The following is a 55,839-nucleotide window of genomic DNA, read 5'->3' as shown; positions in this document are numbered from 1 at the left end:
GCGGCACGATTCTGTTCTGCTGTTTTGTATAAGAGCTTCAAGTTTGGATTCGCCTTCTTGGGCGCGAGTGAATGATTCAATTGAAATCGTAAGATAGGTTTGGCGAATCACAAATATTATAGGTATTTCTAGCGGTGATTTGTCTGGGGTTTTGAAATCCGATCGTAGTGTTCCTCTCCACACTCCATGAACGATAGGTCGACGCATCAATTTTGATATGCGCGGAGAGCGCCAGGCAAGTTTAAAAAATGCGCCGAAAACAATTGTGGTAGCAGTCAGTGCATATGTTACAGATTTCCAGCCGACTGCAAGATGGTCCGAGTTAAAGGGCGTCTGGGCTAGATAGCAAAGTGCCGCAAGGAAAACTGCGATCCAAAAATACATCTTTAAGAGGCGCTGAAGCTCTGTTTGGGTTAGGCTCAGGTTATTCATGGGATGAGGCTGCCTTTATCGATATTTTCCCATCCTGATAGATAATGATTTCTCCTGACGTATTTAGCACGCCTATACAGTCGATTCCGATCACCATTGATGACAACATCGCGGTCATTAGTCTAGCACCAGATGGGCGAGAAGATTTATTATCTGGGAGATGATCAAGTGGAGGGGCTAGGAATTGAGAAATATGAGTTAGGGCCTGTGAGTCACTGTTGATCAAGTGAAATCCATCGTGCCATGGTGATTCTAAGTCGGAGAGAACAGTTAATGTGCGAGCTATCGTGTCAATTTGCGAAATAGGCAAGTGAGGCTTAGGTGTGGTAATGCTGCCTAGTGCTGCTATTGGCAGAAATTGCAGGTCGTTATAAAAAACAATACCTACGCCAGTGAATTGTTTTTTCTTGGTGGCGTTTATTAATTTTAGTAGAGTGAGCGGGAATTCTGATATTTTGCAAGTCATTTGCCGATCCAGTGTCTCCGGGTTAGGAGTTTTTGATTGGAACGAAATTAAGTCCTAAAGGCCGGTAAGATTTTGCTGTTGAGTTCAGAGCTTAGCCATACACGCACTTCACGGATACCTACGATGACAAATAAGTGAGGTGCGTGAATTGATCCTATCAACTTTTTCCATTCTAAGTAATCCTTAGATGAAGGTGTTGGATCGCTCTGTGGATGCGTGTGCCAGTCTCCGATATAGTCAATTCTTCCACCACTCGTGGCCCATGCTTCGCTTGCAGTTCTCTGATGCCCGGGGTCCAAGCGATCAAAGCTTACTCTGGATCTCCTGTCTCTTGGAAGTGGACCAGTTGCTGATATGATATGGATGTTTGTACCGGCTCGATATCCTAGTAAAATTCCACCCGCTTCATTGCTATTGGATCGAAATTGGGCGTTTGATTTTATAAAATCCCACGGTGCTCTATCGATTAAGGCGTAACGCGTCTGTCCATCGAACCATGAAAATACTATTTCTTGGCACATACTGGGCAGCCGTTCACTGGAGAGATATTTTGATTTTTGACTTTGAATACATTGGCAGTCTCGACTGATCTAGTTCGGAATCTTGGACTAGGATCATTGGTTTTCAACCAATCATTTATGATATCAACTGCTAAAGCAGTTGCAGATATTGCTGCCGATACTGCATATGGGGTGTAATGCTGGCATGCCCTATATGATCGTTCGACTTCTCCTTTAAGCACCGGGAACCGCTCTTGCATTCGGCTGTCTTTCGCTGCTGATCTTAGGCATCTGAAGCATCCAAATTCTCTGTCAGTCCATAACGCCTGAACTGTTTCACCATTACCCTTGATCCAGATATGGATTAAGGGTGGGTAGTCTTCATCATTTATTTGGTATTCGTTTAGCATTTCAGAAATTGCTTCTTCACCCGTTGCATTTATTATTAGGTCAAATCCTTTTCCCTGATCGGGCGAGCGCATTTCAGTACTATGTGCTTCGACGATGATACCTGGTAATTGCTGTGTGAGATCTTCCTGTAGGCTGAGTGCCTTGCTTCTGAAAAGATATTTGAACCCCAGCGCATGCCTTCCTAGATTTTCAGGCATCAAATTTTGAGGGTCATATAGTTCAAGCTTTCCTTCGGAATGTCCAGCGCCTAATCGGACGAGGGCTTGGGCTAAGTATCCTCCAATGGCGCCGCAGCCTATTAGCAGTACCTTACGCCCAGCTAACGCGAGGCCTAAAGATGATGTAAGGTTTCTAGAATTTATGAAATTATGACTTAGTTCAACTGCATGTAGTCTATATATGGTCTCCTGTCCGCCTAGGCTGTGAAGGAATTGGAAGAGCGCCTTTCCGCGATATTTCCCTCCCTTCGATAAGGCCAGTTTTTGTTTGATTTTTGAGCTTACAGTGAATCCGAAGCCTACGAGACCAGCAGGGCAGTTTATAAGGATATATATTTGGCTGGATTCGAGGAATTTTGAGTCTGTTTCGACGGAGAGTTGAATTTTCTTGTAAAGTGAAATATCCCAGATCTTCAGCCAGGACAATGTGTCTTTTAATTTCCAAGGAAGTGATGTGTGGGAGGGCGGTTGAATGGTGCTAGAATAGATCCAACAGTTTGCGTTGTCATCTTCATTTGCTAGCTCCTCCCAAGTCTGAGCCATTTTGGCCGTTGTGACATGATCGGTGGATATGACTTTTTTGATTCTTTCCCCTGGGGAGAGGGTAAATATTTTAGCCGTTCTTGCGCCTGCTGAAATATTTCCTACGCCAATGCGAAGAACCTTTCCTTGGCTAGGGGTTGTCCAATACGCTAAAAACTCAGATTCAAAGTCCTCTTGATTTCTCTTAGGACTTGCGATTAGCTTATCTAACAATCCCGTAGCTTGACTGAGGCAAAATAAAATAGAACCTGCTGGGTCGTAGCGATCCAGAACTACTTCGCCACTGCTGAGGTAGCAGAATGAACCGTCAGTAACCTGGTGAGCCATTGTTTTTGGAAAGAAACTTGGTTTCTCTAGGATTTTAATTGTGGGGTAGCTTAGAAAATCCCAGTCAGAGATGCTCAGTTCTACTTTTACTTCCCCGGCTTTGCATGAGAGTCGCCCCCTAAACTTCCTTGTTATGCCCTTGGATGGAAGTGCAATGAAGTTTAGGGAGTGCATTAGTCGGAGTACGCTTCCGAGCCGAAGAGTATTCATATCAGCCTGCGGATGTATTGGGGACGTAAGGGGCGGCAACTATCGCAGGCGCCGTTCTACGTACAATACTTGCAGGTGTTTCTTCTTTGATTAATTCTGCATCTAATGGGACACGACTTCCCAAAACTCTGCGGAGCGAATAGGGGATCTCAGTGCATTTATCTATAGTAGAGCCTCTTGCACTACTTAGTGTATCTGCCAAGCGGTCAGCAACGAGGCCGGCCTCAATTCTACTTTCAGGCGAAAGCCGATTGAAGTCTTCACCCCCATTATCAATACCAGGTTCATAAATCCCCTTACGGATTGCCTGGGAGACGATGTTTGCGGCCTCTTCGAGTGCAATGTCATCGCGTCCCTTCTTGCCTTCAAATTTTTGTGCTATGGCAATCATCAGGGATACGGACGTGGGGCCACCATCTTTCCAGTTGTAGTCTCGCCATGCTTTTATATATCGGCAAACCCTCAGGAACTGATCCCCTAGCTCGCCAAAACGTATGATCTGATCGCGGAACCACTTCGCAACCATTTCAGGGTCAGACGCCTTCCATTCACCTTTCCTGGTTGCCATCATGATTTGATCGAGATCGTCCCACGTTTGGCCTTTGTATAGAAGTTGCTCCATAGAGTCCATCGCCATGCTGCCATTTATGGAGTTCAATGCTCTAGCATTGGTTTTCAGCAGGACGGTTTCTACTACTTTCGCAAAATCCTCGGCCGGCGCTGCATAAAGAGGGATGTCGATGTGTGCCCAAGTAGCGACCTTTATTCGAATGCAAGTATCCTTTTCATTGTCGTCCTTCACAAGCTCCCATTGTTCTAGCGCGCAAAGTATTTGCAGTTGGGTTTCGACCAGGTCAAAGTAAACCTTGGCCATCTCTGCAGGAGGACCATTTTCCCTCCATACGTCAACAGGCAAATACACGCCGTAATCAAGATCCATTTCTTGAATAGAGGGGTGTGCGGGTTGAATGCAGGTCTCGTAGGCCCATGACCCCTGAGTTCGGAATCGTGGTTCTACTCGTTTCTGCATTCCTAACACCTTAACCGTCGCCTCGGCGATCGTGCTTTTAAGATGGTTTTTTATCTTCGTTCTGCAAGAGCGAAGAAACGTTCTTTGCTCATTTTCAGGTATGAGCTCGGCATGCAACGCGTCTGTATTCTCGGTTGAGGAGTAGAAAATCCTGGTGAGGTTAAGCATGCCGCGTCTCCTGAGATTGAGCATGACTGCCGTAATAGAACACTGGTTTAGCTGCAATGTGGGAAAAGAGGCTCATAAACCTCGAATCGCCAAGACAGTTTTTGGCCTTCTCTAGCCCGGCGCCACGCAGGACCTCTTGGGCATTCTTATCGGCCTTATCTAGTGATACCGCTTTGGAACGATCATCCGTCAAGTCTTCATCCACATGAATGTAGCGATCCCCTAATCGATGCTGCAGCATGAAATCGCATAAAGATTCTTGTACCGATATTGAAAGTCCGAAGAGTCGCTGGGCTGCCTTTGCAGGATTTCCCCCCCCCCAATCCAAAGCACCACCATCCCGGTTGTTTTCTGGGTTGACTGTGAATTTTGATGACATGGTGCCAATTGAAAGAAGCTTCAATTCGGATACGTTGGCACCCAAAAACATTTCTGCCTCATGAACCGCTAGCAAGCCTGGTGCATTTGCGAAAAGACCGCCATCAACGTACTGGTTATGCTGGAAGAAGTGCCTTGGAAAGTAAGTGGGTGCAGCGCTAGTCGCAAGCGCTATATCGACCATTTTATTTGCGTGATCAAATCTAAAATTTTGATTGTGCGGGGTCTTGAAGAGTACTGGCTTCCCAGTGGAGTAGTTGATTGCCGGAACTATTATTGGGTGTAGGCTTTCACCTAAAACGCGATCTCCGAGTAATTCAGCCTCTGAAATCACTGCTTTCAGGGCGTCGCTGCTGAATGACGACTTGAAAAGCGGAAAGCGCGTGCGAGGTTTGAATATGTCTGCGCCCTTGCTCACGAACATTTCTACCAATTTCTGGGCAGGAATTTCATTTGCTAGGGCAAGAGCTAATATTCCTCCGATGGAGGTGCCAGCAATGAGGTCGAAATGACGTGCTATCGGGCCGCCTAGCTCTCGCTCTAGCTCAGCCAGAATGGTCGCTGTATAAAGACCTCGATAGCCTCCGCCGGACAGTGCGAGAATTTGAAAGCTTGTATTGGCCATTCCCAACTCCTTCTGAAGATTTGAATCGAAAGCGGCTACCCCGCTTCAGAGCGAGCTTCTGCTAAACAATACACAGAAGGAGCGCCCGATTGTGACGCACCTAAACTACAAGCTTTCTCTCATAACCTGTTAAGGCATGGTATTCAAACAGCCTTCCCCAATTTTCTTTGGGGTACACATCAGATAATGTTTTGACGTTGAAAAGGGTAACTGGAAGTATTTTAAAACTATTCTATTGCGTGCAATTACTCTACTGCGCTACAGCAAGGGTTCTGGGTCGTTATCTAGACAGGAACAACGACCCACATGGGCGCGACGTGTTTGATTTCAGTTTAAGGTGAAAGAAATTCAGTCGGTGGTGAAAACCTACGGCCCGGAAAATCAGTCCCAGCTCAACGCCCCACCCGTCTGATACTCGATCACTCGCGTCTCAAAGAAGTTCTTCTCTTTCTTCAAGTCCATGATTTCGCTCATCCAAGGGAACGGGTTGGTAGTCCCTGGATACTCTTCTTTCAGACCAATCTGGGTCAGGCGACGGTTGGCGATGAACTTGAGGTAGTCCTCCATCATCGCGGCATTCATGCCCAGCACGCCGCGTGGCATGGTGTCGCGGGCGTATTCGATCTCCAGCTGGGTCCCTTGCAGGATCATCTGGGTCGCCTCTTCCTTCATCGCCGCGTCCCACAGGTGCGGGTTCTCGATCTTGATCTGGTTGATCACGTCGATACCGAAGTTCAGGTGCATCGACTCGTCACGCAGGATGTACTGGAACTGCTCGGCAACGCCGGTCATCTTGTTGCGGCGACCCATGGACAGGATCTGGGTGAAGCCGCAGTAGAAGAAGATGCCTTCCAGCACGCAGTAGTAGGCGATCAGGTTGCGCAGCAGCTCTTTGTCGGTTTCGACGGTACCGGTGTTGAATTCCGGGTCGGAGATGGCGCGGGTGTACTTCAGGCCCCAAGCGGCTTTCTTCGCGACCGACGGGATCTCGTGGTACATGTTGAAGATTTCGCCTTCATCCATGCCCAGCGATTCGATGCAGTACTGGTAGGCGTGGGTGTGGATCGCCTCTTCGAAGGCCTGGCGCAGGATGTACTGGCGGCACTCCGGGTTGGTGATCAGGCGGTACACGGCAAGGGCCAGGTTGTTGGCAACCAGCGAGTCGGCAGTGGAGAAGAAGCCGAGGTTGCGCATGACGATGCGGCGCTCGTCTTCGGTCAGGCCGTCCTGGCTCTTCCACAGGGCGATGTCGGCGGTCATGTTGACCTCTTGCGGCATCCAGTGGTTGGCGCAGCCGTCCAGGTACTTTTGCCAGGCCCAGTCGTACTTGAAAGGTACCAGCTGGTTGAGGTCGGCGCGGCAGTTGATCATGCGCTTTTCGTCAACGGCGACGCGGGCAGCGGAGCCTTCCAGCTCGGCCAGGCCTTCGGCAACGTCGAGCGCGTCGAGGGCGGCTTTGGCACGCTTGACGGCTTCGGAGTCGGAGGCAGTGGCAGCACGGGCTTCCAGGGCGGCGGCACCACCGGCGCTGTCGAGCTTGTCGAGGGTAGCGGCGGCAGCGGCCTGCGCAGGGGTGTTGCCTTTGGCGGCTACTTCGCCGTCTTCTTTGTCGAATTCGTCCCAGCTCAGCATGGTTTGGCTCCTGCTTGAGGGTCGCCCTGGGGCAACCGGTTGGATTTTAAGAATGTGATGCCTGACGCAAGGCCGTTACGGCGAATGGACAGCTCGAGAGGCTGACTCTCGTACATCTGAATGTGTTCTGGCTTGTACCTGGCCAGGCCTCGCAGAGGGGCCAGGACAATTGAAAGATGCTCTTTTCAGAGGGCGCGCATTATAGCCGGCGAGGGTATTTTTTTCGACCGGTTTTGCGCGGGCCCGTTCAAGAATCCGGGGTCGTTTACATGGGGAGGAAGTTTAGCCGCAAAATGCGACAAGCACTACATGTTGTGCGTTTTAATTTTCACGGCACAGGATATGGTGTTTCCAAGATCTTTATAGGAGCGGCCTTGTGTCGCGAAAGGGCCGCAGGGTGGCCCCGGCGATTTCAGCCGCGAAGCTGAAACTTGGGGGGGGCACCGCACCCCATCCGCAGGGTTTCAACCGAGCTGCGGGAGCAGCGGCCAAGGCACGAGGTCTTTCCGTGACGCGGACACAAAAATGCCGCAAGGGGCACCCGTGGGCACCCCTTGCGGCACTAGGCCTTACTGGCAGGCTTCGCAGTCAGGCTCGTCGATCGCGCAGGCCTTCGGCACTGGCGCAGGGCCGGCTGCCTGGACCGGGGCGCTGTCGCCACCGCTGGAAACGGCGTTGAGCTTGCCGGTGTTGATGGTCGACTTCTCGGTGCTGGTCGCAGCCAGGGCACGGAGGTAGTAAGTGGTTTTCAGACCACGATACCAGGCCATGCGGTAGGTCACGTCGAGCTTCTTGCCCGAGGCACCGGCGATGTACAGGTTCAGCGACTGAGCCTGGTCGATCCACTTCTGGCGACGCGAGGCAGCATCGACGATCCACTTGGTCTCGACCTCGAACGCGGTGGCGTACAGGTCTTTCAGCTCTTGCGGGATACGCTCGATCTGCTGCACCGAACCGTCGTAGTACTTCAGGTCGTTGATCATCACCGAGTCCCACAGGCCGCGGGCCTTCAGGTCGCGGACCAGGTACGGGTTGATCACGGTGAATTCGCCCGACAGGTTCGATTTCACGTACAGGTTCTGGTAAGTCGGCTCGATCGACTGCGACACGCCGGTGATGTTGGCGATGGTCGCGGTTGGCGCGATGGCCATGATGTTCGAGTTACGAATACCTTTTTGCACGCGAGCACGCACGGGTGCCCAGTCCAGCGACTCGTTCAGATCGACGTCGATGTACTTCTGGCCACGGGCTTCGATCAGGATCTGTTGCGAGTCCAGTGGCAGGATGCCTTTGGACCATAGCGAACCCTGGAAGGTCTCGTAGGCGCCGCGCTCGTCGGCCAGGTCGCAAGAAGCCTGGATGGCGAAGTAGCTGACCGCCTCCATCGACTTGTCGGCGAACTCGACGGCAGCGTCGGAACCGTAGGCGATGTGCTGCAGGTACAGCGCGTCCTGGAAGCCCATGATGCCCAGGCCGACAGGGCGGTGCTTCATGTTCGAGTTGCGCGCTTGCGGCACCGAGTAGTAGTTGATGTCGATCACGTTGTCGAGCATGCGCACGGCGGTGTTCACGGTGCGTTGCAGCTTGGCGGTGTCCAGCTTGCCCTCAACGATGTGGTTCGGCAGGTTGATCGAGCCCAGGTTGCAGACCGCAATCTCGTCCTTGTTGGTGTTCAAGGTGATCTCGGTGCACAGGTTGGAGCTGTGAACCACGCCCACGTGCTGCTGCGGCGAACGCAGGTTGCACGGGTCCTTGAAGGTCAGCCACGGGTGGCCGGTCTCGAACAGCATCGACAGCATCTTGCGCCACAGGTCTTTGGCCTGGATGGTCTTGAACACCTTGATCTTGTTGTACTCGGTCAGGGCTTCGTAGTACTCGTAACGCTCTTCGAAGGCCTTGCCGGTCAGGTCGTGCAGGTCTGGCACTTCCGATGGCGAGAACAGGGTCCACTTGCCGTCATCGAAGACACGCTTCATGAACAGGTCAGGGATCCAGTTGGCGGTGTTCATGTCGTGAGTACGACGACGGTCATCACCGGTGTTCTTGCGCAGCTCGATGAATTCTTCGATGTCCAGGTGCCAGGTTTCCAGGTAGGCACAGACAGCGCCCTTGCGCTTGCCACCCTGGTTTACGGCAACGGCGGTGTCGTTGACTACTTTCAGGAACGGCACGACACCCTGGGATTTACCGTTGGTGCCCTTGATGTAGGAGCCCAGTGCGCGCACCGGGGTCCAGTCGTTGCCCAGGCCACCGGCGAATTTCGACAGCATGGCGTTGTCGTGGATCGCGTGGTAGATGCCTGACAGGTCGTCCGGCACGGTGGTCAGGTAGCAGCTGGACAGCTGCGGGCGCAGGGTGCCGGCGTTGAACAGGGTCGGGGTCGAGGCCATGTAGTCGAACGACGACAACAGGTTGTAGAACTCGATCGCACGGTCTTCCTTGTCTTTCTCTTCCAGCGCCAGGCCCATGGCCACACGCATGAAGAACACCTGCGGCAGTTCGAAGCGCACGCCGTCCTTGTGGATGAAGTAGCGGTCGTACAGGGTCTGCAGGCCCAGGTAGGTGAACTGCTGGTCACGCTCGTGGTTGATCGCCTTGCCCATTTTTTCCAGGTCGAAGTCGGCCAGGGCAGGGTTGAGCAGTTCGAACTCGATACCTTTGGCCACGTAGGCCGGCAGGGCCTTGGCGTACAGGTCGGCCATCTCGTGGTGGGTGGCGCTTTCGGCCACCTCGAGGAAGCCCAGGCCTTCGGCGCGCAGGGTGTCCATCAGCAGGCGGGCGGTGACGAACGAGTAGTTCGGCTCGCGCTCGACCAGGGTACGGGCGGTCATCACCAGGGCGGTGTTGACGTCCTTGATGGCCACGCCGTCGTACAGGTTCTTCAGGGTTTCGCGCTGGATCAGCTCGCCGTCCACTTCGGCCAGGCCTTCGCAGGCTTCGCTGATGATGGTGTTCAGGCGGGCCATGTCGAGCGGCGCCAGGCTGCCATTGGCCAGGGTGATGCGGATGCTTGGGTGCGGCTCGACCACAGCGTCGGTGTGGGCGCGGGTGGCACGCTCTTTGGCGCGCTGGTCGCGGTAGATCACGTAGTCGCGGGCGACTTTCTGTTCGCCGGCGCGCATCAGGGCCAGTTCGACCTGGTCCTGGATTTCTTCGATGTGGATGGTGCCACCCGATGGCATGCGACGCTTGAACGTGGCGGTGACCTGCTCGGTCAGGCGCGCGACGGTGTCGTGGATGCGCGACGAAGCGGCGGCGGTGCCGCCTTCAACTGCGAGGAACGCCTTGGTGATGGCCACGGTGATCTTGTCGTCGGTGTAGGCGACGACAGTGCCGTTACGCTTGATCACGCGCAGTTGGCCGGGGGCGGTGGCGGCCAGATCCTGGTTGGAATCGGCGGCCTGCGGCACCTTGGCCTGCGGGTTCTCGCGAGTTGTGTCGGTTTGCATGGGTGGGTGTCTCCACAGTTTCTATATTGATCAGGCGCCTTTTGGGCGCCCACCGTTCCGTCCACTTGCTCGATGGCCCGGCGGGGATGCGCAATGCATGCGCATCCGCCCGCGCGGGCGTACCGACTTCGGGACAGACTCAGGAATAAGGGGCAATGGCTTGCCGCTCCCTGGCCGAAGTCAAAGGTTTTGGGCTGGGCCCAAAAACTGCTGTTCAGTTTGCCGCTGGAGCGGTTTGGCTGTTGGAATCGCGCCAAGTTCAGCCAGAAAAAGCGCTTGAATTTCCGCGCTGACTTGTGTTTGCGACTCAGGGCTAAACCCAACATATAGTGGTTTGCCGCGTTCGGCATACAAGATAATGCGGTCTTGGCGTCTTTGCAAGGCGAGCGCCTGTGGATAACGTGTGGGTAGATTGTGGGTGAAAGGTGGGTATTCGCTGTAGGCCTTGTGCCAAGTGGTTTGCAGTATTTTTCTGCGCCACACTGCCCCAGTGCAGTTTTTTTCGGGGGCGCACCCTACCACAAAAAACGGTTCAGTCGGGGGAGAGCCGGGAGGTTGGCAGTACCCGGGGGTGGACGTAGTATCCGCGGGCAATATTGCCTTTTGGTTAAAGGGTTATGCTCCCTGCACAGGCCTCTTCGCAGCACAAGGAGAGCGCGACACCTTGAGCAGCCTTGTGCTGCGAAGCGGCCGGCACAGGCAACAGAACAACAACAAGCAAAGGCACAAGCCATGGACCACCCCGTACCCCGCATCCTGATTGTGGAAGACGACCAGCGCCTGGCCGAGCTCACCGCCGAATACCTGCAGGCCAACGGCTTCGAGGTTGCGGTGGAAGGCGATGGCGCCCGCGCCGCGCGGCGCATCGTCGACAGCCAGCCCGACCTGGTCGTCCTCGACCTGATGCTGCCCGGTGAGGACGGCCTGAGCATCTGTCGCCGGGTACGCAGCCAGTACCCCGGTCCGATCCTGATGCTCACCGCGCGCAGCGACGAGCTCGATCAGGTCCAGGGTCTGGACCTGGGCGCCGACGACTACGTCTGCAAACCGGTGCGCCCGCGCCTGCTGCTGGCGCGCATTCAAGCCCTGCTGCGCCGCACCGAAGCCCCGGACGGCAAGCGCCAGGACCTTGCATTCGGCGCGCTGCGCATCGACAACCGGCTGCGCGAGGCCCGCCTGGGCGAGCAACTGATCGAGCTGACCGGCGCCGAATTCGACCTGCTCTGGTTACTGGCCAGCAACGCCGGCCGGGTGCTGACGCGCGAGCAGATCTTCACCGCGCTGCGCGGCGTTGGCTACGACGGCCAGGACCGCTCCATTGACATACGCATTTCCAAAATTCGCCCCAAGATCGGCGATGACCCACTGCAGCCCCGGTTGATCAAGACCTTGCGCAGCAAGGGCTACCTGTTCGTCGGCGAGGCGCCATGAACAACTCGATCTTCCTGCGCATTTACGGGGGCATGCTGGCCGTACTGGTGCTGGTGGCCCTGCTCGGCGTGCTCAGCCTGCACCTGGTCAACGAAGTGCGCGCCGCCCAGCACCGCGAAGGCCTGGCCCAGGGCACGTTCAGCCTGATGGCCGATAACCTGGCAGTGCAGAACGACACCGAGCGCAAACGCTCGTTGCTGATCTGGGAGCGCCTGCTCGGGGTGCCGCTGACCCTGCAGCCCATGGCTGCGCGCCGCTTCGACGGCGGCCAGCGGGCACGTCTGTACCGTGGCCTGGTAGTGGTCGAGAAGACGGGCCCGCACGCTGTGCAGATACTGCGCAGGGTCGGCCAGCAAGACCTGTTGCTGGTGGCCCAGGTCAAACAGGTCAGCGAACAGCTGGCGCGGGCCACCCTTTACCTGTTGGCGGACGAACTGGTGCGCTACCCGGTTACCGAGCAGCAACAGCGCCTGGAACAGCTCAAGCGTGACAAGGGCTTTGGCTTCGGCGTGGCGCTGCAGCGTATTGAACGGGTGAGCCTGGACGATGACCAGCGACGCCGGGTGGAGGAGGGCGACACGGTGATGGCGCTGGGCAAGGATGGCGATTCGATCCGGGTGTTTTCCGGGCTCGCCGGTTCGCCCTGGGTGCTGGAAATCGGCCCGCTTTACCAACTGAACCCTTATCCCCCCCAGTTGCTGATCCTGATCGCCTTTCTTGGCCTGTGCCTGATCGGCCTGGTGGTGTACCTGCTGGTCCGCCAGCTGGAGCGGCGCGTGTCGGGCCTGGAAATTGCCGCCAGCCGCATCGCCCAGGGCAGCCTGGACACCCGCGTGCCGGCCGGCGACGCCGACTCGGTGGGGCGCCTGGCTGCGGCCTTCAATGGCATGGCCGAGCACCTGCAGCGCTCGCTGAGCATGCAGCGTGAGCTGGTGCGGGCGGTGTCCCACGAGTTGCGCACACCCGTGGCGCGCCTGCGTTTTGGCCTGGAGATGATCGAAACCGCCAGTACCGAGCAAGCCCGCGCCAAGCATCTGGCGGGCATGGACGGGGATATCCAGGACCTCGACAAGCTGGTCGACGAAATGCTGACCTACGCCCGCCTGGAGCAGGGGGCGCCGGCGCTGAAGTTCCAGCGGGTCGACCTGGATGCCATGCTCGACCGGGTCATCGAGGAGTTGTCACCGCTGCGCGCCGAAGTGCGGGTGCTGCGTGGCGACTGCCAGGGCGCGGATACCGATGGCGCCTGGGTCGAGGCCGAGCCACGGTACCTGCACCGGGCCCTGCAGAACCTGGTCGGCAATGCGTTGCGCCATGCCGAGTCCGAAGTACGCCTGAGCTACCAGCTGGGTCAGCAGCGCTGCCGCATCGATGTGGAGGATGACGGCCCCGGGATCCCCGAGGGTGTCTGGGATCGCATTTTCACGCCGTTTACCCGACTCGACGACAGCCGCACCCGGGCCTCGGGCGGGCATGGGCTGGGCTTGTCGATCGTACGGCGAATCATTTACTGGCATGCCGGCCGGGCGACGGTGGGGCGCAGCGAAGGGCTGGGCGGCGCCTGCTTCAGCCTGAACTGGCCACGCCAGCAAGCGCCGCTCTGAAGGTCACACGCTGACCAGGCTGAGCAAGTGGCCGTCCTGCAGGCAGAACTGGCCCTGCACCTCTGCGCCGTGCTGCCATTGTGGTGACAGGTTGGTGAGCAGCCGCAGGCGCGCCATGCCTTCAGCGGACCAGTCCAGCACTTCGGCGTGCTCGAAATAGAAACGCTGGCGGGTCAGCGGGTAGAGGGCCTTGAACAGGCTTTCCTTCAGCGAGAAGGTCAAGGTCACCGTCAGGCCAAGCTGGCGGCGGTCCAGGCGCCCCTGCTCGGCCGGGGTGAGAATTTCGCCCATCAACCGTTCGGCGCGCTGGTCGTCCAGCAAGGTTTCCTGGTCCAGACCCAGGCCCTGGCAACTGCTCTCGGCGGCCACCACGGCGGCGGCCCAGCCTTTGCCGTGGGTGATCGAGCCGCGGATCCCGGCAGGCCAGATGGGTGAGCGGTCCTCATGGGTGCCGGGCACATAGTCGCGGCCGTCCAGGTGCTGGAGTGCGGCCCGGGCGCAGACACGGCCGGCCAGGTACTCGGCCTGGCGCTTGGCCACCGAGCGTTGCAGGCTGGCGCTTGGCACCACGCCGGCGCGCTGGAAGTCGTCGGTGGCCAGGTGGGCGGGGTCGAAGGCGCAGCTGACCAGTACCGCGCCAGGCAGTGGGCGGGGCAGGGGCCAGTGGTGCCGGAGCGGGGCGCAGCAGGCGGGGAGTGTGTTCATGGGGGGTATTGTGCCAGCCGAAGCGGCGATGTGGGAGGTGCGTATCCGGGGGCCGCAGAGCGGCCCCGGCAATACCTATTTGAAAACCTTCTTGAAGAACGCCTGCATATCCGCCCAGGAGCTCTCGTCCGCGGCCTTGTTGTAACCAATGTCCGGACCGCCGTGCTCGCCGTGGCTCAGCCGGTCGGCATCCGGGTTGGTAAAGCCATGCTTGGCCCCTTCGATACTGACGAACTGGTAATTGACCTTGGCCGCATCCATTTCGGCCTTGAACGCCTCCACCTGCTGAGGTGTGACCATGCTGTCCGCCGCCCCGTGCTCGACCAGGATATCTGCCCGCACAACGCCCGGCTTGGCCGGTGTCTGGGTGGCCAGCGCGCCATGGAAGCTCACCACGCCGTCCAGCTTCTCTCCCCGGCGTGCGGCATCCAGTACCACCTTGCCGCCGAAGCAATAACCCACGGCGCCCAGTTGATGCTTGTTGGTGTTCGGTTGCAGCCTTAACAGTTCAAGGCCGGCATCGAAACGCTGCGCCGCAGCTTTCGGGTCTTTCAGCGCTGCCGCCATGAACGCCTGGGCGTCCTGCGGGTGCTCGGTCTGCTTGCCGTCGCCATACATGTCGATGGCCAGCGCGTTGTAGCCCAGCCCCGCCAGGTCGCGAGCCCGGCGCTTGGCGTAGTCGTTCAGCCCCCACCATTCATGCACCACGACAATGCCGGGGCGCTTGCCCTCGACAGCGTCGTCGTAAGCGTAGTAGCCGACCAGGCGGTTGCCGTCGGCGTCCTGGTAGGGGATCTCGCGGGTTTGTACCGCCGCGTGGGCTAAGGCGGCGCTGCACATCAGGGTCACGGCCAGCAGGGCGCGCATGGTTACTACTCCTTGGTTTGCAATCGGATCGTTCAGCCGGGGTTCAGCCAGGGTTCAGTCGCGGTTCAGGGTGCCCTGCTTACTCTAGCTTCCAGACCGAAACAGCGCACTCAACTGGAGTAACCCGCCATGAAAACCTTCAACACCCTGCTTGCCGCCATGGCCGTCTGCGCCGCTGGCATCACCACTGCCCAGGCCGCCGACGACAATTTCGCCAGCCTTACCTACGGCCAGACCAGCGACAAGGTTCGCAAGTCCGGCCTGCTGCAGCGCAACACCGATCACCTCAATACCGACGGCATCATCGGCAAGGATGACACCTGGGGTGTACGCGTGGGCAAGATCAATGACCAGGGCCGCTACTACATGACCTACGACAACGTGTCGGGCGACCACAGCGGCCTCAAGCTGCGCCAGGAAAACCTGCTGGGCAGCTATGACCTGTTCCTGCCGGTGGGCGATACCACCAAACTGTTCGGCGGTGGCACCCTGGGCATGACCAAACTGTCCCAGGAGTCGTCAGGTGCCAGCCGCGATACCGACTACGGTTATGCCTACGGCCTGCAGGCTGGCGTGATCCAGGACATCACCGACAAGGCCTCGGTCGAACTGGGCTACCGTTACCTGCGCACCAACGCCGCGACCGAAGTGGGCGAGCATGGCGGGCCCAAAGCCGGCACCCTGCGCCTGACCAGCAGTGCGCAGACCTACCTGGCCGCCAGTTACAAGTTCTGACAGGCGAGCCGGGTTATCCTGTACCGGCCCTTGCGCATGTAGCGAAAGGGCCGGTACAGGCAACACACATCAAGGAGCTGCACATGAAACTGCTGGTGGTCGAGGACGAAGCCCTGCTTCGCCATCACCTCTACACCCGTCTGGGCGAAAGCGGCCATGTGGTCGAGGCCGTCGAAGATGCGGAAGAAGCGCTGTACCAGGCCGGGCAATTCCACTTCGACCTGGCCATCATCGACCTGGGCCTGCCCGGCATCAGCGGCCTGGAGCTGATCACACGCCTGCGCAGCCAGGACAAGACCTTCCCCATTCTTATCCTCACCGCCCGTGGCAACTGGCAGGACAAGGTCGAGGGTCTGGCCGCCGGTGCCGACGACTACCTGGTCAAACCCTTCCAGTTCGAGGAGCTCGAAGCGCGGTTGAACGCCCTGTTGCGCCGCTCCAGCGGCTTCACCCAGTCGACCATCGCCGCCGGCCCGCTGGTGCTCGACCTCAACCGCAAACAGGCCACCCTGGACGAACAGCCGCTGGCCCTGACCGCGTACGAATACCGCATCCTCGAATACCTCATGCGCCATCACCAGCAGGTGGTCGCCAAGGACCGCTTGATGGAGCAGTTGTACCCGGGTGACGAAGAACGCGACCCCAATGTCATCGAAGTGCTGGTCGGCCGCCTGCGGCGCAAGCTTGAAGGCGAGCACGGTTTCAAGCCCATCGACACGGTGCGCGGCCTGGGCTACCTGTTTACCGAGCGCTGCCGTTGATCCGCTCGCTGCGGGTACGCCTGATGCTGGCTGCGGCAGTGCTGGCGCTGTTGTTCATGCTGGCGCTGCTACCGGCTTTGCAGAAAGCCTTCAGCCTGGCCCTGCAGGAGTCGATCGAGCAGCGCCTGGCATCGGATGTGACCACGCTGATTTCCGCCGCGCGTATCGAGCATGGCCAGTTGCAAATGCCCGAGCTGCTGCCGGACGAGCGCTACAACCTGCCGTACACCGGCTTGCTCGGTTATATCTTCGACCGCGACGGCAAGCTGGTCTGGCAGTCACGCGCCACCGCTGACCGGCACATCAACTACCGCCCGCGGTATGACGGGCGCGGCAACGAATTTGCCCGCATTCACCAGGCCGATGGCGAAGAGTTCTTCGTCTACGACGTCGAGATCAAGCTGCTGGGTGGCCAGAGCGCTGCCTACAGCATCGTCGCCCTGCAGCCGCTGAGCGAGTACAAGGCCACCCTCAACGGCCTGCGCGAAAAGCTCTACCTGGGCTTCGGCGCTGCCTTGCTGGCGCTCATGGTATTGCTGTGGGCTGGCCTGACCTGGGGCCTGCGCTCGTTGCGCCGGCTCAGCCACGAGCTGGATGAAGTGGAGGCGGGCGCGCGCGATGGCCTGAGCGCCGAGCACCCCCGCGAGCTGCTGCGCCTGACCCGTTCGCTCAACCGCCTGTTGCACAGTGAACGAGAGCAGCGCACGCGCTACCGCGACTCGCTGGATGACCTGGCGCACAGCCTGAAGACGCCGCTGGCGGTGCTGCAAGGCGTGGGAGAAAGCCTGCAGCAGCGCAGCGGTGAGCGCGAGCAGGCGCGGGTGCTGCAAAGCCAGATCGAGCGCATGAGCCAGCAGATCGACTATCAGCTGCAGCGCGCCAGCCTGCGCAAGAGTGGCCTGGTGCGGCACAGCGTGCTGCTGCGCCCGTTGCTCGACAGCCTGTGCAGCACGTTGGCCAAGGTGTACCGGGACAAGCAGGTGAGCGTGGCCCTGGAGTTACCCGATGAAGCACAGGTGCCAATGGAACAGGGTGCCTTGCTGGAAATGCTCGGTAACCTGCTGGAAAACGCCTACCGCCTCAGCCTGGGCCAGGTGCGGGTGAGCCTGGTGCATGCGCCCGGGCAGTTGACACTGTGCATCGAAGACGATGGGCCAGGGGTGCCTGCCGATCAGCGTCAGCGCATTCTCGAACGCGGTGAGCGGCTGGACAGCCAGCACCCGGGGCAGGGGATCGGGCTGGCGGTGGTCAAGGATATTGTCGACAGCTACGACGCAGAGCTGAGCCTGGGCGATTCGCCTCTGGGCGGTGCGGCGTTCAGGATTACCTTCAATCTGGAATGATTCCTGGCCTGTGCCGGATCGCACTGCCCCTGAGCCTTCACACTACCTGTGGGAGCGGCGGTGCGGCGATCCGATTCACCCGCGAAGAGGCCGGCACAGGAACCGTCATGGGCGGATTCCCGCCACACTCCCTGTACAAAACCCGCCACCGGGCGGAAATCCGCCAGCCTTCTTCAGGCAATCGCCCCGTCATCGGGCAGCTTTTCCTCGTAAACATGGCCCTTGCACCCTTCATGGGCATTTTGGCACCACCCTTGCTATTGATCCTTGCAGAGGCCTGCCCAGGCAGCTCGAACACAACGACAAATCCCTCCAGGTGCAGGAGGGTTAGCGATTCAGGTGCCCCATCACCCTGGGAAGGGTGAACCGGCACACTTGAGGAAAATTAGCCATGACGACACGTCAGCCGCTGTACAAATCCCTGTATGTCCAGGTGTTGGTCGCCATCACCATCGGTATCCTGCTCGGCCACTACTACCCGGAAACGGGCGTTGCCCTCAAACCCTTGGGTGATGGCTTCGTCAAACTGATCAAGATGGTCATCGCCCCGATCATCTTCTGCACTGTGGTCAGCGGCATCGCCGGCATGCAGAGCATGAAATCGGTCGGCAAGACCGGCGGCTACGCGTTGTTGTACTTTGAAGTGGTTTCCACCATCGCCCTGATCATCGGCCTCGTCGTCGTCAACGTGGTCAAGCCGGGCGCTGGCATGCACATCGACGTCAGCACCCTGAACGCCAGCAGCGTGGCTGCCTACGCCGCTGCCGGCGCGCAGCAGACCACCATCGGCTTCCTGCTCAACGTCATCCCCAACACCGTGGTGGGTGCGTTCGCCAATGGCGACATCCTGCAAGTGCTGATGTTCTCGGTGCTGTTCGGCTTCGCCCTGCACCGCCTGGGCAGCTACGGCAAGCCGCTGCTGGACATGATCGACCGCTTCGCCCATGTCATGTTCAACATCATCAACATGATCATGAAGCTGGCCCCGATCGGCGCCATGGGTGCCATGGCCTTCACCATCGGCCAATACGGCGTTGGCTCGCTGGTGCAGCTGGGCTACCTGATGGCCTGCTTCTACATCACCTGCCTGCTGTTCGTGCTGGTGGTGCTGGGCGGTATCTGCCGCGCCCACGGTTTCAGCGTGCTCAAGCTGATCCGCTACATCCGCGAAGAACTGCTGATCGTGCTGGGGACGTCCTCGTCGGAATCGGCCCTGCCACGCATGCTGGCCAAGATGGAACGCCTGGGTGCCAAGAAGTCGGTGGTTGGCCTGGTGATCCCAACCGGTTACTCGTTCAATCTGGACGGCACCTCGATCTACCTGACCATGGCTGCGGTGTTCATTGCCCAGGCGACCGACACCACCATGGACATCACTCACCAGATCACCCTGTTGCTGGTGCTGCTGGTGGCGTCCAAAGGTGCTGCCGGCGTTACCGGTTCGGGCTTCATCGTCCTCGCCGCTACCCTCTCGGCGGTTGGGCACCTGCCGGTTGCCGGCCTGGCGCTGATCCTCGGCATCGACCGCTTCATGTCCGAAGCCCGTGCCTTGACCAACCTGGTGGGCAACGCGGTTGCCACCGTGGTGGTGGCCAAGTGGGTCAACGAAATGGACAACGACAAGCTGGCATCGGAGCTGGCCTCCGGTGGTGCGCCGCTGCTCGATACCCGTCCGACCGACGACCTGGGCGTGGCGGAAGGCCCGGCTCGCTGATCGCGGCTCCGTGAACTGAAAAAGGCGACCTCCGGGTCGCCTTTTTCGTGGTTGATGGTTGGGTTTTCAGGCCCGCACCACCTCCAGCACCCGGATCACCTCCGGCTGCGGGTAATGCCACCTTACCTGCACATCCCAGAACTTTACCCCATACACCCGCTCCGCCGGCGGTACCTGGTAGGCCGGCCGTGGGTCTTGAGCCAGGCATTGCTCGATCAGCTCCACCAAGGGCTCATCGAGGCGCAGCGCATGCTCGCGGGCCTGGGGCAGGGCGCCGTCGGCCCACTGCACGGCAATTGCGGCGGGCGCCTGGCTGGCCATCTGGTTGCTGGCGCCCGTGACGCTGTCGGCGTAGGGCACATAGGGCTTGATGTCGAGCACCGGCGTGCCGTCGAGCAGGTCGATCCCGGACAGCAGCAGCCGCCCGGGCTCCACGCCCTCCAGGCGCACCACCGACTGGCCGATACCGTTGGGCCGGTGGGTGGCGCGGGTGGCGAACACCCCCATGCTCTTGTTACCGCCCAGGCGCGGGGGGCGCACCTTCAGGCGTGGCTTGTCCTCCAAGGCCTGGTGGAACAGGAACAGCAGCCAGACATGGCTGACCTGCTCCAGGCCCTGCACCGCATCACCCTGGTCGAACGGCGGCAGCAGTTCCAGCACGCCGCGGGCGGCGGGCGCCAGTTGGGGCTGGCGCGGGATGGCGAACTTCTCCTTGAAGCAGGAGTGAACGATGCCGACCGGGGTAACCGTGTGCTGCATGGCCAATCAGCCGCGCACGCGCAAGGTCAGGCCCTTGAGGAAGTTGCGCAGCAACTGGTCGCCGCACGGGCGGTAGTTGTCATGACCAGACTTGCGGAACAGCGCGCTGAGCTCTGGTTTGCTTACCGGGAAGTTGACCGATTTGAGAATCACGTGCAGGTCGTCTTCCTTGAGCTCGAAGGCCACCCGCAGCTTCTTCAGGATGAGGTTGTTGGTCACCGGCAGCTCGATCGGCTGCGGCGGGCGACTGTCATCCTTGCCGCGGCGGTAGATCACCAGGCCATCGAGAAAGTGCGCCATCACCCGTTCCGGGCAGCGCTCGAAGCCTTCCTCTTCTTCTTTCTTCAGGTAGGTGGCCAGCACCGGAGGCTGCACTTCGAGGCCGGAAAGCTTGATGATTTCGGCCATCTTGGCGTCATTCACCTTGAGCATGTAGCGCAGGCTGCGCAGGACATCGTTGTGGTTCATTGCTGCAGAATCCTGTTCAGGTGCCGCACTGTCCAGTGCGGCGTATCACTTAAAAACGTTCGGTAGCGGCCACGTAGCGCCACTGGCCCAGGGGCAGCTTGCCCATGGACACGCCACCCAGGCGAATGCGGCGCATGCCCAGCAGCTCCAGGCGCAGGTAGGCGCACAGTTCGGAGATCTGCCCGGGTTGCGGGTTTTTCAGCACCATGCGCAGGTGGGTTTCGTTCTGCCAGCTGGCCTTGGCCTTTGGCAGTTCGCGGTCGTTGCGCATGGCCCCGCGCGCCAGGCGCTCCAGTGCCTGGGGTGTGGTTTCGCCGCGTACCTCGACAATGAATTCCTGCTCCAGGCGGCGCAGGTCGGTCTCGATCTTGCGGGTTACCCGCCAGTCCTGGCTGAACACCTGCAGGCCGCTGGCGCCACGTTCCAGGGGGGCGACACAAACCTGACGGGTAAAATGCCCATGCAAGGCACGCACACCTTCACGGTGGGCTTCGCTCAAGGTGGCCATGTTCATGCTGGCGCGGGCGCTTTCGATGTCCACGCCGACTGCCTGGTTCAGCAGCAGGGTCACCGGTTCCAGGGTTTCGGCGCGGGCGCCTGGCAGCAGTTCGACGCGCTGCTGCTCGACCTTGAACTGTGGCTGCTCGACCACCACGCCATCGACGGTGACCCAGCCGCCTTCGATATACATCTCGGCCTCGCGGCGGGAACAGCCAAGCTGCTCGATGAGGCGTTTGGACAGACGGGTGGGTTCGGACATGACGGCAATTCGCAAAGGCAGGGAAAGGCCTGCATTGTACCTGCCCAAGCGGCAGAGGGGCTGGGAATCTGTGTCATTTACGCCATTTTGCGCAGCCGCATGTGCAGCAAAGGGTAGGGCTGCCCCAGGCCATCGGTCTCCGAGCGGCCAATCACCTCGAAGCCCTGGTGCAGGTAGAAGCCCAGGGCTTGCGGGTTTTGCTCGTTGACGTCCAGCCGCTCGCCGTTCAGCTCGTCGATTGCATAGCGCAGCAGGCGCTTGCCTACCCCTTTGCCACGGTATTCAGGTGCGACGAACAGCATATCCACCCGGCCGTTGGCGACCCCGGCGAAGCCGCAGATACGTTGCTGGTCCTTGCAGCAGATCAGCATCACCGCGTCGAGGTAGCGGCGCAATACCTGCTCGCGCAGCAAAACGATGTACCCCTCCGGCAGGAAATCGTGGGTGGCACGTACCGAGTCCTCCCAGACCTGTACCAATTCGCCGTAGTCCCGCAAGCGCGGGGTTTGCAGCGTCAATAGCGGTTGCATGCCAAGGCTCCTGCATCGAGATAACCACAACATAGCAGGCCCGCCGCCGGTCGGCTTGCCAGGGTGGCACTTGAACCTGAAGCGGGAGCGGTCTATTACTTACTCGTGGGAAAAAATCCCACGTATTGACTAAACCACCTTAAACAAGATCCCCGGCTGATTTGGCGTGTCTCGTGGCGACGATCTGGAGACGGAAAATGCAAATCCACATGCTATTCAAAAAGGCACTGTTGGCTGTAGCCGTTGCTGGCCTGCTGTCGACTTCCATCATGTTGGTCCCTGACTCGATTTCTCATGGCTCCTCTGCCTACGCCAAAGATGGTGGCGGTGGCGGTGGCGGTGGCGGTGGCGGCCACGGCGGTGGCGGAGGTGGCCACGGTGGTGGAAGTGGCGGCGGCGGCGGTGGTCACGGTGGCGGAAGTGGCGGCGGTGGCGGTGGTCACGGTGGCGGCGGTGGCGGCGGCCATGGTGGCGGAAGCGGTGGTGGTGGCCATGGTGGCGGAAGTGGCGGGGGTGGTGGCCACGGGGGGGGAAGCGGCAGTGGCGGTGGCCACGACGGTGGAAATGGCCATGCGGGCAACAGTGGCACGGGCCACGGCGACGCCGGCAACTCGAATTCCGGGCGCAGCGGTACCCATGCTGAAGCGGGTGATGACCATGGCAATCACGTTGGTGGTGAGCCCGGGGATGATCATGGTAATCATGTCGGTGGCGAGCCTGGCGATGATCACGGCAATCACGTTGGTGGCGAACCTGGTGATGATCACGGCAACCATGTGGGTGGCGAACCGGGTGATGACAACAGCAGGAGCTGAGTGGCTCTGAACTGTAGCCGCCTCACTCAGCACGAGTGCACTGAGCGCTGACAGTCATCCGGCGCCCCGCCCGGGGGTGCGACCACAGTTGGTGTGGGATGTTTTCCCGCGCCGTATACTGGGTTCATCTGTCAAGGAATGCGCTCAATGCAATCGCCCACCTTACCGCCTTCGATGTTAAGCGCACTGCGGCGTGTCATGCGCCCGCTGGTGCGCCTGATGCTGCGCAAAGGGGTGACCTACACGATGTTCGCCGACCTGCTCAAGGAGGTGTTCGTCGACGTGGCCCATCGCGAGTTTCGCCTCGACGACACCGCGCCAACCGACAGCCGTATCAGTCTGCTCACAGGTGTTCATCGCAAGGATGTCCGCCGGCTGCGCAGTGAAAGCAACACCTACCACGCGACCCTGCCTGAAAACATCACGCTTGGCGCACAACTGGTGAATCTCTGGACCACGAGCCCGCCGTTCTGCTCGGCACCTGGCCAGGCATTGGCGCTGCCGCGGCTGGCAAGTGTCGGCGGCGACTGTTCGTTCGATGCCCTGGTAGCCAAGGTCAGCACCGATATCCGCGGCCGGGTGGTGCTGGATGAATGGTTGCGTCTGGGCGTCGTCCGGCTGGATGAGCAGGATTGCGTGCACCTGCAAGCCCAGGCGTTCGTGCCACAGCAGGGCTTCGATGAAAAAGCCGCGTACTTCGGCCACAACCTGCATGACCATGCCTGCGCAGCGGTGCATAACCTTACTGACCAAACCCCGCCGTTTTTTGAACGTAGCGTGCACTACGACGCGCTCAGCCCTGACGGCGTCGCCCATTTACGTGATGTGGTCGCCAAGGATGGCATGCGGACGCTACTCGCTTTCAGCCGGCTGGCAGCAGAGCTGGAAAGCACTGATGAACCTGGCCCGGATCAACGTCAACGCATCACTGTCGGGCTTTATTTCTACACTGAAGCGACCGACCCCGATCCGTCCAAGACCCCACGCCCATGACTCTTCTCTCGCGCTGCTTCAGTGCCGTCACCTTTGCCCTGGTTTTCGGCTTGAACCTGGTGGCGCCTGCCCAGGTGGCCGCTGCGCCGGTGTGCGTCAGCCGCGAGGAAGTGGGCATGGGCGGTGCGGCAGGCTTGCAGTCCCCGGGTGGGGTGGGCGGTACCGGTGCGCGCAGTGAAAGCGGCGGTGTCGGCGGCACCGGCGCGCCACTTCCACACCGCCCCGGTGGTACAGGCGGGACCGGGGCGGTGGCCGAGGGTGTCGACGGTAGCTACCTCGAGCATGGCAGCGGTGGCGTAGGCGGTACCGGTGCCCCGATCCTGCGCCCGGGCGGCACCGGCGGTACCGGTATCGTCGGCACCATCACCGGTTTTGCCTCCATCTGCGTGAATGGCATGGAAGTGCACTATGGCAAGGATGTACCGGTGAGTGAAAACGGTGCGCCAGCCAGCACGGGTCACCTGGCAATCGGGCAGGTGGTGGCGGTGGAGGCGTTTGCCACCCAGCGCGGCTTGCAGGCTGGGCGCATCTCGATTCTCAACGCCTTCGAAGGGCCGCTGACGGCACTCCCGAGTGCTTCGGCCCCCCTGCGCGTCATGGGCCAACCTGTACGGCTTGCCGCAGGCGCGCGGGTGGCTGAAGGGCTGCGCCCGGGCGAGCCGGTCAGGGTCAGCGGCCTGCGTGACGCCAGTGGCAACGTGGTGGCTAGCCGTATCGAACGGGCCCCAGGGTTGAAAGAGGCCAGCGCCATCGGTGCGGTTGACCGTGCTGGTAGCCTGCAGGGCCTGAAACTGGGAACCCGTGTGGCGCCCGCGCGGGAAGTGCTGGTGCGCGGCCAGTGGACCGGGCGCCAGCTGGAAGTGGCGCAAACCCGCCCTGACCCGAGCCTGCCTTTTGCGGGCCGCGTGCAGCAGGCAGTGATCGAAGGGTTGGTGCAGCGCACGCAGGCGCGGCAGCTGGTGGTGGGTGGCATCAATGTGACGTTGGGGCAGGACACCGTGATTGTCGGCAAGCAGCCAGCCGCGCTGGCGCTCGATCAACGGGTGCGGGTGAGTGGGGTGCTCAACGGTACCCACGAATTGCGGGCAACCCGGGTGGAGTTCGACGACGACCGTGCCGCACACCCGGAAAAAGGGCATTCGGGGCGCAGCAGCGAGCACGGCAGCAGTGAGTCCGGAGGTTCCGGTAACAGTGGTCATGGCACCGGGGATGCAACAGGCGGTCGCAGTGAAACCAGGGATGATCACGGTGGGCGCGATGCTGTTGACGATGCGAGTGGGCATGGCAGCACTGAACGCGTGGACAAGTCTGGAAAGTCCGAACAACTCGATAACCTGGAGAAGGTCGAGAGCCGCAATAGTGGAAGTTCTGATCGGGTAGAAAAGGTCCAGATCGAAAAGGCCGAAAGACCCGAAAAGGTTGAGAAGGTTGAGAAGGTTGAAAAAGTAGAGAAGGTCGAAAAGCCTGAGAAGGTAGAGAAGGTAGAGAAGGTAGAGAAGGTAGAGAAGGTAGAGAAGGTAGAGAAGGTAGAGAAGGTAGAGAAGGTAGAGAAGGTAGAGAAGGTAGAGAAGGTAGAGAAGGTAGAGAAGGTAGAGAAAGTAGAGAAAGTAGAGAAAGTAGAAAAGGTGGAAAAGGTGGAAAAAGTCGAGAAGCCCGAAAAAACAGAGCATCCAGAGCGATCCGGGCGTTAGGCAACTAGGCTGGGTAAGTCCGATCACATACCCGAAGGGTACTGAGGTGCAGATGAGACCCGCGCTTCCTGTTTTCGCCTGCTTGCTGTCTTGTATCAGTGCGCCGGCCTTGGCCGATACCTTTAGCGCCGCCATGGGCATGGACTATTCGAGCGGCGACTATGGCACCGGCACCACTTCGGAGATCTGGTACGTTCCCGTGGTCGGTAAATATGAAACCGGGCCCATGACCTACAAGGTCACCGTGCCCTGGCTGCGCATCACCAACCCCGAAGTAGGCCCCAATGGCGACCCCTTGCCCGGTGGCTGCCGCAATGTCGAAAGCGGGCTGGGCGATACCGTTGCCAGCGCCGGTTATGCCCTGCTCGATGGCAACGATGGCGGCGTGATGCTCGACCTGATCGGCAAGATCAAATTCCCCACTGCCGATGAAGATCAGTGCCTGGGCACCGGTGAGTACGACTACACCGCCCAGGTCGACATCGCCAAGGCCTTCGGCCCTGTCACCGGCTTCGCAACTTTGGGCTGGAAAAAGTTCGGCGACCCGCCCGACAGCGATTTTGACGACCCGGTATTTGTCAGCCTCGGCTTCGCCATACCTGTGGCTACAGGCACGTCGGCAGGCGCCTCCTACGACTGGCGGCAGAAAGTGGTCTCGAGGGGGTCGCAGATCCAGGAGCTCACCCTGTTCCTGACCCACAAGCTCAACCAGCAGTGGAAGGTCCAGCTCTACGCGGTGAAGGGGTTCTCGGACGCCAGCCCGGATGCCGAGGGCGGCCTGATGCTGTTTCACACGTTCTGACAAAAAAAGCCCCTGCCCCGGGCATTCCTGGTGGGGAGTGCCGGGGCGGGGGCTTTTTCAGCTTTCAGACCCGTCAGACAGGCTCAGCCCACATATCGTATTCGTCGGCATCCACCACACGGCAACGGACCTTGTCGCCTGGCTTGAAGCCATGGTCGCCGTCGATGAACACGCTGCCGTCGATTTCAGGGGCATCAAAGAAGCTGCGGCCAACCGAACCCTGCTCCTCGACTTCATCGATCAATACTTCGATTTCCTTGCCGATACGCAGTTGCAGGCGCGCCGTGCTGATGGCCTGCTGGTGGGCCATGAAGCGGTCCCAACGTTCCTGCTTGACGTCATCCGGCACCTCTTCCAGGCCCAGGTCGTTGGCCGGGGCGCCCTCGACTGGCGAATACTGGAAGCAGCCCACGCGGTCCAACTGCGCCTCGGTCAGCCAGTCCAGCAGGTACTGGAAGTCTTCCTCGGTCTCGCCAGGGAAGCCGACGATGAAGGTGGAGCGTATTACCAGCTCCGGGCACTGCTCGCGCCAGTTCTTGATACGCGCCAGGGTACGGTCTTCGAAGGCCGGGCGCTTCATCGACTTGAGCACTTTCGGGCTGGCGTGCTGGAACGGGATGTCCAGGTACGGCAGGATCTTGCCGGCGGCCATCAGCGGGATCACGTCGTCGACGTTCGGGTACGGATACACATAGTGCAGGCGAACCCAGGCACCCAGGCTGCTCAGGGCCTCGCACAGCTCCAGCATGCGGGTCTTGACCGGGCGGCCGTTCCAGAAGTCGGTCTTGTACTTGACGTCGACGCCGTAGGCGCTGGTGTCCTGGGAGATTACCAGGATCTCCTTGACCCCGGCCTTGACCAGGCGCTCGGCTTCGCTCAGCACTTCGCCCACCGGGCGGCTGACCAGCTTGCCGCGCATCGACGGAATGATGCAGAAGCTGCAACTGTGGTTGCAGCCTTCGGAAATTTTCAGGTACGCGTAGTGACGCGGGGTCAGCTTGATGCCCTGTGGCGGCACCAGGTCGATCAGCGGGTTGTGGTCCTGGCGCGGCGGTACCACTTCGTGCACGGCGTTGACCACCTGCTCGTACTGCTGTGGGCCGGTGACCGACAGCACGCTGGGGTGCACGTCACGGATGCTGCCTTCTTCGACACCCATGCAGCCGGTGACGATGACCTTGCCGTTTTCCTTGATCGCTTCGCCGATCACTTCCAGCGACTCGGCCTTGGCGCTGTCGATGAAGCCGCAGGTGTTGACCACCACCACGTCGGCGTCCTCGTAGGTGGGCACGACTTCATAGCCTTCCATGCGCAGCTGGGTAAGGATGCGCTCGGAATCGACCAGGGCTTTTGGGCAACCCAGGCTTACGAAACCTACCTTGGGGGTGGCGGGCGTGGTGGACATGACTAACCTCGGTATTGAATGCAGGTCGCCCGGCCGGAATCGGGGGCGAGCTTGACGGGCGCTTTTTTGCGCCTCTGATCAAAAAGTGCGCAATTCTAGCGAGCGCAGGGGCGCTTGACCAGCAGAAATACGACGAACGCTGCGCTATGCTTCGCGCCTTTACGTCAAGGTGCCTGCGAGCGCTTGGCGGCAGATTGAATATCAAGGGCCGTGATGGCCGCGTGCGGGAGTGGTCGATGTTTCAGGCAAGCAGTCACGCTGAGGGCGGGCACGAGGGCAAGCAGGGTGCGGCGCGGTCGGTGGGCCTGCTCGTGGCGGCGGTCGGGGTGGTGTATGGCGATATCGGCACCAGCCCGTTGTATACCCTCAAGGAAGTCTTTACCGGCGGTTACGGGGTGCCGGTCAACCACGATGGCGTGCTGGGCATCCTGTCGCTGATATTGTGGTCGCTGCTGTGGGTGGTTTCGTTCAAGTACGTGATGTTCATCCTGCGCGCCGACAACCAGGGCGAGGGCGGCACCATGGCGCTGACCGCCCTGGCGCGGCGGGCCACGGCGGCGTATCCGCGGCTGCGCACGTTGATGGTGATCTGTGGCCTGATCGGCGCGTCGCTGTTCTACGGCGACAGCATGATCACCCCGGCGGTGTCGGTGCTGTCGGCCGTGGAGGGCATGGGCCTGGCCTTCGACGGCATCGACCACTGGGTGGTGCCGATTTCGCTGGTGGTGCTGGTGGCGCTGTTCCTGGTACAGAAGCATGGCACCGAGAAGATCGGCAAGCTGTTCGGCCCGATCATGGTCACCTGGTTCGTGGTGCTGGGCGCGTTGGGCGTGCATGGCATTTCCCAGAGCCCGGAAGTGCTCAAGGCGTTCAACCCGGGCTGGGCAGTCAACTTCTTCGTAGTCCATCCCGGCATGGGCGTGGCCATTCTCGGTGCGGTGGTGCTGGCGCTGACCGGTGCCGAAGCACTGTACGCCGACATGGGGCACTTCGGCCGCAAGCCGATTGCCCGGGCCTGGTTCATCCTGGTGCTGCCAGCGCTGGTGCTCAATTACTTCGGGCAAGGTGCATTGCTGCTGCAAAACCCTGACGCGGCGCGCAACCCGTTCTACCTGTTGGCGCCGAGCTGGGCGCTGCTGCCGTTGGTCGGCCTCGCCACCATGTCCACGGTGATCGCTTCGCAGGCAGTCATCTCGGGTGCCTTCTCCCTGACCCGGCAGGCCATCCAGCTGGGCTACATCCCGCGCATGCAGATCCAGCACACCTCCAGTGACGAGCAGGGGCAGATCTACATTGGTGCGGTGAACTGGACGCTGATGGTGGGCGTGGTGCTGCTGGTGATCGGCTTCGAGTCATCCGGCGCCCTGGCTGCGGCCTACGGCGTGGCGGTGACCGGCACCATGTTGATGACCACCATCCTGGTTTCGGCAGTGATGCTGCTGCTGTGGAAGTGGCCGCCGCTGCTGGCGGTGCCGATCCTGCTTGGTTTCCTGTTCGTCGACGGGCTGTTCTTTGCCGCCAACGTGCCGAAAATCGTCCAGGGCGGTGCCTTCCCGGTGCTGGCCGGCGGTGTGCTGTTCCTGTTGATGAGCACCTGGAAACGCGGCAAGCAGATCCTGATGGAGCGTATCGACGAAGGCGCGCTGCCGTTGCCGCTGTTCATCAGCAGTATCCGCATTCAGCCGCCGCACCGGGTCGAGGGCACGGCGGTGTTCCTCACGGCGCGCTCCGATGCGGTGCCCCATGCGTTGCTGCACAACATGCTGCATAACCAGGTGCTGCACAGCCAGGTGGTGTTGTTGACGGTGGTCAGCGAAGACCGGCCGCGCGTGCCGGAGCAGGAACGCTTCGAAGTGGAGGCCTACGGCGACGGCTTCTTCAGGGTGCTGTTGCACTTTGGCTTCATGGACGAGCCGGACGTGCCGGCGGCCCTGAAGCTGTGCCATCTGGACGACCTGAACTTCACGCCTATGCGCACCACCTACTTCCTCAGCCGCGAGACGGTGATTGCTTCTCGGCTGGAAGGGATGTCGCGCTGGCGGGGCAACCTGTTCGCGTTCTTGTTGAAGAATGCCAACGGTAACCTGCGCTTCTTCAACTTGCCGCTGAACCGGGTAATCGAGCTGGGGACCCAGGTCGAGATCTGATGGCTAAAGGGCTGCTTTGCAGCCCATCGCTGGCAAGCCAGACTCCCGCCGGGACCGCGTCATGTTGAATAATTGCGCAGTATTTGTGGGAGCCTGGCTTGCCGGCGATGGGCCGCAAAGCGGCCCCGATTCATGTCAGTTCTGTTCTGCTACGCTCGACTTGCCTTGGCGGGTCTCGATTTCACCAATCAAGCGCTTGGCCAGCGCCGGGTAGTTCTCGTCGAAGTGGTGACCACCCGGCAGCTTCAGGCGTTCGCCCACAGCGGTCTTGTCGGTACAGCCGCTCTCGTCGGTCTCCTCTACGCCATACACACACACCACCTTGGACGCCGGCAGCCTGGCCATCTCCGGCCCGGTTGGCGCTTCCTGGCCTTCCTTGCCCAGCCAGCCTTCAACCTCGATCTCGAAGCTGCCGCTGCGGGCGAAGGCCAGCAGCAGCACCGCATCGATACGTTGCTGGTCCTCGGCTGGCAGGCGGTTGTAGATCGCCGGCAGCACATCCGCACCAAACGAATAACCGGTCAGCACGAAGCGCTTGGTGCCCCACTTCTGCCGGTAGTGCTGCATCAGTTCGGAAAGGTCGGCGGCACTTTGCTCCGGGGTCTTGTGCTGCCAGTAGTAGCGCAGTGTGTCGATGCCAACCACCGGGTAGCCGAGCTTGGCCATTTCCCCGGCCACGTCGCGGTCCAGGTCGCGCCAGCCGCCGTCACCGGAGAGGAACAGGGTGACCGTGTCGGTCGTTTGCCCGGCCGGTACCTCGACCACCGGTATGGCCAGGGCATTGCCATCGTGACCGACCAGGGCCTGGGTCAACTGGGCCTTGAGCACTTGTGGCAGGTGGATGTCGTAGTCGCTGATGCTGGTTTCGGCATTGGCCTGGTCGCGCACGAATGCGGCGCTGGCGTCATCGGGGTTGTCGTTCCAGGCGACGTTCCAGTGGCCGTGGGCAGCCGCTTTCGGCAGCGCGACCTGGCAGCCGGGTTGCTCGACGGTGAAGTCCACGGAAATCGCCCTGGCCTTGTCGTCTGTCTGGGTGGCCAGCCAGCGCCAGGCTTGTGCGGCGCCTGGGCCGATACCGGCGACCAGGGTTGGCTTCTCGGACAGCTGCGCCACGGCCTGGTCCATTGCCTGTTGCTGCCGGGTGCAGTCGTTCGGTGGCAGGATCACCTGCACCAGTTGCGCCTCACCTGCCTGGCTCAGGTCCAGCAGCTGTTTGTCGGTCAGCGCCTGGTCCTGCGGCACGCCGATGGCCACCCGCGCCTTGGGGTGCACGCCAGGGGTGACGCGGGTGATAGCCGTGTCATTGAGGGTGAGTTGCTCCAGGCGCGCCTCGGGGGCGGGGCGGGTCCATAACCAGAAGGCCGCAGCGCCGCCAAGGGCCGCCAGCAGCAGGGGAACAAGCAGGTACAGCCAATAGCGTCGGGTCATCAACGTTTCACCAATCCAGTCAGGCCGCCAGCAATCAGGGCGGCGGTGTCGGCCAGTGCCACCAGCGGGTCGAGCCCGGCTGGCACGGCCATGTAGCGGGGTTCCCAGTCCGGCTGGAACTTGTCCTTGAAGCGCCGCAAGCCTTGGAAGTTGTAAAGCTGCTCGCCACGGCGGAAGACCATGGAGCCCAGGCGTTGGGTCAAGGGTGCACCACGCCGTGGTTGCAAGCCGGAAAGTGGCACCATGCCCAGGCTGAAGCGGGCGTAGTCATGGCTCTTGTAGTGCAGGATCAGGCCGATCATCATGAACTCCATGGTCAGCTTGGGTGCTTCGGGATGCGCACGCATCAAGTCGAGGCTTGCCAGTTCGTTGCCATGGGTTTCCAGCAGGTTGGCGAAGGCCACCGGGCGGCCCTGGAAGCGAATCAGGGCGATGCGGAAGTGCTGCAGGTATTCGGGGCTGAAGCGCCCCAGCGAGAAGCCTTTCTCACGCACATTCTTGCCGCTGAGCCAGGCGTCGGAAATCTCCTTCAGCTCGGCCAGCGGGGCATGACCGTGCTCGTGGATTTCCAGGCTGAGGCCATCGCGCCCGCCGCGGTTCCAGGTGTAGCGCAGGTCTTTCATTTCCTTGCCCTTGGCTTCGAGGTCGAAGCGGCGCAAGTCGACCCGGGCTTCTTCGCCCAGCTTCAGCGCCGTCAGGCCGATGTCCATGTAGAATGGCAGGTTCTCGGCGCGCACCTGGTAGAACACCGGTCGCGCGTGGTGCAGGTCGCACAGGTCGCGGAACTGCCAGATCATTTCTGCGCGCTCCTGGGCCGGGCCGATCGGGTCGTACAACGCCACCAGGCTGCGGCCACGCCGGGCGTACATGAGGAAGGCGTTGTCACCTGGGTGGAACAGCAGCGCCTTGTCGCCGGTCAGCGCCAGGCCACCGTCGGGCTGGTCGGAAGCCAGCAGAATACGGTTGGCGCGTTGCAGCTCTTGTTCATCGGGCAGGTGGATCACTGGTGGGGCGGTACGCAGCAGCCAGGTCAGCGCCACGGCTGCCAGCAGCAAGGCGCTGCCCATCGCCGCGCGCAGGCCACGTGGCGCGTCGGCATCAAGGGTGAACTGCCACCACAGCTGATGGCTGTAAGGCACATCCTGATAGGCGAACAGCAGCAGCCACACCGATGCGCCGACCGTGCAGGCGCTGGCCACCAGAAACACCGGCGAAAACGGTAGCTCCAGCAGGCGGCTAGGGCGGTAGAACGAGCGACGAAACACGGCCAGGAGGATGGCGGTAAACGTCAGCAGGCTCGCCTCTTCCCAGTCAAATCCCTTGAGCAGCGACAGCAGGGCGCCGACCAGCAGCAGCACGGTGGTCAGCAGCCAGGCGGCGGACAGCCGCCGGCGCAGGCCCTGGGCCAACAGCAGGCACAGCACGCCGATCAGGCTGGCGCCGAAGTGCGAGGCATCGATCAGGCGGTGCGGCACCAGAAAGCCCATGTGCTCCAGGCGTGTATCGATCTCCGGCGTGGCGCCGGAGAACAGCAGCACCACGCCGGACAGAAACACCAGAATCGACAGGATCGGCGCGGCCAGCCCGGAGGCGGCCTTGATGGCCTGTTGCGCAAACAGCAGGCGCCGGGCTTCGTTGGCCAGCAGCAACACACAGGCCAGTAACAGCGGCAGCACCACGTAGATCAGTCGGTACAGCAGCAGGGCGGCTGCCAGCGGTGCGGCGCCGAGCTGGTCGGCAAAGGCCGCCAGCAGGATCGCTTCAAACACCCCGACGCCGCCTGGTACGTGGCTGAGCACGCCCGCCGCCAGGGCCAGCAGGTACACCAGCACAAACGCGCCGAAAGGCGGTGCTTCAGGCAGCAACAGATAGAGCACGGTGGCGGCAGCAGCCACATCCAGTGCAGTAATCAGCAATTGCAGGGCGGCCAGGCGGGCGCCGGGCAGGCGCAGCGTGCGGCGACCCAGCTGCACCAGCAGGTTATTGGCCAGCGGTTGCTCTGCCAGGCGCCGGCGGTACAAGCCCAGCACCAGCAGGCCGGACGTCACCAGCACGGCCGTGGCGATACCCGCCAGCAGGCCAGCTGACAAGCCCAGCGCGGTCGAGGCGGCAGGCAGGTCGCTCAGGGTGGCCACGGCGGCCAGCGGCGGCAATGCGCAGCCCAGTGACAGGCTGGCAAACACGGTCATCCGTGCAACTTCGCCCGCGCCAAGGCCCTGGCGTGCATACAGCCGGTAGCGCACCGAGCCCCCTGACAGCATCGACAGGCCGATGGCGTTGCCGATGGCGAAGGCGCTGAAGCCGCCCATCAGCAGGGTGCCCACCGGCAGCTTCACCCCGGCATAGCGGCTGGCCGACCATTCATAGCCCAGCAGGATCACGAAGCCGATCACGGTCGCCAGCAAGGCGCCCAGCAATGACTGGGCCGGCACGCTGAGCATGGCATCGTGCAACGCATAGATGTCCAGCTCGCTCAGCAGGTGGCGGCAGGCAATCAAGGCCATGGTGAACAGCACCAGCGTCACCACCAGGCCGATGGGCTGACGGTAGCGGCTGAGGCGTTCGAGCAAGGGCAGGCGTTGCACGGCACCGGGCAGCGCCGAAGCGAGCGGCACCGGGGGTTCTGGGTTGTGCGAAGTCATGAAGTACCCCGGGCAGCTAGCGCGAGGTGAAGGAAAGGCGCGGCCAAGTGAAAGTCCCTTAGGAAAACGTATCCAATGTTACTCCGACCTCAACCGCTTTCAGCGGCCTGGCCGGGTTAAAGATAGTTCATCCTGGGCACGGCACCTCAAGCCTGCGGGTTGGCTGGAGGGCGGGGAAAATCGAAGTGACGAAAAGACGGAAGGGCAGAAACAACAAACCCCGCGCTGCTGTTACACAGGCGGGGTTTGTTCTGACGAATATGGTTGCGGGAGCCGGATTTGAACCGACGACCTTCGGGTTATGAGCCCGACGAGCTACCAGACTGCTCCATCCCGCGTCAGAGGTGCGCATTCTACAGCGAACGAACATTGTGTCAAGCGATTGTCACTGATATTCGAAAATCTTTTGCTGGCGTGTTATTGCGAGCAAACAAAAAGGCCACTGTATGAACAGTGGCCTTTTCTTGAAGCTGGTTGCGGGAGCCGGATTTGAACCGACGACCTTCGGGTTATGAGCCCGACGAGCTACCAGACTGCTCCATCCCGCGTCTGTGGGGCGGATTCTACAGTTTCCTGAACCTTTGTCAAACGTTAGTTGTTGATTTATCACAATATTCTAACGAGGCCTTTTTCGAGGCCAAAGAAAAAGGCCACTGCGTTAACAGTGGCCTTTTCTCGAATCTGGTTGCGGGAGCCGGATTTGAACCGACGACCTTCGGGTTATGAGCCCGACGAGCTACCAGGCTGCTCCATCCCGCGCCTGTGAGATCGAATTCTACGGATTTACTGCCGGGTGTCAAGCAAATTTTGTAGAAAAACCGTTTTTGTTCAATCCCTTAGCGCTTGATAACCTGACTTGGCCCAGGCGCGGCGGGGCTTTCAGGCCGATTATCGCGTGGCAATGTGGCTGAGCTGTTTCAGAATAGGGCGCATGCGATACTATCTGTATGAATTTACAGTGCTGACGGTCATCCATGTCCTTGCGCAAGATCATCCACGTCGACTGCGATTGTTTCTACGCCGCGATCGAGATGCGTGACGACCCGCGCCTGGCCGGCAAGCCCATGGCAGTGGGGGGCTCTGCCGATCGTCGTGGGGTCATTGCCACCTGCAACTATGAAGCGCGCGCCTACGGGGTACGCTCGGCCATGTCGTCCCGGCACGCACTCAAGCTGTGCCCTGACCTGCTGATCGTCAAGCCGCGCTTCGAGGCCTATCGCGAAGCCTCACGGGAAATCCACACCATCTTTCGCGACTACACCGAGCTGATCGAGCCCCTGTCGCTGGATGAAGCGTATCTGGATGTCAGTGACAGCCAATGGTATGCCGGCAGCGCCACCCGAATTGCCGAGGACATTCGCCGGCGCGTCGCCCGCACATTGCATATCACCGTGTCGGCGGGGGTCGCGCCCAACAAGTTCCTGGCCAAGATTGCCAGTGACTGGCGCAAGCCAAACGGGCTGTTCGTGATCACCCCGGGCGAAGTGGAAACGTTCGTCGCGGCGCTGCCGGTGGCCAGGTTGCACGGGGTGGGCAAAGTCACGGCAGAAAAAATGACCCGGCTGGGCATCGAAACCTGCCTGCAACTGCGTGAATGGTCGCGCCTGGCGCTGGTGCGGGAGTTCGGTACGTTTGGCGAGCGCCTCTGGGGGCTGGCACGCGGGGTGGATGAGCGGGCGGTGCATAACGATAGCCGTCGCCAGTCGGTCAGCGTGGAAAACACCTACGACACCGACCTGCCAGACCTGGCCAGCTGCCTGGCGCGGCTGCCGGAGCTGCTGGACAGCCTGAACGAGCGTATCGCCCGCATGGACAGCAGTTACCGGCCGGACAAACCGTTCGTCAAGGTCAAGTTCCATGACTTCAGCCAGACCACCATGGAGCAGGCAGGGGCGGGCAGGGACCTGGAAAGCTATCGGCAGCTGCTGGGCCAGGCGTTCGCCCGTGGCGGCAAGCCCGTGCGCTTGCTGGGGGTGGGGGTGAGGTTGCGCGACCTGCGCGGGGCGCATGAGCAGCTGGAGCTGTTCCCTCCTATATAAAGAGGGAAAGCGCCAAGGCCGCTGCTTCAGTTCATGCCGGGTTATTGCGCGCCGGGGTCAGCCACCAAGCGGCCAGTAGCCTTGGTCAACGACTGCAGGAATTCCTGCTGCAGTTCAGGGTCGTTGCGCGTCAGCTCGATCAGGCTCTGTTCCATTTCGCTGGCTTCCTCTTCAAGGCCCAGCTCGGACAGGCGCTTGACCCGGTGTACCCACTGGCCGACATCATCATCTTCGAGGTCATCGAAAATCAGCTCATGGGCTTCGAGCAGCTTGTTGCGCAGGGTGGCACTGACCAGCAGGCTGGCGTCGCCACGTACCGCGTTGTCCTCGTCGACTACCTGCAGATGCAGGGTGCCGACGTGGTTGAGGTTCTGTTCGGAGAACGGGCTGTCGAGCAGGTTCAGGCGTAGCACGCCGCTCCTGTCGGTGGTCAGCTCGTGGGTCATCTTGCCGGCCTTGACCTCGACCAGGCGTTCGCTCCAGGGCACGCTGGTCGATTCCTCGCGCTTGCCTTTCTGCACTTCGCTGATCCCCGCCAGGTTCTGCTGGGCGCGGCCGTTGGACGGCACGTTCATGAACGGGTTGAGCCCGTCCACGCCGTAGCTGAGCCAATCGTGGGTGATGCTTTGCGGCAGGTTGCCCAAGGCGAAGACATTGACCACATTGGCGCCGACGCCGGCCACCACCGCCACTGCGCCCAGCGGGATCTCGTAGATCTCCCGCCAGGGCTGGTAGGGTGTGTAGCGGTCATAGCGACGAGTGACTTCAAACTCGGTGACTTCGAAGCGCTTCTGCTCATGCACGCGCACACGTCGCTGCGGAAGCTCCATCACCTTCGGCTCGCCGACATCGATCTGCAGGGTGTGCTCGAGCAGTTTGCGCTCGACGCGCTCCTCATGGTCGCTGCGCTGGGACATCTGGTTGGCGCAGCCGCCGAGGAGCAGGGCGCCAAGTGCGGCGCCCCCAAGGGTAATGGTACTTCGCTTGAACATGATCACTCGTGCATTGGTTATCAGCGGCGAACGCGGGCCTGCAGGAAGGTCAGCACTTCATTGACTGGCAATGGCTGAGCTTCCTGCTCGGTGCGGTGCTTGTATTCCAGGTTGCCGTCGGCCAGGCCGCGATCGCTGACGACGATGCGGTGCGGGATACCGATCAGCTCCATGTCGGCAAACTTGATGCCTGGGCTGGTCTTCTTGTCGCGGTCGTCCAGCAGCACTTCGAAGCCGGCGGCGGTCAGCTCGGCGTAGAGCTTGTCGGTTGCCTCGCGAACCACGTCGGTTTCGTAGCGCAGCGGTACCAGGGCAATCTGGAACGGGGCCAGGGCGTCGTTCCAGATGATGCCCTTGTCGTCATAGCTCTGCTCGATGGCCGCCGCGACCACGCGGGACACGCCAATCCCGTAGCAGCCCATCGACAGGACCACCGGCTTGCCGTTTTCGCCCAGCACCTGGCACTTCAGCGCCTCGCTGTACTTGGTGCCCAGCTGGAAGATGTGGCCCACTTCGATGCCGCGCTTGATCACCAGGGTGCCCTGGCCGTCCGGGCTCGGGTCGCCTGCGACCACGTTGCGCAGGTCGGCAACCTGCGGCACCGGCAGGTCGCGCTCCCAGTTGACCCCGAAATAGTGCTTGTCATCGATGTTGGCGCCGATGCCGAAGTCGCTCATCAGGGCAACCGAACGGTCGATGATGATTTCCAGCGGCAGGTTCAGCGGCCCCAGCGAGCCGGCGCCGGCGCCGATGGCGTCGCGCAGTTCGGCTTCGGTAGCCATGACCAGCGGGTCGGCAACCTGCTCGAGCTTGGTGGCCTTGATTTCGTTCAGTTCATGGTCGCCACGCACGATCAGGGCGATCAGCTTGCCTTGCTCGGCGCCGCGCACGATCAGGGTCTTGACGGTTTTCTCGATCGCCAGGCCGTGGTTTTCCACCAGCTGGGCAATGGTCTTGGCCTCTGGGGTGTCGACCAGGCGCAGCTCTTCGGTTGGGGCAGGGCGCACGGTTTCACGCGGGATGGCCTCGGCCTTCTCGATGTTGGCGGCGTAGTCCGAGGTGTCGCTGAAGATCACGTCGTCTTCGCCGGACTCGGCCAGCACGTGGAACTCGTGCGAGTAGCTGCCACCGATGGAGCCGGTGTCGGCCTGCACTGGGCGGAAATCCAGGCCCAGGCGGCTAAAGATGTTGCTGTACGCCTGGTGCATGCGGTCGTAGGTTTCCTGCAGGGAAGCCTGATCGGCATGGAACGAGTAGGCGTCCTTCATGATGAACTCGCGGCCACGCATCAGGCCGAAGCGCGGGCGGATCTCGTCTCGGAACTTGGTCTGGATCTGGTACATGTTGAGCGGCAGCTGTTTGTAGCTGGACAGCTCGTTGCGGGCCAGGTCGGTGATGACCTCTTCGTGGGTAGGGCCTACACAGAAATCGCGCTGGTGGCGGTCTTTCAGGCGCAGCAGTTCAGGGCCGTACTGCTCCCAGCGGCCGGACTCCTGCCACAGTTCGGCAGGCTGGATGCTTGGCATCAGCACTTCCAGGGCACCGGCGGCGTTCATTTCCTCGCGCACCACGGCCTCGACCTTGCGCATTACCCGCAGGCCCATCGGCAGCCAGGTATACAGGCCAGAGGCCAGTTTGCGGATCATGCCGGCACGCAGCATGAGCTGATGGCTGATGACCACTGCATCGGCAGGAGTTTCTTTCTGGGTGGCGAGCAAATATTGACTGGTGCGCATGGTTAGCCGTGTCGATTGCCTAAGACGTTGAAATAGCCCCGCATTGTACGGGGGCGAAACGATGGCGTACAGGATGCCCCAGGGCGTGACGCTTGTCAGCCAAGAAAAAGCCCGGCGTGATCGCCGGGCTTTTTCAGGTGCGGGGCACTGCAAGCCAGGCTTACAGGATGCTCAGCGGGTACTCCACGATCAGGCGCAGTTCGTCGATCGACGGGGAACCGTAGTAAACGCCATCACCCGAGCGGTAGGTGGCCTGACGGACACGGAAGCTGAGGTCCTTGGCCGGGCCTTCCTGCAGCACGTACTTGACGTCGATGTCGCGTTCCCATTCCTTGCCGCTGTCGGTGGTGCGGGTGGTTGCACCGGTACCGCGAACGTAGCGGGTCATGAAGGTCAGGCCTGGTACGCCGAACTCGGCGAAGTTCAGGTCGTAGCGCGCTTGCCAGGATTTCTCGTCTTCGGCGTTGAAGTCGGAACGGGCAACCGAGTTGGCCAGGAATACCGTGCCGCCACCGTCGACGCCGTAGGCGTAATCGCCGTCGCCGCTGACCTTCTGGTAGGCCAGGGTGAAGGTGTGGGCGCCAATGTTGTAGGCGGCCGAGAGGCTGGCTGCGATGTTGTCCAGGTCGTTGCTGCCGTCGGACTTGCTGACGAACGCGCCGGTACGGTTGTCACCGATGGACTTGGTGTCATAGATGTTGAAGTCGAACACCAGGCCTTGCTTGTCGCTGATCGGCAGCGCCCAGTTGATATTGCCGTACCACTTGCGGAAGTGGTCTTCAACGCGCGAGTAGTACACGCTGCTGCTGAGGCTATCGGTAATGGCGTAGGTGCCACCGAAGACGTTGGCCTCGGTCAGGTTCAAGCTGTCGTGATAGGTCTGGGCCTGTGCGTTCAGCGCGGTGAAGTGACCGGCATGCAGGGTCAGGCCTTTGATTTCGTTGCTGGTGATCAGGCCACCTTCGGCAACTTCCGGCAGCAGGCGGCTGTCGTCGGTGGCAAATACTGGCAGCGCGGTGAACTGGTCGCCGAATTTGAACACGGTGTCGGAAACGCGCAGTTTTACCGCACCACCGCCTTCGGAGTAATCATCTTGCGAGCGGCCGTCGGAGCCGGTCGGGAACAGGCCGGTGCCGGCGCGGCCGCGGCCGCTGTCCAGTTTGAGGCCGAGCATGCCGATGGCATCGATACCAAAGCCTACGGTGCCCTGGGTGAAGCCCGACTCGAAGGTGCCGAGGAAGCCAAGGCCGGTTTCTTCAACGCGGCTCTGGGTGCCGGGCGCGTTGTTGCGGAAGTCACGGCTGAAGTACAGCATGCGGGTCTTGACGTTCAGCTTGCTGTCTTCGATGAAACCCTTGGACTCGTCCTGGGAAGAGGCCAAAGCCAACTGCGAGGTCCCTGCCGCAACGGCCAGGGCGATCATGCTCCACTTCATCACGCGCATCGTGATTTGCTCCTTTGGTTTTTTAGGAAGAGTACCGCTGCGTCCATGTGTTTTAGTTATATGGTGCAGCTCTTTCTTGTTATGTCGGCGAAAATGTATAGCACGCTGACTGTTGTTGGCGATATGGCTATAAGCACTCTTTACGGAACTTTTTTGCCATGTCGCTTTTAGGTAGTTCCATGTCGCAAACCACGCCCCGGTTGAGGGGTCGTACAACCCCAGCGCTGTTTCCGTGACCGTAACAAACCTGTAACTACAGGATCTGTCTGAGGAAACTCCCTGGTGACCAATGCCGCTGTTGTTATTTGTCGCGTACACCTGCCCTTGCAGATGCCGTGCCGACTTGGCGTGAAGGGAATGCAACAAGTGTGCTCAAAATTCGCAACACTTCATGAAATTTTCACAAAACCCAATACCGGGGGTCGGAAAGTCCCGTAAACACGGGGCGATGGCTGTCTGATGGTGTGCCGGAGTCGAGAATCATTAAAATTTAAAAAGCTGTCATGAAAGTCAATGTGTTACCGCAACTAGTTAATCCAGAGTGGTTTGTGGGGTGGCAAGTGTGGTGAAGGGTGGCCGGGGGCCTCATTTTGGTGCGAAAAGTAGCGCTGTGTTACCGCGAACGTGCAGGGTATCCTTGCCAGCCTGTTTTCCGCTTGAAGCGGGTTGGCTTTGCTTAAGGAGATATGCCGTGTTCGTCCTCGATTCGCGTTTGCAGCAGGATTCGCTGGTGCTGGGAGAGTTTGCCTTGTGCCAGCTGCTGCTGAGCAAGGATGCCAACTACCCATGGTTCATCCTGGTGCCCAAACGTGCCGACATCAGTGAACTGTTCGAGCTCGATGCGGCGCAACAACAGCAGTTGTGGCAGGAAACCACCCTGCTGGCCGAAGCGTTGAAGGCCAGTTACGCAGCCGACAAGATGAACGTGGCCACGCTGGGCAATGTTGTCAGTCAGTTGCACATGCATGTGATTGTTCGCCAGCGTGACGACGCCGCCTGGCCAGCACCGGTATGGGGCAAGTGCCCACCAGTGGCCTACACCGATGAGCAGTTGCAAGCCGTTCGTCAGCGCCTGCGGGGGCTGAAGCTTGCCGGTTTCGAGGAGGCCTGAGATGTCGCTGGAAATGCGTATGGTCGAGCTGGAAACCCGTCAGGCGTTCCAGGATGACACCATCCAGGCGCTGAACGATGTGGTAGTCGAGCAGGGGCGTGTGATTGATCGGCTGCAGTTGCAAGTGGCCGAGCTGATCAAGCGCCATGCAGAAATGGTCAGCCAGTACGGCAGCGAAGGGGACGAGGCGCCACCGCCTCATTACTGATTGCTCAAGCCGTTGCGCCGGTATCGCTGATGCGCTACCGGCGCTGAGGCGGGGTCAGCGGCGTGTTACCGCCACCACATCCTCGGCCTGCAGGCCCTTGTCGCGGTGCATCACCGAAAACTCCACGCGCTGGCCTTCGACCAGGATGCGATGGCCTTCGCCGCGAATGGCACGAAAGTGCACGAAGATGTCATCGCCCGAGTCACGGGAGATGAAGCCGAAGCCTTTCGACGTGTTGAACCACTTGACGGTACCGGTATCCCGGTTGCCGGCCTCTTGCGCCGCGTGCTGGCTGTGCCGCGCCTTGCGCGGGCTGCGGGCAAAGCCCACGGCCAGGTGCAGGGCCACGGCCAGCGTCGCGCAGACCAGTGCTGCAAGGTTGCCCATTTCCGGGCGCGCCAGCAGCGTCAGCGTCTGCAGCACCACCGCTACCACCAGCAGGGCGCAGGCCAGGTGCTGCAGTTGTTGCCGCGCACCGCGGTAGTACAGTGGCACCACCGGGGCCAGGATCAGGTTGAGCAGGCCGAGCAGGGTCAGGTAGACCGCGTCCGGTTGCTGCAGGAAGGGTGTCGCATCGGTTTTCAGGCTGGGTATGAGCGATAGCAGCAAGGCTGCCACGCCCGTCACCAGATGGACGATCTTGAACATGGGGTTGGCTCACAGTTGATAAGGCCGATCACAGGAAGAGCTGGCAGCACGGTGCGCATGAGGTGTAAAGCGCGAACACGTGGCAGGCCAGCCTATGCACCCGGCAATGACAGTCCGCACGGGTGGCACCGTGCCTATTTAACAGCAAAGCCTCAGGCTACTCAAACCGCAGGCCATGCCAGCCGATGTGTTGCGCCATGTCATGGGCGGGGTCGGCCAAGTATTGCTACAGTGGACGGCGTCCGCTTGAGTCTCAAGCCTTATGGAAAGGGGAACTTCATGGCAATCGATATCGGTATCAGCGAAGAAGATCGCAAGTCCATCGTCGATGGGCTGTCGCGCCTGTTGTCGGATACCTACGTGCTGTATCTGAAAACCCATAACTTTCACTGGAACGTTACCGGCCCGTCGTTCCGCACCCTGCACCTGATGTTCGAAGAGCAGTACAACGAACTGGCACTGGCGGTCGACTCGATCGCCGAGCGCATCCGGGCCCTGGGCTTCCCGGCGCCAGGGTCGTATGCATTCTATGCGCGCCACTCGTCCATCAAGGAGGAGGAAGGCGTACCCCCGGCCGACGAGATGATCCGCCAGCTGGTCCAGGGCCAGGAAGCCGTGGTGCGCACCGCGCGCAGTATCTTCCCGGTGGTGGACAAGGTCAGTGACGAGCCTACTGCCGACCTGCTGACCCAGCGCATGCAGGTTCACGAAAAGACCGCATGGATGCTGCGTGTGTTGCTCGACGGCAAGTAATTGCCCCAGGGCCAGGGGCCCGGTCGCGCATTCCCGACCGGGCATTCCATAGTCCGCAGGAAGATTTTGCCGCTGTTTTGAGCTCGCCCTTCAGCGCTTCATAGGCCGCCTGGTACCTGTGACGAGGAAGTGTGGCGCATGATGCAAGCGAGCAAACGTGTGGCTAACCAGGGGCGTTGGCCAGGAAAACAGTGCATTGATCCGTTCAAGGCGGATTTCGACATGTTGCAAACCCAGCCGGTGTCACGTTCGGTGCGGCTCAACGGGTTTTCCACCTGTCTGCGCCTGGAGGCTGTCTACTGGGGTATTCTCGAGCGCATCGCCGCCGCCAATCGCTGCTCGGTCAGTGCGGTGTTGTCCTACGTGGACCGTGAAGTGCACCTGCGCCAGGGTGGGGTGCGCAACTTCAGCGGGCTGATCCGGGTAATCTGCGTTGCCTGGCTGCAGGATCCACCAAATTTGCGCTGATCGCCGGGCGGGCTGCGCAGTGCCGGTTAACCATATATAATCCCGCTTTTTGCTGCCCCGGCAGCCAGCGTTGTGGTTGACGAGAGACACCCATGCCCCTTTATGACTATCAATGTGCGTCCTGCGAGCACCGTATGGAAGCGCTGCAGAAAATCAGCGCCGCGCCGCTGACCGATTGCCCGGCCTGCCAGGCGCCGGCCCTGAAGAAGCTGCTGTCGGTGCCGGGCTTCCGCCTGAGCGGTAATGGTTGGTATGAAACCGACTTCAAGACCGGGGCGAAAAAGAATCTTGCAGGCGGCGACAAGGCCGACTGAGTTGAATGCTGTGACCGGGTCTTGCAGTATTAGCCCTCCGGGCGGCCAAGGCCTCCACCGAATACACGAATCACGAGAAGCGAAACCACCATCATGATGCGCAGCCATTATTGCGGCCAACTGAACGAGAGCCTGGACGGCCAGGAAGTCACCCTTTGCGGCTGGGTCCATCGTCGCCGCGACCACGGCGGGGTGATCTTCCTCGACATCCGTGACCGCGAAGGCATGGCCCAGGTCGTGTTCGACCCGGATCGCGCCGAAACCTTCGCTGCTGCCGACCGCGTGCGCAGCGAATACGTCGTGCAGATCACCGGCAAGGTGCGCAAGCGCCCTGAAGGTGCGGTGAACGCCAACATGGCCTCCGGTGGCATCGAGATCCTCGGCTACCAGCTGAACGTGCTGAACGAAGCTGAAACCCCGCCGTTCCCGCTGAACGAATATTCCGACGTCGGCGAAGAAACCCGCCTGCGTTACCGCTTCATCGACCTGCGTCGCCCGGAAATGGCCGACAAGCTGCGCCTGCGTTCGCGCATCACCAGCAGCATCCGTCGCTTCCTCGACGAAAACGGCTTCCTTGACGTCGAGACGCCGATCCTGACCCGTGCCACGCCGGAAGGCGCGCGTGACTACCTGGTACCAAGCCGTACCCACGCCGGTAGCTTCTTCGCCCTGCCGCAGTCGCCCCAGCTGTTCAAGCAGCTGCTGATGGTTGCCGGTTTCGACCGTTACTACCAGATCGCCAAGTGCTTCCGTGACGAAGACTTGCGTGCCGACCGCCAGCCGGAATTCACCCAGATCGACATCGAGACCAGCTTCCTCGATGAAAGCGAGATCATGGGCCTGACCGAAAGCATGATCCGCAAGCTGTTCAAGGAAGTGCTGGACCTGGAATTCGGCGAATTCCCGCACATGACCTTCGAAGAAGCCATGCGCCGCTACGGTTCCGACAAGCCGGACCTGCGTAACCCGCTGGAGCTGGTCGACGTTGCCGACCAGTTGAAAGACGTCGACTTCAAGGTGTTCGCCGGCCCTGCCAACGATCCTAAATGCCGCGTTACCGCCCTGCGCCTGCCAGGCGGTGCCAGCATGCCGCGCAGCAAGATCGACGAGTACACCAAGTTTGTCGGCATCTACGGTGCGCGTGGCCTGGCCTACATCAAGGTCAACGAGCGCGCCAAGGGCGTCGAGGGCTTGCAGTCGCCGATCGTCAAGAACATCCCCGAGGCCAACCTCAACACCATCCTTGACCGCGTTGGCGCCGTTGACGGCGACATCGTGTTCTTCGGTGCCGACAAGTTCAAGGTGGTCAGCGAAGCCCTGGGCGCGCTGCGTATCCGCCTGGGCCACGACTTCGAGCTGCTGACCTGCGAGTGGGCACCGATGTGGGTCGTCGACTTCCCGATGTTCGAAGAGAACGAAGACGGCAGCTTCACTGCACTGCACCACCCGTTCACCGCACCGAAGTGCTCGCCGGAAGAGCTCGAGGCCAACCCGGCCACGGCGCTGTCGCGTGCCTACGACATGGTGCTGAACGGTACCGAGCTGGGTGGCGGTTCGATCCGTATCCACCGTAAAGAAATGCAACAGGCGGTGTTCCGCCTGCTGGGCATCGAGGCAGAGGAACAGGAAGAGAAGTTCGGCTTCCTGCTCGACGCCCTGAAGTTCGGTGCACCGCCCCACGGTGGCCTGGCCTTCGGCCTGGACCGCCTGGTCATGCTGATGACCGGCGCCCAGTCGATCCGTGAAGTGATTGCCTTCCCGAAAACCCAGAGCGCCGCGTGCGTCATGACCCAGGCCCCTGGCCTGGTCGATGCCAAGGCGCTGCGCGAGCTGCACATCCGACTGCGCGAACAGACCAAGGTCGAGTAAGCTGTCCCCGGGCGCATCCACATGGATGCGCCTTTGCGTTTCGGCGCAGGTTTTTGTCCGTCCCGCCCCGTACAGGGGCGGGGCTGTTTGTGATTCAAAGGATTCGGAGTCGTTATGGCTGGTCATTCCAAGTGGGCGAACATCAAGCACCGCAAAGAGCGCCAGGATGCCAAGAGAGGCAAGGTCTTCACCAAGTGGATCCGCGAGCTGACGGTTGCTGCCAAGCAGGGCGGTGCCGACCCTGCATCCAACCCGCGCCTGCGTCTGGCGCTGGACAAGGCTCTGGGCGCCAACATGAGTCGCGATATCATTGATCGCGCCGTGGCCCGTGGTGCCGGCACCAACGAAAGCGACAACGTCGAAGAGCTCAGCTACGAGGGTTACGGCCCGGGTGGCGTGGCGATCATGGTCGAGGCCATGACCGACAACCGTAACCGTACCGCCGCCGCCGTGCGTCATGCCTTCACCAAATGTGGCGGCAACCTCGGTACCGATGGCTCGGTGGCTTACCTGTTCGAGCGCAAGGGGCAGATCAGCTTTGCTCCGGGGGTGGACGAGGACGCGTTGATGGAAGCGGCGATGGAGGCCGATGCCGACGACGTGGTGGCCAACGAAGATGGCTCGTTCGACGTATTCACCTCGTTCAACAGCTTCTACGCCGTGCGCAATGCCCTGGAAGAAGCGGGTTTCAAGGCCGCTGACGCAGAAATCGTCATGCAGCCGACCACTAGCGCCGAACTCGACCAGGATGGCGCAGAAAAGGTGCTCAAGCTGATCGACATGCTCGAAGACCTGGACGACGTGCAGAACGTCTACTCCAATGCCCAGATTTCCGATGAGATCATGGAAAAGCTCGGCTAAGGTGTTGGCGGTTCCGTCAGGCATTCACGCTTTTCGTTGCTTGTACCGGCCCTTTCGCGGGTGAACCCGCTCCCACAGGTACTGCACCAATTTTGAATGTGGTGCAGTACCTGTGGGAGCGGGTTCACCCGCGAAAGGGCCGGTACAGTTTGCAAAGATGCATCATTTTACGACAGGCACTATGACTCTGATTCTTGGTATCGACCCCGGCTCACGCATCACCGGTTATGGCGTGGTACGCCAGACTGCCCGTGGTTGCGAGTACGTGGCGTCGGGCTGTATCCGCACCGGCAGCGGCGAGCTGCACGAGCGGCTGCAGATCGTTTTTCGTGGCGTCAGTGAAGTCATTGCCCAGCACGGCCCGGTGACCATGGGCATCGAGCGGGTGTTCATGGCTCGCAATGCCGACTCGGCGCTCAAGCTTGGCCAGGCCCGTGGCGCAGCCATTGTTGCCGCCGCCGAGGCGGGCCTGGAAATCGCCGAATACAGCGCCACCCAGGTCAAGCAGGCCGTGGCCGGTACCGGCGGGGCCAACAAGGACCAGGTAATGATGATGGTCATGCACCTGCTGAAGCTGACGCAAAAGCCTCAGATCGACGCCTCCGACGCCCTGGCCATCGCATTGTGCCATGCCCATACGCGCTCCAGCCTGGTGCCGCACGGGCTGGCCACGGCGCGCCGGCGTGGCGGGCGCTTGCGTCTGTAAACGCTTCATGCGCAGATACACAATTTATCCGGGTGATGCGTTTGCCCGCTGCTTTTGCTGATAGGGTTGAGCGGTCTTTGACCGGCTCCCCGTGAGGAAGGACTGGAACGTGATTGGACGTTTGCGCGGCACCCTGGCGGAAAAACAGCCACCGCACCTGATTATCGACGTAAACGGCGTCGGCTATGAGCTGGAAGTGCCGATGACCACCCTGTACCGCTTGCCCAAGGTTGGCGAGCCGGTAACCGTGCATACCCACCAAGTGGTGCGCGAGGATGCCCACCTGCTTTATGGCTTTGCCGAGAAGCGCGAGCGTGAGCTGTTCCGCGAGCTCATCCGCCTCAACGGCGTGGGGCCGAAGCTGGCCCTGGCACTGATGTCCGGGCTGGAAGTGGACGAGCTGGTGCGCTGCGTGCAGGCCCAGGACACCTCGGTGCTGGTGCGCGTACCCGGCGTCGGCAAGAAAACCGCCGAACGCCTGCTGGTCGAGCTCAAGGATCGCTTCAAGGCCTGGGAAACCTCTCCGGCCATGTTCACCCTGGTGTCCGACGGGCCGTTGCCGGTCGCCAGCGAGTCCAGCGCCGAGGCGGATGCCGTCAGTGCCCTGGTCTCGCTGGGCTACAAGCCCCAGGAAGCCAGCAAGGCAATCGCCGCGATCAAGGACAAGGCCGGCCTGGGCAGTGAAGAGCTGATCCGCCGCAGCCTGAAAGGGATGATTACCAAGTGATCGAAGCCGACCGCCTGATCGCCGCCAGTGGCCGCGACCGTGAAGAAGTCCAGGACCGTGCGATACGCCCGCTGCGGCTGGACGAATACATCGGCCAGCCAGTGGTGCGCGAGCAGATGGCGCTGTTCATCCAGGCCGCCCGCGGTCGCAGCGAGTCGCTCGATCACACGCTGATCTTCGGCCCGCCCGGTCTGGGCAAGACCACCCTGGCCAACATCATCGCCCACGAAATGGGCGTGTCGGTCAAAAGCACCTCCGGGCCGATCCTCGAGCGCCCGGGCGACCTGGCGGCCATGCTGACCAACCTCGAACCGCACGATGTGCTGTTCATCGACGAAATCCACCGGTTGTCGCCGGTCGTCGAAGAGGTGTTGTACCCGGCCATGGAAGACTTCCAGCTCGACATCATGATCGGCGAAGGGCCGGCGGCCCGGTCGATCAAGCTCGACCTGCCACCATTCACTTTGGTCGGGGCCACCACCCGGGCCGGCATGCTGACCAACCCGCTGCGCGACCGTTTCGGGATCGTCCAGCGCCTGGAGTTCTACAGCGACAAGGACCTGGCCACCATCGTCAGCCGTTCGGCCAGCATTCTTGGCCTGGTCATCGAAGACCTTGGCGCCTATGAAATCGCCCGACGTGCCCGTGGCACCCCGCGTATCGCCAACCGCCTGCTGCGCCGTGTGCGTGACTACGCCGAGGTGCGTGGCAAGGGCGAGATCACCAAGGCGGTGGCCGACATGGCGCTCAACCTGCTGGACGTCGACGAGCGCGGCTTCGACCATTCCGACCGGCGCCTGCTGCTGACCATGATCGAGAAGTTCGACGGCGGCCCGGTAGGCGTGGACAACCTGGCTGCGGCCATCAGCGAAGAGCGCCACACCATCGAGGACGTGCTCGAGCCCTACCTCATCCAGCAAGGCTATATCATGCGCACGCCCCGGGGCCGAGTGGTCACCCGGCACGCCTACCTGCACTTTGGCCTGAATATTCCCGGGCGCCTGGGGGAGGGTGGTGATTTTTCCCAGCCAGGCGATGAATGACAGATCAAAACCGACTTTTCGTGGTCCTACCGCTGGCATGCCGAGGGTGCGCTGGCAATAAGACATTAATGAAGAAAAAACAGTTGCCACAGCGGATTGGCAAGCCGAGGAGTAAGCACTAGAGTATGCGCGCGCAAAATGGCCTGGAACCGTTCGCACACCGTTGTCGCGTCTATTACGAAGATACCGATGCCGGTGGCGTGGTGTATTACGTCAACTACCTGAAATTCATGGAGCGCGCGCGCACCGAACGCCTGCGGCAGCTGGGGTTTTCCCAGTCGCAACTGGCCGACGACAACCTGTTGTTCGTGGTCCACTCCAGCGAGGCGCGCTACCACGCGCCGGCGCGGCTGGACGACGAATTGCGGGTGACGGCGCAAGTACTTGAACTCAATCGCGCCAGCCTGCGTTTCGTGCAGCAGGTCTGGCGGGAAAAGGATGAAACACTGCTCTGCGAAGGGCAGTTCCTGGTGGCCGCGGTGCGCGCCGACACTTTCAAACCCCGAGCCATACCCCCCCAGCTGCGCCACGCCTTTGCGGCGGACGGCTCGGGTAATCAATCGAATGCAGGAGAATAAGCGTGGAAGCTAACGTCGTCGACCATACCTCCATGTGGAGTCTGGTCAGCAATGCCAGCGTGGTGGTACAGCTGGTAATGCTGATTCTGGTGGCCGCCTCGGTCACTTCATGGATCATGATCTTCCAGCGCAGCACCATGCTGCGCGCCGGTCGTCGTGCGCTGGATGCCTTCGAGGAGCGCTTCTGGTCGGGTATCGACCTGTCCAAGCTGTACCGCCAGGCAGGCAGCAACCCAGACCCGGATTCCGGCGTGGAGCAGGTCTTCCGTGCCGGTTTCAAGGAGTTTTCGCGCCTGCGTCAACAGCCGGGCGTCGACCCTGACGCGGTCATGGAAGGCGTTGGCCGTGCCATGCGCGTAGCCATCTCGCGCGAGGAAGAAAAACTCGAGCAGAGCCTGCCGTTCCTGGCCACTGTCGGCTCCACCAGCCCGTACATCGGGCTGTTCGGTACCGTGTGGGGCATCATGAACTCCTTCCGCGGCCTGGCCAGCGCCCAGCAGGCCACCCTGGCCACTGTTGCCCCGGGTATCGCCGAAGCGCTGATTGCCACCGCCATCGGCCTGTTCGCGGCAATCCCGGCCGTCATCGCCTACAACCGGTTTGCCGCGCGCAGCGAAGTGCTGATCGGTCGTTACTACACCTTCGCCGACGAGTTCCAGGCGATCCTGCACCGTAAAGTGCACACCAGCGAAGAGTAATCAGGTAGAAGCCCATGGCCCGAGTTCGCCACAAACGCAAGCCCGTCGCCGAGATGAACGTGGTGCCCTACATCGACGTGATGCTGGTGCTGCTGGTCATCTTCATGGTGACTGCGCCCATGCTCAACCAGGGCGTGAAGGTCGACCTGCCCAAGGTTTCCAGTGAAGCCTTGCCGCAGGACAACAACGTCCAGATCCTCACCATCTCGATCAAGGCCGACAAGACCTACTACTGGAACCTCGGCAGCGAAGTCGACACCGACAAGCAGATGGACAAGGCCATGACCTTGCCCGACATGACCAACGCAGTGACCAAGATCATTGCTGCCGGCCGTGACCAGGGCAAGCAGACCCAGGTCTTCATTCGTGGCGACAAGGCTGTCGACTACGGCGCCGTGATGGGCGCCATGGGCGGGTTGCAGAAGGCCGGTGTCGGTAACGTTGGCCTGATTACCGAGGCGCCCTGATGCAACAGCGAGAGCCATCCGCCTCGGAAAGCTACTTCTGGCCCAGTGTCTGGGCCATCGGCCTGCATGTGCTGGTGTTCGCCATGCTGTTCGTCAGTTTTGCCATGACCCCTGAACTGCCGCCGTCCAAGCCGATTGTTCAAGCTACCCTGTACCAGCTCAAGTCCAAGAGCCAGGCGACTACCCAGACCAATCAGAAGATTGCCGGGGAAGCGAAGAAAACCGCTTCGCGCCAGACCGAAGTCGAGCAGCTGGAACAGAAAAAGGTTGAGCAGGAGGCCGTGAAGGCCGCGGAACAAAAGAAGGCCGACGCAGCTCAAAAGGCCGAAGAGGCTCGAGAAGCCGCCGAAGCGAAAAAAGCCGAGGACGCCGCCAAGGCCGCCGACGCCGCCAAAGCTGCAGAGGCCAAGAAAACCGCCGAAGCCAAGAAGGCCGACGAAGCGAAGAAAGCCGCCGAGAAACAGCAGGCCGACATCGCCAAGAAGAAGGCCGAGGACGAAGCCAAGAAGCAAGCCGAAGAAGAGGCCAAGAAATCGGCCGCTGAAGAGGCGAAGAAGCAAGCTGCCGAGGATGCCAAGAAAAAGGCAGCCGAAGAGGCCAAGAAAAAAGCAGCCGAGGACGCCAAGAAAAAAGCGGCGGCCGAGGATGCGAAGAAGAAGGCAGCTGAAGAGGCCAAGAAGAAGGCCGCTGCAGATGCCCAGAAGAAGAAGGCACAGGAAGCGGCTCGCAAGGCGGCAGAAGACAAGAAAGCCCAGGCCCTGGCCGAGCTGTTGTCCGACACCACCGAGCGCCAGCAGGCCCTGGCCGACGAGCAGGGTGACCAGGTGGCCGGCGACTTCGACGACTTGATCCGTATGCGCGCGGCCGAGGGTTGGGCGCGTCCGCCTTCCGCGCGCAAGGGCATGACGGTGACCCTGCAGGTCAGCATGTTGCCGGACGGCACCATCACCAGTGTCAGCGTGTCCCGTTCCAGTGGGGACGGCCCGTATGACAGTTCGGCGGTGGCTGCGGTGAAGAACATTGGTCGTCTGACCGAGATGCAGGGTATGAAGCCGAGCGATTTCAACCGTTATCGCTCGTTCAAGATGACATTTACACCTGAGGATCTAGCGTTGTGATTAAACGTCTGAGAGGACTGCTGGTCATGCTCTGCTGCGTGGCAGGCATGGCGGTGGCAGAGGAAAAGAACATCCTGGTCACCAGCGGCAGCGACCGGGCCACACCCATTGCGGTAGTGCCGTTCGGCCTGCAGGGCGGCAGCGTGCTGCCCGAGGACATGGCTGACATCATCAGCAACGACCTGCGCAATTCCGGCTATTACTCGCCGATCCCGAAGCAGAACATGATCAGCCAGCCGTCGCAGGCCAGCGAAGTCATCTTCCGTGACTGGAAAGCGCTGGGTGCCCAGTACGTGATGGTCGGCAGCATCGTGCCGTCGGGCGGTCGCCTGCAGGTGCAGTACGCGCTGTTCAACGTCGCCACCGAGCAGCAAGTGCTGACCGGCAGCGTGGCCGGCAGCACCGACCAGTTGCGCGACATGGCGCACTACATTGCCGATCAGTCGTTCGAGAAGCTCACCGGCATCAAGGGTGCGTTCTCCACCCGTATGCTGTACGTGACGGCCGAGCGTTTTTCCACCAACAACACCCGCTACACCCTGCAGCGTTCGGACTACGACGGTGCGCGTGCGGTGACCCTGCTGCAGTCGCGTGAGCCGATCCTGTCGCCGCGCTTTGCGCCGGATGGCAAGCGTATCGCCTATGTTTCGTTCGAGCAGAAGCGCCCGCGCATCTTCGTGCAGAACATCGATACCGGCCGCCGCGAGCAGGTGACCAACTTCGAAGGCCTGAACGGCGCGCCAGCCTGGTCGCCAGACGGTTCGCGCCTGGCGTTCGTGCTGTCCAAGGACGGCAACCCGGACATCTACGTGATGAACGTGGCGTCGCGCCAGATCAGCCGTGTTACTGCAGGCCCGGGTATCAATACCGAGCCGTTCTGGGGCAAGGATGGCAACACCCTGTACTTCACCTCCGACCGTGGCGGCAAGCCGCAAATCTACAAGCAGTCGGTTAGCGGTGGCGGTGCAGAACGTGTCACCTTCGTTGGTAACTACAACGCCAACCCGAAACTTTCCGCAGACGAGAAGACCTTGGTGATGATCCATCGCCAACAGGGTTTCACCAACTTCAAAGTCGCGGCACAAGACTTGCAACGTGGAAGTGTAAAGATTCTCTCGGAAACAAGTCTTGACGAGTCTCCCACTGTTGCGCCAAACGGCACCATGCTAATCTACGCCACCCGCCAGCAGGGCCGGGGAGTCTTGATGCTCGTGTCGCTTAATGGCCGCGTGAGGCTCCCACTTCCTACCGCTCAAGGCGAAGTCAGAGAACCGTCCTGGTCCCCTTACCTGAACTGATTGCGGCGTAATACGTTTTGCTTAACACACTGGGGTTTCATTAGGAGTTTCACGATGGAAATGCTGAAGTTTGGTAAATTCGCTGCGCTGGCTCTGGCCATGGCTGTAGCTGTAGGTTGCTCCTCGAAGGGCGGCGACAACGCTGGTGAAGGCGCTGCTGTCGATCCGAACGCTGGCTACGGTGCAAACACCGGCGCCGTTGACGGTTCCCTGAGCGAAGAAGCCGCCCTGCGCGCAATCACCACCTTCTACTTCGAATACGACAGCTCGGACCTGAAGCCAGAAGCCATGCGCGCTCTGGACGTTCACGCCAAGGACCTGAAGTCCAACGGCAACCGTGTTGTTCTGGAAGGCAACACCGACGAGCGCGGCACCCGCGAGTACAACATGGCTCTGGGTGAGCGTCGTGCCAAGGCCGTTCAGCGCTACCTGGTTCTGCAGGGCGTTTCCCCTGCTCAGCTGGAACTGGTCTCCTACGGTGAAGAGCGTCCTGTTGCCACTGGCAACGACGAGCAATCCTGGGCTCAGAACCGCCGCGTAGAACTGCGTAAGTAAGTTCTTATGCGTATGTGCCGCCGTGTAGTAACCGTCCTCGCACTCAGCCTGCCGCTTGCGGCCTGGGCTGAGATCCCTGTAGTAGATGACAACGCTGGCAGTTATCCGCCTGCGGGTTATGGCACGAGCGGCGCCTATGCCGGGGCAGGGGCTTCGGCCCCTGCCTCTGCACAGGGCCAGCTGTTCATGCAGCTGCAACAGATGCAGGACCAGCTTTCCCGCCAGCAAGGCATCATCGAAGAGCTGCAAAACGATGTGTCGCGCATGAAGCAGGAAAACCTGGAGCGATACCAGGACCTGGACCGTCGCATCAACAGTGGCGCCGCACCTGCCGCGACCCCTGACAATTCCTCCGGTGGTGGTGCTTCCAATGCCGCCCCGGGTGCAGCAGCCGGTGCTGCTGCGCAACAACCGGCCGCCAGTAGCGAGCCCGGTGATCCGGCGAAAGAAAAGCTCTACTACGATGCTGCTTTCGACCTGATCAAGCAGAAGGATTTCGACAAGGCCAGCCAGGCGTTCAACGCCTTCCTGCGCAAGTACCCCAACAGCCAGTACGCCGGCAATGCCCAGTACTGGTTGGGTGAGGTGAACCTGGCCAAGGGTGATCTGCCAGGGGCCAGCCAGGCGTTTGCCCAGGTCAGCCAGAAGTACCCGAAGCACAGCAAGGTGCCAGATTCGCTGTACAAGCTGGCCGACGTCGAGCGCCGCATGGGTCACACCGACAAGGTCAAGGGCATCCTGCAGCAGGTCATCACCCAGTACCCCGGCACCTCTGCCGCGCAACTGGCGCAACGCGACCTGCAAAAGCTCTAAGTTGTACTGTTGGTAAGAAACCCGCGCTTGTCGCGGGTTTTTTCGTTAGAATCAGTGCCCTTTTTTCGTAAACACGCTGTTGCGGATAACGCTTTGTCGAGTCCGCGGCAGTGCCTGAGGAGGCGGGCAGCCTGTTTAGCTGTCACGCCCGAGGCGATCATGCAAGACACATTACGCATCACCGAAGTCTTTTACTCGTTGCAGGGTGAAACGCGAACGGCCGGGCTGCCCACGGTATTCGTGCGCCTCACCGGCTGCCCCCTGCGCTGCCAGTACTGCGACAGCGCCTACGCGTTCAGCGGCGGCACCATTCGTACCCTCGATTCGATCCTTGAGCAGGTGGCCGGCTTCAAGCCGCGCTACGTATGCGTCACCGGTGGCGAGCCCTTGGCCCAGCCCAACGCCTTGCCGTTGCTGCAGCGCCTGTGTGACGCCGGCTATGAGGTGTCGCTGGAAACCAGCGGTGCCCTGGATATATCCGGTACCGATACCCGCGTCAGCCGCGTAGTCGACCTGAAAACCCCGGGCTCCGAAGAGTCGCACCGTAACCTTTACCAGAACATCGAACACCTGACCCGTAACGATCAGGTCAAGTTCGTCATCTGTTCGCGTGAGGACTACGACTGGGCGGTATCCAAGCTGATCCAGTACAACCTGGCCGAGCGTGCCGGCGAGGTGCTGTTCTCGCCTAGCCACCACCAGGTCAACGCCAGTCACCTGGCAGACTGGATTGTTGCCGACAACCTGCCCGTACGCTTCCAGCTGCAGTTGCACAAGCTGCTGTGGAACGACGAACCCGGACGTTGATTGAGGAGCAAGAACATGACTGAGAAGCGCGCAGTAATCCTGTTGTCCGGTGGCCTGGATTCGGCCACGGTGGTCGCCATGGCCAAGGCCGAAGGCTACAGCTGCTACACCATGAGTTTCGACTACGGCCAGCGCCACCGCGCCGAGCTGAATGCTGCTGCCCGCGTTGCTCGCGACCAGGGTGTGGTCGAGCACAAGGTCATTGGCCTGAACCTGGACGGCATTGGCGGCTCAGCGTTGACCGACAGCAGCATCGACGTGCCTGAAACCCTGGGCGAAGGCATCCCGGTCACCTACGTGCCGGCGCGTAACACCGTGTTCCTGTCGCTGGCCCTGGGCTGGGCAGAAGTGCTGGAAGCGCGCGACATCTTTATCGGGGTAAATGCCGTGGATTACTCCGGTTACCCCGATTGCCGGCCCGAGTTTGTCGAAGCGTTCGAGCGCATGGCCAACCTGGCAACCAAGGCGGGTGTAGAGGGGCAGGGCTTCCGTATCCAGGCGCCGCTGCAGAACCTGAGCAAGGCGCAGATTGTGCAGGCCGGCATGGCGCGTGGCGTGGACTACAGCCTGACTGTCTCCTGTTACCAGGCCGATGAT

The 55,839-nt window shown here is 60.9% G+C and carries 53 protein-coding genes and 3 tRNA genes (2 of these 56 only partly in view); 31 read left to right on the top strand and 25 right to left on the bottom strand.

Annotated elements, in window-relative coordinates; all coding sequences use genetic code 11:
• The 9 genes from AC5O5I_RS21995 to AC5O5I_RS21955 form a co-directional block, all read right to left on the bottom strand.
• Positions 1–432, bottom strand: partial view of a Cap15 family cyclic dinucleotide receptor domain-containing protein gene (locus AC5O5I_RS21995; RefSeq protein WP_494511554.1) — the 5' portion only. It extends 234 nt beyond the left edge of the window; the window shows 432 of its 666 coding nt (coding positions 1–432); it begins with the start codon at positions 430–432; the stop codon falls past the left edge of the window.
• Positions 425–898: a hypothetical protein gene (locus AC5O5I_RS21990; protein ID WP_494511553.1), complete on the bottom strand. Its 474-nt coding sequence runs from the start codon at positions 896–898 to the stop codon at positions 425–427. The genes AC5O5I_RS21995 and AC5O5I_RS21990 overlap by 8 nt, the downstream gene beginning before the upstream one ends.
• Positions 899–945: 47 nt before the next feature.
• The gene (locus tag AC5O5I_RS21985) at positions 946–1,419 is read right to left on the bottom strand and encodes a Mov34/MPN/PAD-1 family protein (RefSeq protein WP_196173502.1); all 474 of its coding nucleotides are present in this window, start codon (positions 1,417–1,419) and stop codon (positions 946–948) included.
• Positions 1,404–3,071 carry a ThiF family adenylyltransferase gene (locus AC5O5I_RS21980; protein WP_494511552.1) on the bottom strand — a complete coding sequence of 556 codons (1,668 nt, stop codon included), beginning with the start codon at positions 3,069–3,071 and terminating at the stop codon, positions 1,404–1,406. Before AC5O5I_RS21980 ends, AC5O5I_RS21985 begins: the two co-directional genes overlap by 16 nt.
• Positions 3,072–3,108: 37 nt before the next feature.
• Positions 3,109–4,305: a CBASS cGAMP synthase gene (locus AC5O5I_RS21975; RefSeq protein WP_196173507.1), complete on the bottom strand. Its 1,197-nt coding sequence runs from the start codon at positions 4,303–4,305 to the stop codon at positions 3,109–3,111.
• Positions 4,298–5,308 (bottom strand): CBASS cGAMP-activated phospholipase, encoded by a 1,011-nt coding sequence (locus AC5O5I_RS21970; RefSeq protein WP_494511551.1) that lies wholly within the window; start codon positions 5,306–5,308, stop codon positions 4,298–4,300. The genes AC5O5I_RS21975 and AC5O5I_RS21970 overlap by 8 nt, the downstream gene beginning before the upstream one ends.
• Positions 5,309–5,689: 381 nt before the next feature.
• Positions 5,690–6,940 (bottom strand): ribonucleotide-diphosphate reductase subunit beta, encoded by a 1,251-nt coding sequence (locus AC5O5I_RS21965; protein ID WP_494511550.1) that lies wholly within the window; start codon positions 6,938–6,940, stop codon positions 5,690–5,692.
• Positions 6,941–7,509: 569 nt separating this feature from the next.
• Positions 7,510–10,389: a ribonucleoside-diphosphate reductase subunit alpha gene (locus AC5O5I_RS21960; RefSeq protein WP_494511549.1), complete on the bottom strand. Its 2,880-nt coding sequence runs from the start codon at positions 10,387–10,389 to the stop codon at positions 7,510–7,512.
• A 180-nt stretch (positions 10,390–10,569) separates the two neighbouring features.
• The gene (locus AC5O5I_RS21955; protein WP_172219725.1) at positions 10,570–10,770 is read right to left on the bottom strand and encodes a hypothetical protein; all 201 of its coding nucleotides are present in this window, start codon (positions 10,768–10,770) and stop codon (positions 10,570–10,572) included.
• A gap of 351 nt (positions 10,771–11,121) precedes the next feature.
• Between AC5O5I_RS21955 and AC5O5I_RS21950 the strand changes: the two genes are divergently transcribed.
• The gene (locus AC5O5I_RS21950; protein WP_172219722.1) at positions 11,122–11,820 is read left to right on the top strand and encodes a response regulator; all 699 of its coding nucleotides are present in this window, start codon (positions 11,122–11,124) and stop codon (positions 11,818–11,820) included.
• The gene (locus tag AC5O5I_RS21945; RefSeq protein ID WP_172219720.1) at positions 11,817–13,424 is read left to right on the top strand and encodes an ATP-binding protein; all 1,608 of its coding nucleotides are present in this window, start codon (positions 11,817–11,819) and stop codon (positions 13,422–13,424) included. Before AC5O5I_RS21950 ends, AC5O5I_RS21945 begins: the two co-directional genes overlap by 4 nt.
• 3 nt (positions 13,425–13,427) lie before the next feature.
• Here the strand turns inward: AC5O5I_RS21945 and AC5O5I_RS21940 are convergent, their stop codons facing one another.
• Positions 13,428–14,129, bottom strand: coding sequence for a 4'-phosphopantetheinyl transferase family protein (locus tag AC5O5I_RS21940; RefSeq protein ID WP_172219718.1), 702 nt, complete (start codon positions 14,127–14,129; stop codon positions 13,428–13,430).
• 75 nt (positions 14,130–14,204) lie between these two features.
• A complete protein-coding gene (locus AC5O5I_RS21935) occupies positions 14,205–14,996 on the bottom strand; it encodes a dienelactone hydrolase family protein (RefSeq protein ID WP_172219716.1) in 792 nt (263 codons plus the stop codon).
• Positions 14,997–15,125: 129 nt separating this feature from the next.
• Here AC5O5I_RS21935 and AC5O5I_RS21930 point away from each other — a divergent pair, with 129 nt between their 5' ends.
• The 4 genes from AC5O5I_RS21930 (at position 15,126) to AC5O5I_RS21915 (ending at position 19,549) form a co-directional block, all read left to right on the top strand.
• Positions 15,126–15,731 (top strand): outer membrane protein, encoded by a 606-nt coding sequence (locus AC5O5I_RS21930; protein WP_172219714.1) that lies wholly within the window; start codon positions 15,126–15,128, stop codon positions 15,729–15,731.
• Between the two features lie 83 nt (positions 15,732–15,814).
• The gene (locus tag AC5O5I_RS21925; protein ID WP_172219712.1) at positions 15,815–16,492 is read left to right on the top strand and encodes a response regulator; all 678 of its coding nucleotides are present in this window, start codon (positions 15,815–15,817) and stop codon (positions 16,490–16,492) included.
• Positions 16,489–17,835 carry an ATP-binding protein gene (locus AC5O5I_RS21920; RefSeq protein ID WP_172219710.1) on the top strand — a complete coding sequence of 449 codons (1,347 nt, stop codon included), beginning with the start codon at positions 16,489–16,491 and terminating at the stop codon, positions 17,833–17,835. Before AC5O5I_RS21925 ends, AC5O5I_RS21920 begins: the two co-directional genes overlap by 4 nt.
• A gap of 391 nt (positions 17,836–18,226) precedes the next feature.
• Complete coding sequence (locus tag AC5O5I_RS21915; protein ID WP_172219708.1) at positions 18,227–19,549, top strand: dicarboxylate/amino acid:cation symporter; 1,323 nt, start codon at positions 18,227–18,229, stop codon at positions 19,547–19,549.
• A gap of 66 nt (positions 19,550–19,615) precedes the next feature.
• Here the strand turns inward: AC5O5I_RS21915 and tsaA are convergent, their stop codons facing one another.
• The 4 genes from tsaA to AC5O5I_RS21895 all read right to left on the bottom strand — a co-directional run bounded on the left by tsaA (position 19,616) and on the right by AC5O5I_RS21895 (position 22,066).
• Positions 19,616–20,308: a tRNA (N6-threonylcarbamoyladenosine(37)-N6)-methyltransferase TrmO gene (gene tsaA, locus AC5O5I_RS21910; RefSeq protein WP_494511548.1), complete on the bottom strand. Its 693-nt coding sequence runs from the start codon at positions 20,306–20,308 to the stop codon at positions 19,616–19,618.
• 6 nt (positions 20,309–20,314) lie between these two features.
• The gene (locus AC5O5I_RS21905; RefSeq protein WP_172219704.1) at positions 20,315–20,776 is read right to left on the bottom strand and encodes a YehS family protein; all 462 of its coding nucleotides are present in this window, start codon (positions 20,774–20,776) and stop codon (positions 20,315–20,317) included.
• A gap of 49 nt (positions 20,777–20,825) precedes the next feature.
• A complete protein-coding gene (locus AC5O5I_RS21900) occupies positions 20,826–21,536 on the bottom strand; it encodes an rRNA pseudouridine synthase (protein ID WP_172219702.1) in 711 nt (236 codons plus the stop codon).
• Positions 21,537–21,613: 77 nt separating this feature from the next.
• Positions 21,614–22,066 carry a GNAT family N-acetyltransferase gene (locus AC5O5I_RS21895; RefSeq protein WP_172219700.1) on the bottom strand — a complete coding sequence of 151 codons (453 nt, stop codon included), beginning with the start codon at positions 22,064–22,066 and terminating at the stop codon, positions 21,614–21,616.
• 209 nt (positions 22,067–22,275) lie between these two features.
• Between AC5O5I_RS21895 and AC5O5I_RS21890 the strand changes: the two genes are divergently transcribed.
• The 4 genes from AC5O5I_RS21890 (at position 22,276) to AC5O5I_RS21875 (ending at position 26,367) form a co-directional block, all read left to right on the top strand.
• Positions 22,276–22,881, top strand: coding sequence for a hypothetical protein (locus tag AC5O5I_RS21890; protein WP_494511547.1), 606 nt, complete (start codon positions 22,276–22,278; stop codon positions 22,879–22,881).
• Positions 22,882–23,028: 147 nt separating this feature from the next.
• Positions 23,029–23,874 (top strand): DUF6502 family protein, encoded by an 846-nt coding sequence (locus AC5O5I_RS21885; protein ID WP_172219695.1) that lies wholly within the window; start codon positions 23,029–23,031, stop codon positions 23,872–23,874.
• On the top strand, positions 23,871–25,565 hold the full coding sequence (locus AC5O5I_RS21880; RefSeq protein WP_494511546.1) for a DUF5666 domain-containing protein: 1,695 nt from the start codon (positions 23,871–23,873) through the stop codon (positions 25,563–25,565). Before AC5O5I_RS21885 ends, AC5O5I_RS21880 begins: the two co-directional genes overlap by 4 nt.
• A gap of 52 nt (positions 25,566–25,617) precedes the next feature.
• Positions 25,618–26,367 carry a hypothetical protein gene (locus tag AC5O5I_RS21875; protein ID WP_494511545.1) on the top strand — a complete coding sequence of 250 codons (750 nt, stop codon included), beginning with the start codon at positions 25,618–25,620 and terminating at the stop codon, positions 26,365–26,367.
• Between the two features lie 73 nt (positions 26,368–26,440).
• Here the strand turns inward: AC5O5I_RS21875 and rimO are convergent, their stop codons facing one another.
• A complete protein-coding gene (gene rimO, locus AC5O5I_RS21870; RefSeq protein WP_172219689.1) occupies positions 26,441–27,772 on the bottom strand; it encodes a 30S ribosomal protein S12 methylthiotransferase RimO in 1,332 nt (443 codons plus the stop codon).
• Positions 27,773–28,008: 236 nt separating this feature from the next.
• Here rimO and AC5O5I_RS21865 point away from each other — a divergent pair, with 236 nt between their 5' ends.
• The gene (locus tag AC5O5I_RS21865; RefSeq protein ID WP_494511544.1) at positions 28,009–29,919 is read left to right on the top strand and encodes a potassium transporter Kup; all 1,911 of its coding nucleotides are present in this window, start codon (positions 28,009–28,011) and stop codon (positions 29,917–29,919) included.
• Between the two features lie 135 nt (positions 29,920–30,054).
• On the opposite strand, the gene AC5O5I_RS21860 is transcribed toward AC5O5I_RS21865, so the two are convergent.
• The 5 genes from AC5O5I_RS21860 to AC5O5I_RS21840 all read right to left on the bottom strand — a co-directional run bounded on the left by AC5O5I_RS21860 (position 30,055) and on the right by AC5O5I_RS21840 (position 34,748).
• Positions 30,055–31,347, bottom strand: coding sequence for a virulence factor family protein (locus tag AC5O5I_RS21860; protein WP_494511543.1), 1,293 nt, complete (start codon positions 31,345–31,347; stop codon positions 30,055–30,057).
• Positions 31,347–33,989, bottom strand: coding sequence for a bifunctional lysylphosphatidylglycerol flippase/synthetase MprF (gene mprF, locus AC5O5I_RS21855; RefSeq protein ID WP_172287489.1), 2,643 nt, complete (start codon positions 33,987–33,989; stop codon positions 31,347–31,349). Before mprF ends, AC5O5I_RS21860 begins: the two co-directional genes overlap by 1 nt.
• Before the next feature lie 261 nt (positions 33,990–34,250).
• Positions 34,251–34,327 (bottom strand) — tRNA-Met (locus tag AC5O5I_RS21850).
• Between the two features lie 133 nt (positions 34,328–34,460).
• Positions 34,461–34,537: transfer RNA gene (locus tag AC5O5I_RS21845), tRNA-Met, on the bottom strand.
• 134 nt (positions 34,538–34,671) lie between these two features.
• A tRNA-Met gene (locus AC5O5I_RS21840) sits at positions 34,672–34,748 on the bottom strand.
• A 221-nt stretch (positions 34,749–34,969) separates the two neighbouring features.
• Here AC5O5I_RS21840 and dinB point away from each other — a divergent pair.
• Positions 34,970–36,028, top strand: a complete 1,059-nt coding sequence (gene dinB, locus AC5O5I_RS21835) for a DNA polymerase IV (RefSeq protein ID WP_172219750.1) — start codon at positions 34,970–34,972, stop codon at positions 36,026–36,028.
• 41 nt (positions 36,029–36,069) lie between these two features.
• Here the strand turns inward: dinB and AC5O5I_RS21830 are convergent, their stop codons facing one another.
• The 3 genes from AC5O5I_RS21830 to AC5O5I_RS21820 form a co-directional block, all read right to left on the bottom strand.
• A complete protein-coding gene (locus AC5O5I_RS21830; protein ID WP_172219681.1) occupies positions 36,070–37,020 on the bottom strand; it encodes a hypothetical protein in 951 nt (316 codons plus the stop codon).
• A 20-nt stretch (positions 37,021–37,040) separates the two neighbouring features.
• Complete coding sequence (locus AC5O5I_RS21825) at positions 37,041–38,756, bottom strand: proline--tRNA ligase (protein ID WP_172219679.1); 1,716 nt, start codon at positions 38,754–38,756, stop codon at positions 37,041–37,043.
• 160 nt (positions 38,757–38,916) lie between these two features.
• Entirely contained in the window at positions 38,917–40,200 is a 1,284-nt protein-coding gene (locus AC5O5I_RS21820) for an OprD family porin (RefSeq protein WP_172219677.1), read from the bottom strand.
• Positions 40,201–40,891: 691 nt separating this feature from the next.
• On the opposite strand from AC5O5I_RS21820, the gene AC5O5I_RS21815 reads away from it, so the two are divergent.
• Entirely contained in the window at positions 40,892–41,311 is a 420-nt protein-coding gene (locus AC5O5I_RS21815; RefSeq protein WP_172285495.1) for an HIT family protein, read from the top strand.
• Between the two features lies 1 nt (position 41,312).
• On the top strand, positions 41,313–41,519 hold the full coding sequence (locus AC5O5I_RS21810; RefSeq protein ID WP_172230859.1) for a SlyX family protein: 207 nt from the start codon (positions 41,313–41,315) through the stop codon (positions 41,517–41,519).
• Between the two features lie 54 nt (positions 41,520–41,573).
• Here the strand turns inward: AC5O5I_RS21810 and AC5O5I_RS21805 are convergent, their stop codons facing one another.
• The gene (locus AC5O5I_RS21805) at positions 41,574–42,167 is read right to left on the bottom strand and encodes a cold-shock protein (RefSeq protein WP_172230856.1); all 594 of its coding nucleotides are present in this window, start codon (positions 42,165–42,167) and stop codon (positions 41,574–41,576) included.
• Between the two features lie 279 nt (positions 42,168–42,446).
• Here AC5O5I_RS21805 and AC5O5I_RS21800 point away from each other — a divergent pair, with 279 nt between their 5' ends.
• The 17 genes from AC5O5I_RS21800 to queC all read left to right on the top strand — a co-directional run.
• Entirely contained in the window at positions 42,447–42,920 is a 474-nt protein-coding gene (locus AC5O5I_RS21800) for a Dps family protein (protein WP_003254783.1), read from the top strand.
• Positions 42,921–43,058: 138 nt separating this feature from the next.
• On the top strand, positions 43,059–43,388 hold the full coding sequence (locus tag AC5O5I_RS21795; RefSeq protein ID WP_172230853.1) for a ribbon-helix-helix domain-containing protein: 330 nt from the start codon (positions 43,059–43,061) through the stop codon (positions 43,386–43,388).
• Positions 43,389–43,480: 92 nt separating this feature from the next.
• Positions 43,481–43,702, top strand: coding sequence for an FmdB family zinc ribbon protein (locus AC5O5I_RS21790; protein ID WP_016498320.1), 222 nt, complete (start codon positions 43,481–43,483; stop codon positions 43,700–43,702).
• Between the two features lie 93 nt (positions 43,703–43,795).
• Positions 43,796–45,571: an aspartate--tRNA ligase gene (gene aspS, locus AC5O5I_RS21785; RefSeq protein WP_172230850.1), complete on the top strand. Its 1,776-nt coding sequence runs from the start codon at positions 43,796–43,798 to the stop codon at positions 45,569–45,571.
• 114 nt (positions 45,572–45,685) lie between these two features.
• On the top strand, positions 45,686–46,432 hold the full coding sequence (locus tag AC5O5I_RS21780) for a YebC/PmpR family DNA-binding transcriptional regulator (protein WP_494511542.1): 747 nt from the start codon (positions 45,686–45,688) through the stop codon (positions 46,430–46,432).
• A gap of 181 nt (positions 46,433–46,613) precedes the next feature.
• On the top strand, positions 46,614–47,138 hold the full coding sequence (ruvC, locus tag AC5O5I_RS21775) for a crossover junction endodeoxyribonuclease RuvC (protein ID WP_172219363.1): 525 nt from the start codon (positions 46,614–46,616) through the stop codon (positions 47,136–47,138).
• Between the two features lie 109 nt (positions 47,139–47,247).
• Positions 47,248–47,865 carry a Holliday junction branch migration protein RuvA gene (ruvA, locus tag AC5O5I_RS21770; RefSeq protein WP_172219365.1) on the top strand — a complete coding sequence of 206 codons (618 nt, stop codon included), beginning with the start codon at positions 47,248–47,250 and terminating at the stop codon, positions 47,863–47,865.
• On the top strand, positions 47,862–48,908 hold the full coding sequence (ruvB, locus tag AC5O5I_RS21765; RefSeq protein WP_172219367.1) for a Holliday junction branch migration DNA helicase RuvB: 1,047 nt from the start codon (positions 47,862–47,864) through the stop codon (positions 48,906–48,908). Before ruvA ends, ruvB begins: the two co-directional genes overlap by 4 nt.
• 125 nt (positions 48,909–49,033) lie before the next feature.
• Positions 49,034–49,486: a tol-pal system-associated acyl-CoA thioesterase gene (gene ybgC / locus AC5O5I_RS21760; protein ID WP_172219369.1), complete on the top strand. Its 453-nt coding sequence runs from the start codon at positions 49,034–49,036 to the stop codon at positions 49,484–49,486.
• 2 nt (positions 49,487–49,488) lie between these two features.
• Positions 49,489–50,184, top strand: a complete 696-nt coding sequence (gene tolQ / locus AC5O5I_RS21755; protein WP_008090219.1) for a protein TolQ — start codon at positions 49,489–49,491, stop codon at positions 50,182–50,184.
• Between the two features lie 14 nt (positions 50,185–50,198).
• On the top strand, positions 50,199–50,651 hold the full coding sequence (gene tolR, locus AC5O5I_RS21750; protein ID WP_012273765.1) for a protein TolR: 453 nt from the start codon (positions 50,199–50,201) through the stop codon (positions 50,649–50,651).
• Entirely contained in the window at positions 50,651–51,769 is a 1,119-nt protein-coding gene (gene tolA / locus AC5O5I_RS21745; protein ID WP_172219371.1) for a cell envelope integrity protein TolA, read from the top strand. Before tolR ends, tolA begins: the two co-directional genes overlap by 1 nt.
• A gap of 26 nt (positions 51,770–51,795) precedes the next feature.
• The gene (gene tolB / locus AC5O5I_RS21740; protein WP_218583460.1) at positions 51,796–53,067 is read left to right on the top strand and encodes a Tol-Pal system beta propeller repeat protein TolB; all 1,272 of its coding nucleotides are present in this window, start codon (positions 51,796–51,798) and stop codon (positions 53,065–53,067) included.
• A gap of 54 nt (positions 53,068–53,121) precedes the next feature.
• Complete coding sequence (gene pal / locus AC5O5I_RS21735) at positions 53,122–53,622, top strand: peptidoglycan-associated lipoprotein Pal (RefSeq protein WP_012273762.1); 501 nt, start codon at positions 53,122–53,124, stop codon at positions 53,620–53,622.
• 6 nt (positions 53,623–53,628) lie between these two features.
• Positions 53,629–54,435, top strand: a complete 807-nt coding sequence (gene ybgF, locus AC5O5I_RS21730) for a tol-pal system protein YbgF (RefSeq protein WP_172219375.1) — start codon at positions 53,629–53,631, stop codon at positions 54,433–54,435.
• 159 nt (positions 54,436–54,594) lie between these two features.
• Positions 54,595–55,242 carry a 7-carboxy-7-deazaguanine synthase QueE gene (gene queE / locus AC5O5I_RS21725; protein WP_172219377.1) on the top strand — a complete coding sequence of 216 codons (648 nt, stop codon included), beginning with the start codon at positions 54,595–54,597 and terminating at the stop codon, positions 55,240–55,242.
• 15 nt (positions 55,243–55,257) lie between these two features.
• Positions 55,258–55,839, top strand: partial view of a 7-cyano-7-deazaguanine synthase QueC gene (gene queC / locus AC5O5I_RS21720; RefSeq protein ID WP_172219387.1) — the 5' portion only. It continues 93 nt past the right edge of the window; 582 of the gene's 675 nt are visible here — the first part of the coding sequence; the start codon lies at positions 55,258–55,260; its stop codon lies beyond the right edge, outside the window.

The organism is Pseudomonas sp. 9_2_1, from assembly GCF_059295275.1.
This window is presented reverse-complemented; position numbering and strand designations above follow the sequence as displayed.

Excerpts from the sequence above, each read along its gene's own strand:
- AC5O5I_RS21810 (WP_172230859.1), top strand. The coding sequence starts at position 41,313 with ATGTCGCTGGAAATGCGTATGGTCGAGCTGGAAACCCGTCAGGCGTTC.
- AC5O5I_RS21980 (WP_494511552.1), bottom strand. The coding sequence starts at position 3,071 with ATGCACTCCCTAAACTTCATTGCACTTCCATCCAAGGGCATAACAAGG.
- AC5O5I_RS21860 (WP_494511543.1), bottom strand. The coding sequence starts at position 31,347 with ATGACCCGACGCTATTGGCTGTACCTGCTTGTTCCCCTGCTGCTGGCG.
- queE (WP_172219377.1), top strand. The coding sequence starts at position 54,595 with ATGCAAGACACATTACGCATCACCGAAGTCTTTTACTCGTTGCAGGGT.
- aspS (WP_172230850.1), top strand. The coding sequence starts at position 43,796 with ATGATGCGCAGCCATTATTGCGGCCAACTGAACGAGAGCCTGGACGGC.
- AC5O5I_RS21890 (WP_494511547.1), top strand. The coding sequence starts at position 22,276 with ATGCTATTCAAAAAGGCACTGTTGGCTGTAGCCGTTGCTGGCCTGCTG.
- AC5O5I_RS21865 (WP_494511544.1), top strand. The coding sequence starts at position 28,009 with ATGTTTCAGGCAAGCAGTCACGCTGAGGGCGGGCACGAGGGCAAGCAG.
- AC5O5I_RS21960 (WP_494511549.1), bottom strand. The coding sequence starts at position 10,389 with ATGCAAACCGACACAACTCGCGAGAACCCGCAGGCCAAGGTGCCGCAG.
- AC5O5I_RS21895 (WP_172219700.1), bottom strand. The coding sequence starts at position 22,066 with ATGCAACCGCTATTGACGCTGCAAACCCCGCGCTTGCGGGACTACGGC.
- AC5O5I_RS21970 (WP_494511551.1), bottom strand. The coding sequence starts at position 5,308 with ATGGCCAATACAAGCTTTCAAATTCTCGCACTGTCCGGCGGAGGCTAT.
- AC5O5I_RS21945 (WP_172219720.1), top strand. The coding sequence starts at position 11,817 with ATGAACAACTCGATCTTCCTGCGCATTTACGGGGGCATGCTGGCCGTA.
- AC5O5I_RS21930 (WP_172219714.1), top strand. The coding sequence starts at position 15,126 with ATGAAAACCTTCAACACCCTGCTTGCCGCCATGGCCGTCTGCGCCGCT.
- AC5O5I_RS21900 (WP_172219702.1), bottom strand. The coding sequence starts at position 21,536 with ATGTCCGAACCCACCCGTCTGTCCAAACGCCTCATCGAGCAGCTTGGC.
- AC5O5I_RS21790 (WP_016498320.1), top strand. The coding sequence starts at position 43,481 with ATGCCCCTTTATGACTATCAATGTGCGTCCTGCGAGCACCGTATGGAA.
- tolA (WP_172219371.1), top strand. The coding sequence starts at position 50,651 with ATGCAACAGCGAGAGCCATCCGCCTCGGAAAGCTACTTCTGGCCCAGT.
- rimO (WP_172219689.1), bottom strand. The coding sequence starts at position 27,772 with ATGTCCACCACGCCCGCCACCCCCAAGGTAGGTTTCGTAAGCCTGGGT.
- tolR (WP_012273765.1), top strand. The coding sequence starts at position 50,199 with ATGGCCCGAGTTCGCCACAAACGCAAGCCCGTCGCCGAGATGAACGTG.
- AC5O5I_RS21795 (WP_172230853.1), top strand. The coding sequence starts at position 43,059 with ATGATGCAAGCGAGCAAACGTGTGGCTAACCAGGGGCGTTGGCCAGGA.
- AC5O5I_RS21880 (WP_494511546.1), top strand. The coding sequence starts at position 23,871 with ATGACTCTTCTCTCGCGCTGCTTCAGTGCCGTCACCTTTGCCCTGGTT.
- AC5O5I_RS21825 (WP_172219679.1), bottom strand. The coding sequence starts at position 38,756 with ATGCGCACCAGTCAATATTTGCTCGCCACCCAGAAAGAAACTCCTGCC.
- AC5O5I_RS21885 (WP_172219695.1), top strand. The coding sequence starts at position 23,029 with ATGCAATCGCCCACCTTACCGCCTTCGATGTTAAGCGCACTGCGGCGT.
- tsaA (WP_494511548.1), bottom strand. The coding sequence starts at position 20,308 with ATGCAGCACACGGTTACCCCGGTCGGCATCGTTCACTCCTGCTTCAAG.
- ybgF (WP_172219375.1), top strand. The coding sequence starts at position 53,629 with ATGCGTATGTGCCGCCGTGTAGTAACCGTCCTCGCACTCAGCCTGCCG.
- AC5O5I_RS21925 (WP_172219712.1), top strand. The coding sequence starts at position 15,815 with ATGAAACTGCTGGTGGTCGAGGACGAAGCCCTGCTTCGCCATCACCTC.
- AC5O5I_RS21935 (WP_172219716.1), bottom strand. The coding sequence starts at position 14,996 with ATGCGCGCCCTGCTGGCCGTGACCCTGATGTGCAGCGCCGCCTTAGCC.
- AC5O5I_RS21780 (WP_494511542.1), top strand. The coding sequence starts at position 45,686 with ATGGCTGGTCATTCCAAGTGGGCGAACATCAAGCACCGCAAAGAGCGC.
- AC5O5I_RS21875 (WP_494511545.1), top strand. The coding sequence starts at position 25,618 with ATGAGACCCGCGCTTCCTGTTTTCGCCTGCTTGCTGTCTTGTATCAGT.
- AC5O5I_RS21985 (WP_196173502.1), bottom strand. The coding sequence starts at position 1,419 with ATGTGCCAAGAAATAGTATTTTCATGGTTCGATGGACAGACGCGTTAC.
- AC5O5I_RS21830 (WP_172219681.1), bottom strand. The coding sequence starts at position 37,020 with ATGTTCAAGCGAAGTACCATTACCCTTGGGGGCGCCGCACTTGGCGCC.
- pal (WP_012273762.1), top strand. The coding sequence starts at position 53,122 with ATGGAAATGCTGAAGTTTGGTAAATTCGCTGCGCTGGCTCTGGCCATG.
- AC5O5I_RS21990 (WP_494511553.1), bottom strand. The coding sequence starts at position 898 with ATGACTTGCAAAATATCAGAATTCCCGCTCACTCTACTAAAATTAATA.
- ybgC (WP_172219369.1), top strand. The coding sequence starts at position 49,034 with ATGCGCGCGCAAAATGGCCTGGAACCGTTCGCACACCGTTGTCGCGTC.
- AC5O5I_RS21950 (WP_172219722.1), top strand. The coding sequence starts at position 11,122 with ATGGACCACCCCGTACCCCGCATCCTGATTGTGGAAGACGACCAGCGC.
- AC5O5I_RS21940 (WP_172219718.1), bottom strand. The coding sequence starts at position 14,129 with ATGAACACACTCCCCGCCTGCTGCGCCCCGCTCCGGCACCACTGGCCC.
- mprF (WP_172287489.1), bottom strand. The coding sequence starts at position 33,989 with ATGACTTCGCACAACCCAGAACCCCCGGTGCCGCTCGCTTCGGCGCTG.
- AC5O5I_RS21800 (WP_003254783.1), top strand. The coding sequence starts at position 42,447 with ATGGCAATCGATATCGGTATCAGCGAAGAAGATCGCAAGTCCATCGTC.
- AC5O5I_RS21965 (WP_494511550.1), bottom strand. The coding sequence starts at position 6,940 with ATGCTGAGCTGGGACGAATTCGACAAAGAAGACGGCGAAGTAGCCGCC.
- AC5O5I_RS21975 (WP_196173507.1), bottom strand. The coding sequence starts at position 4,305 with ATGCTTAACCTCACCAGGATTTTCTACTCCTCAACCGAGAATACAGAC.
- AC5O5I_RS21905 (WP_172219704.1), bottom strand. The coding sequence starts at position 20,776 with ATGAACCACAACGATGTCCTGCGCAGCCTGCGCTACATGCTCAAGGTG.
- tolB (WP_218583460.1), top strand. The coding sequence starts at position 51,796 with ATGCTCTGCTGCGTGGCAGGCATGGCGGTGGCAGAGGAAAAGAACATC.
- ruvC (WP_172219363.1), top strand. The coding sequence starts at position 46,614 with ATGACTCTGATTCTTGGTATCGACCCCGGCTCACGCATCACCGGTTAT.
- AC5O5I_RS21805 (WP_172230856.1), bottom strand. The coding sequence starts at position 42,167 with ATGTTCAAGATCGTCCATCTGGTGACGGGCGTGGCAGCCTTGCTGCTA.
- AC5O5I_RS21915 (WP_172219708.1), top strand. The coding sequence starts at position 18,227 with ATGACGACACGTCAGCCGCTGTACAAATCCCTGTATGTCCAGGTGTTG.
- AC5O5I_RS21820 (WP_172219677.1), bottom strand. The coding sequence starts at position 40,200 with ATGCGCGTGATGAAGTGGAGCATGATCGCCCTGGCCGTTGCGGCAGGG.